This window comes from Wolbachia endosymbiont (group A) of Andrena fulva (genome assembly GCF_964026815.1).
In the GTDB taxonomy this organism is placed as follows: Bacteria; Pseudomonadota; Alphaproteobacteria; order Rickettsiales; family Anaplasmataceae; genus Wolbachia; species Wolbachia pipientis.
In genome coordinates, this window is sequence record NZ_OZ034701.1 from 288,358 (window position 1) to 346,028 (window position 57,671).

Here is a 57,671-nt window from a genome sequence, read left to right on the forward strand (position 1 = left end):
CATAACTATATGCTGCTGGCATTCAACCTCCTTATCATCATCTACCCTTATCCTATCACATCCGGACTTTTATGGAAAGAGCTATAATAGCGTATAAGGCTTAGATTGCGATTGACGATCTCTCCAATTTTCAACGTATTGTTCAACTAGTGGAGAATCTCCTGTTATGATGAGTAGGTTTTCAGCATTTTTTTGCTGAGCTGCATCTGAAAAGTTAAATGATCCAGTTATGACTTTTTGATCATCAATAATAATTACCTTGCTATGAGCAATAGCGGGTTTAAAATCAATCCATATCGGGATTTTGTGCTCAAATAATTCGTTAATTACACTATGTTTTGAACTAGTTTGTGATTCATCGAGGATAACCTTAATATCAACACCACGTTCCTTAGCTTCGATTAGCGACTTTGCAATAGATTTAGAAGTAAATGAATATGCTTGAACCAACAGAGACCCTTTAGCATGCTCTACGGAATCAATTATTAGATTGGTGCAATTTTCTCTAGGAGTGAAACACACAGTAGTACTTGGACAAGAAACACAACCTGATAAAAGAGAACAAGTTAATAAAACCAATAAATATCTAAACATGACTAAATATATCCTTTCAGTAGATGGCGGAGGCATAAGGGGCATAATACCAGCCATTGTTCTCGCAGAAATAGAGCAAAGGACAAGGAAACCGATAGCTGAAATCTTTGATCTTATGGCAGGAACCTCAACTGGTGGAATTGTTATAGCAGGATTATGTAAAAAAGATAAACCTCAATATTCTGCTAATGATTTAGTCGAGTTCTATCGGGAATATGGACCATATATTTTTAAGTCTTCATTTTTTAGGCGATCAATACTATCTTGGTTTAACTGCGCACAATATCCACACAAAAATATTGAATCTGTACTGGATAAATATTTTGGAGAGGATATTCTAAAAAACACTTTAAGTAATGTGTTGATTACGAGTTACGATATTCAGAATAACTGCCCATTTTTCTTTAAAAGCTGGAAAGAAGGTAATATTAAGCTGAAAGATGCACTCAGAGCTGCAACGGCTGCACCTACTTATTTCATACCAAAACATCTAAAAATTGACCAGATAGACAGAGTATTAGTGGATGGCGGAGTATTTGCCAATAATCCAGCGGCTTGTGCATATGCAAGTGGTAAGAGGTTATTTCCAAATGATGATATTCTACTGTTATCGATAGGTACTGGAAGAACAGACAGAAGCATAGAGTATGCCAATTCAAAGAGATTTGGAAAAATAGGCTGGATAAAACCACTAATACATGTGATGTTTTCTTCAAGTTTAGATGCAGTAAACTATCAACTTAATCAAGTTATAGCTGATAAATATATACGCATACAATCGCAACTAAAAATAGCATCACCTGACATGGATAATATTACATCAAAAAATATCAAATCTCTTCAGCAGGAGGCAAATGCAATGATAGAAGGTAATCAAAAAGTAATCGATAAATTTTGCGATATCGTATCTTAATTTACATAAAAATGCCAAGCAAACTAAAAAAATTATACCACAAAGCAAAGAAAGGTTTAAAAAACATAGTTTCGCCCAAAAAACATACTGAGGGGCAAGAAGCTAAAATTTCAAATAATAAGCCAAAACCGCTCTCTGAAATTGTGGTGAAACCTAACCTATACTCGAAAGTAACCTCTAAAGCAAAAAAAGATAAAAAAGGAATAAAAGAAAAAATAAAAAGCTTAAAAACGAAACCCGTAGAAAAAGAGCTGAAAAGAGGCAACGTGTTCAAAAAAGGCTTCAAAAAGCTAAAAGGGAAAATAAAAAAATTAAACCCCATAAAGTCCAAGAAAAACAAGATAATCGGGAGCAAAAGACTAGCATTTTTACTAACATCTGCTACAATCGTGGCAATTTTGCCGATGTTCAATTTGGCCCCTTTTCCAGCCTTAGCCATAACTTCGGCATGTGTTTTCAGTATTAACTATCATCGCAGTCAAAACATTGAAGAAAGTTATCAAACAACGCAAATTAGCAGCAGAATCTGAAGAAGAGTCAACTCTACTGGCTAAGCCGGAAGAAGAAATTCAAGATGTATCGGTTGAACCGGTAAAAGAAAAAGCCGCAAGCAAAACTTCAGAGAAATCTTAAATAGATTAACTATTTTCATCTATATCATAATATATTATATAAATTATCATAGTTTTAATTCCGTTGGGAGCGTAAGTTGCGCAATTTCCTCAGCAGTCAAGCTAGTTATTTGAGAAATATTATCAATGGAAATACCTAGTATAAGTAGATTATTCACAACCTTGATTGACTCTACTTTATCAATCTTTTCTTTGTAAATTTGCCTTCTTTGGGATAAAAATTCTACCCATATATCCAGTTCATCTTGTGATTCTTGAGTGTTAATTTTTTTTAACTCTCTCGCCCAGCTTAATAGCTCTTTTTCTCCTTCACTATCTGTATCTTTCTCTCCACAACAATTTTCTTCCGTTACCAGATCTTCAGCATTCACTGATAATTTTCTTGCTATTTCCCATAACCTCTCACCGAACATGGTGCTTCCTTGTTCATAGTAATGTATCTGTGGACCTCCTATACCAAGCTCCTTCGCTAATTCCTCTTGCGTATACCCTTGTATTATTCTCCACTTTTTCATTCCATCCCTTTTGTTGAAACGCTTAGAACTTTTTTCTTCTTTATTTTCATATTCATCAGCTGATAAGCCTGTTGCTCGGTAGATTATATCATTAGCAAATCCTGCTTTGACATCACTTTCCTCTTCAGCTCGAATAGATTGGGTTAATGCATAAATTGCCTTGCGTAATTCTCGACCGCTTGTTTTTGTGTATTTTTCTATAAAATTGTACATCAATTGTTTATCAAAACAATGTTTTTCTCCTAGCGCTTTTCGTCTAGGAAAGAGATTCCCAACATCGATTGATAATGCCTTTGCTATGACTTTTAACTTTTTAATTGGAATGCCACATATTCCTTGTTCATACCTTAGCAGCGCATGATACTTTATGCCTGTTTTGTCTGCTAAGTCTTTTATGGTATATTTTCTTTTTAACCTCCAGCTTCTTACCTTTTGTGCTATTTTGTATCTTGCAGGGTTACTCTTTTTCACATACTCTCAGATGCCTGTTAAAAACTAGTATATTAAATGCCTATGCCGTGACAAGCTAAAATGAGAACTTCACACTTAAAATAGGTATGACCACTAAACTCATGAGCTGGGGTTTTTAGGTACTTTATGAGGGGGTTATAAAAAGATGTACTAAAAGGACATCTAAGGTGCGTAGTAGCATTCTAGGGTCATCTATGAAGGTAGTTTTTTTGCCAACTCTTGAAATTTAGCTAAATTTACCACTTTAATAGACTAAACACAAAAACGTTGAATATTTCTTCAGAATTGTGTATAATTATTAATGTTTTTCTCGTTAATTTCCTATGGCTTTATCTAAATTTCTAGATCCCAAAAATGACTTGAGCTTTAAAAAGATCTTTGGCTCTGAAAAGAATAAAAACATCCTAATTCACTTCCTCAACGATATCTTAGGCTTTTCTAGTGATAACCAAATAAAAGAAATTGAATTTCTCAGTACTATCATGGATCCTGAAATTGCTTCTGACAAACAAAGCATTGTTGATGTTCTTTGCAAAGACTCTATTGGCAATAGATTTGTTATTGAGATGCAGCTCGCTCGTGATAAAGGCTTTGAAAAACGTGCTCAACTTTATGCCGCTAAAGCTTACTCAAGGCAATTAGATAAATCTGGTAATTACATTGATCTTCAGAAAGTCTTCTTTATTGCTATTTCCAATTGTAACCTTCTGCCTGAAGAAGTTGACTATATTTCTACTCATAATATACGGGATATCAAAACCAACGGGCATTACTTAAAAGATCTACAATTTGTCTTCATTGAATTGCCTAAATTTACAAAAAATAGAGTAGAGCAGTTAAAGAATACTACAGAGAGATGGTGTTTCTTTTTTAAATACGCAGAAGAAACAACTGAAGAAGATCTGAAAAAGATAGCAGCAGAAGCCCCAATAATAAAGCTAGCATATGATGAATTAGACAGGTTTCGCTGGAATGAAAAAGATTTGATAGCATATGAAGAAAGAATATTGAGTGTACAGAAAGAAAAGGCTGTTTCAGAACAAAAACTCGATGATGCTAGACAAGAAGGTAGACAAGAAGGCATCCAAATCGGCCATGAAAAAGGCAGAGAAGAGGGCGAAAAACAGGCTAAAATAGCAGTGGCTAAAAATCTACTTAAAGCTGGTGTATCTATCGATTTAATAGCTGAATCTACTGGCCTTCCTAAAGCTGAAATAGAGCAACTTCAGGAAGAATTAGCCTAACGTGATCTTTTTAGTTGGTTATTTACTGTCACACCACTTAAATAAGATTCAGGTCTATCATTTGTTTCATCAGTAGTTCCCGGTGACTGACTTTCTGACCGACTAGTGTTAGTGAGAGAAACAGTAGAGGCAATAGTTGCAGAATCAGTAGTACTACTATTTCGGAAAACAGTGGCAAGATGTTTTATTGACCGCTTTAAAGAGAATTTCAGCTCGCGTGTTTGCTCTGCTTCTCCAATTTCACTTTTTGAGCCTATGAAAGGAATTACTTTGGTTGCTTGTACTACTTCTTCCATGTTCTTACCATTTTTTAAGCTATCAATATACTCCCTAGCTGTCATACTCACCTCTTTTTTATCTATTAGATCCTGAAACTTTTTGCTACTTAAATTCATATCGGCATTGATAAGCAACGGTACACTACCTTCTATATTAATTTTAGTTCCGAAGTCATATAGCTGTACCCTGGATAATTCTTGACCATTAATCTTAATAAGACCAAGCTTCTTATCCTGCTCTGCTAGAAGTTGACGTTCTGTTTTAATTTCTTTTGCTAAAATTTGCTTATCTTCATTGAATAATTGTCTGTTAGCTTTAGCAATGTCAAAGTGTTCAACAAGAAAGCCTTTTTCTCCCATTTTATAGCCAGCAGACTTTACCCCTATTTCTACAACTTCTATAAGCTGATCAACATTTTTTAAACCAGAAACAAATGCTGCATTACTATCAAAATAAGCATAACTATTACCTGCTCTATAAATCGCGACAACATGATTACTTGTTACTAAATGAATGGCAAAGTTACCTTTGATTCCAGCCATATAATTTGATAAATCATTGAGTATTTTGTAGCATCTAGTATGAATTAGGTCCAAAGGCAAACTACTAGACGAATCCAGGTGTTGTTCGAGCCCATCAAGTAATTTATTAAAAGCAAAAACTTCTCTTTCTTCTCTTTTAGATACCTGTTTACCCTGAGCTATACGTTCATAAATTTCAGATGAAGTTTCTAAATTACTCAAAAATGATTTGTTACTCCGCAAAAATAAAGCTTGGGATAAGCTGCGTGTAATTGCCACACATTTACCACCAATCTTAACTCCACGTTCTTCAAACGAAGGTAAATAAAGCCCTTGTTTCACTGGTTGAATGGATGAAGCAAACTTTGATAATTGTGAGGACACCTCTCGTTGCTTTTTGTTACGACATACCAACTGTATTTGTTTTGGAGATAAATCTCTTGAGCCACAAGAGCTACCTACCGCTGTGTCTAAAATTTCATCATCTTGCCTGTTTTTACTCCGATTGGTGTTACCCTTCTGAGTTTTTCTCTTAGCTTTAGGGTCACTTTGTTGTAGACTATCCGAATTTTGTTCTTGTTCTGTTCCCTTGGATGAGTTACTTGGTTTAGGACCTGCATTGGTTGCTTTGCCTTCTTCACTAACATTCTGTCCACCTAAGAAAATAGGAGGAGCTTTTTTAACTTGTTCATGTAATATATCAGATATCTTATAACGATCATTTTTGATAAGATTGTTTAAATATTTTGTTTTGTTTCCCTCTTTATTGAAACAAAGGTCATGCAATCTTTTAAAAATAGAACAAACATCAATTCCTACTCCATGTAGTATCCTAGATAAATCTTTCGGCGTAAAAAGCTTTTTCTCAGCCAAGAAGTGATTTAAATAATTTTCTTTATTAAAACAAACTTTATGAAAGTTTCTTAAAATAAAAGTGGCATTATTTCCCGCCATGGATAATATATTAGATAAATCACTTGGCGTGAAACCTACCTTACGAAAGTCACCTAAAAGCTGTGTTTCGCTTCCTTTCTCATCAAAACAAACATCATGAAAATTTTTTAAAGCAGAACAAATGTTAGCTCCTGCTCCATGCAATATCTTAGATAAGTTACTCAGCGTAAAACTTTCTTCCCTGATTAAGAAATGATTTAAATATCTTTTTGTGTCTCCTATAAAACAAAAATCATGAAACTCCTCTAGATTCTTTTCTAGATTATTCGTTGCTCCACTCAACATACTACATAAATTACCTGGCCTAAAACCTACCTTATAGAAATCATCTAAAAGTTTTGTTACTTCTCCTTTCTCATTAAAACAAACACTATGCAATCTTTTTAAGATAGAAGAAGCACGAGCTCCTGCTCCACATAATGCAGAGGATAAGTTACTTGGTCTAAAGCCTGCTTTATAGAAATCATCTAAAAGTTTTGTTCTTTTTCCTTCATCATTAAAACAGACATTATGTAATTTTTCAAAAGTATATACAGCTCTAGTTCCTGTTTTACTTAAAATACTGGATAAGTTACTTAGCTTAAAGCTTTTTTCTCTACCTTTTTCCTCAATAAAAAAGTGCTTTAAATGCTGTTTTCTATTTCCTTGCTCATCAAAAAAAGCATCAAATAGTTCTTTAAAAGCTTTAGAAGCATTAGCTCCTGCTCCATGAAGAATACTGGATATATTAGCTAGACTCATTCCGTCTTTTTCTAAAATTTTTAGATATTGAGTTTTATTTCCTTCTTCATCAAACCACAGATCATACAAGCTCTTAAAAGCTGCTGCAGCATTAGCTCCTGCTCCATTCAAAATACTGGACATATTAGTTAGGTTTATCCCCTTTTCTTCTAGAGTTTTTAAGTATTGAGTTTTATTCTCTTTTTCATCAAACCATAGGTCATATAGGTTTTTAAAAGCTGTGGCAGCATTAGCTCCTGCTCCATGCAAAATACTGGATATATTAGCCAGATTTATTTTTTCTTTTTTTAGAATTTTTAAATATTGAGTTTTATTCTCTTTTTCATCAAACCATAGGTCATATAGGTTTTTAAAAGCTGTGGCAGCATTAGCTCCTGCTCCGCCTAAAATACTGGACATATTGGCTAGACTTACTCCTTCTTTGTCTAGAGTTTTTAAATATTGAGTTTTATTTCCTTCTTCATCAAACCAAAGGTCATATAACTCTTTGAAAGCTGTTGCAATATTAGTTCCTGATCCACCTAAAATGCTGGACATATTAGTTAGATCTATTCCTTTTTCTTCCAGAATTTTTAGGTGTTGAGCTTTATTTCCTTTCACGCCAAACCATAGATTATATAAGGTTTTAAAAGCTGTTGCAGCATTAGTTCCCACTCCATGCAAGATATTGGACATATTAGTTAGATCTATTCCTTCTTCTTCTAGAGTTTTCAAATATTGAGTTTTATTCCCACCTTCATCAAACCACAGATCATATAGGCCTTTAAATGCTGTTGTAGCATTAGCTCCTGTTCCATGAAGAATACTGGATATATTAGCTAGATCTATTCCTTCTTCTTCTAGAGTTTTCAGATATTGAGTTTTATTCCCACCTTCATCAAACCACAGATCATATAAGCCTTTAAATGCTGTTGTAGCATTAGCTCCTGTTCCATGAAGAATACTGGATATATTAGCTAGATCTATTCCTTCTTCTTCTAGAGTTTTCAGATATTGAGTTTTATTCCCATCTTCATTAAACCATAGATCATATAAGTCTTTAAATGCCGTAGAAGCTTTAGCTCCTGCTCCACTTAAAATACTAGACATGCTAGCCAAATTTATTCCTTCTCTTTCTAAAGTTTTTAAATATTGAGTTTTGTTTCCCTCTTCATTAAACCATAGATCATATAAGTCTTTAAATGCTGTAGAAGCTTTAGCTCCTGCTCCACTTAAAATACTAGACATGCTAGCCAAATTTATTCCTTCTCTTTCTAAAGTTTTTAAATATTGAGTTTTGTTTCCCTCTTCATTAAACCATAGATCATATAAGTCTTTAAATGCCGTAGAAGCTTTAGCTCTTGCTCCACTTAAAATACTAGACATGCTAGCCAAATTTATTCCTTCTCTTTCTAAAGTTTTTAAATATTGAGTTTTGTTTCCCTCTTCATTAAACCATAGATCATATAAGTCTTTAAATGCTGTAGGAGCTTCACCTTTTGCTCTATTCAAAATACTAGATATATTAGCTAGATTTATCCCTTCCTTTTCTAGGGTTTTTAAATATTGAGTTTTGTTTCCCTCTTCATCAAACCATAGATCATATAAGCCTTTAAATGCTGTAGGAGCTTTACCTTTTGCTCCACCTAAGATACTGGACACATTAGTTAAGCTTATTCCTTCTTTTTTTAGGACTTTCAGATATTTTTCTCCTTCTCCTTTAATTAAAAAATCTAAGAACTGATCAAATGTAGGTGTCCCTTTTCTACCAACCATACTTCCAGCAAACTTAATTTCTTCATCAATATTTTTTTGAATTTTCTGATAACTAGACCTATTATTTTTTATATCTCCCAAAAGCTTTTCCATTATTCCTTTTGTAATATGGCCAAATTCATGAGATTCTGACCAACGTAACGCTATTTCATGTAATTCTTCGTAATTATATGGAACATCAGATTTATCTATCTCATCTTTAATAATATTATTCAATTCTTCCCTATTAGGTTGGTTAGTTGCAAATATTAGTTTATCTAAAAGTTTCTCTTTTATTTCTTGTTTATTTTCATTAGAAAGTCCTCCTTTTTCTTTTTGCAAAGAAGGTAAAAGCTCTAATAGACTTAAAAGTCTCCTTCTTGTTGCTGCTTCTTGCGCAAATCGATAAAGACCATTCTTATTTATACACGAATAATTCCTTAAAATTTTATATTTCTTTTTTTGAAGATCTATACTATCAAATTTTAAAGGATAAAAACCTTCAGATTGCCCTTTTTTTAATTTCTTTTCTTCTGTAAGGTCTAGATCCGCATTAGTATAGATAATAAAATATTTTATATCCTTATCCTTTTCTAATTCTTCAATAAAAAGAGCAAAATGCTTATTAATAGAAGATGTATTATTTTTTTCCTGTCGTCTGGAAGGAAATAATTGACTATACCCAATATTACTATCTGCATTATGAGCCTTTATGTAAGTAATTCTATCTTTATAATTAATAGTGATGTCATTAGATATACCATGACTTTCAGAATTTATGGAAGATATGTTTTTATGCAAAAACATGTCATGCAAAAAGAGCATCAATAAATTGAACTCATATATGATTCCAGGTCCAAGTTTCTTATACCTTCCTGAAGCCGTGGGATCACGTAATATTTCTTCCTGTAGTGCTATATAATCGTATTGAACTTTACTATTTTTTTCTATTTCACTTTTAATAATGCTGTTCAATTCTTCTCTATTAGGCTGATTAACTGCAAATACTAATCTATCTAAAAATTTTTCTTTTACTTTTTCCTGAGAAAATTCTCCTTTTTTCATTACTTTTTGTGCAGCAGATGAAAATTCCAGCCGCTTTAAAAGTTCCCCTCTTGTTATTTTATTCTGCGAAAATTGATAAAAACCACGCCCTTGCGTATTATCATTTGTAAATAAGAAATCTTTTAAAATGCCATATTTTTCTATACTTATGATATCAAATTTAAAAGGATAAAAATTCCTAGATCGCCCTTTCTTTAATTCCTTTTCTTCTGTAAGATCCAAGCCTGAATTGGTATAGATAACAAGATACTCTATATTATCTAATGAGCTATCTACCCTAGAGGTCAGATGTTTAACAAAACTATCAAAGTAGTTATTAATAGAAAAGCTTTGTTCTCCTTTATTAAATAGCTTAGCATAATTAATATCATTATCTGTATAATATTTGTCTACATTTTCAATTCGTATATGAATAGACTTCTCTTCATAATGAAGGGCAATATCATTGAATTTATCAATTTCAGAATCTCCAAACGCTAATGACAATAAAGGATATTTATGTTCATATGTAGACTTTCTAAGTGAGCACAGCACTGACAAGTCTAATTGATACATAAGTTTAATCAAATGATGAGGAATGTATCGCTTAGTCTGACAAGCATTATGCAGTTCATCCTGTCTAGATTCATCTTGTAAATCACTAGGAAATTCTGAATTTTCATTACTAGTAACATTTACATCCATGCGTGCCCTTTTTGATGCCTTATTATTTTTGTTTGTGACAGAACGCTTACGTTTTCCAGAGCTTACATCAGTCTCACGATTTTCCTCGCCAGGACTTCTTGAACGACCACTTTGTTTGTGTGAGAAACTTTCAATATCTTGTAATGGTTTAGAAATGTAAGGTTGAGAAATATTTTTTGAATTTGAACCTACCACATTACCGTAAGCTTCCTCTCTAGAAACCTCTATGCTTTTCTTTATATCTTTTTTAATATTACTAAGAAGTGGTATAAAATGGTTCCTGTAATTCACTATATAAATAGTATTGCCTTTACCTACCTTATCTTTAGTAACATGTAATCCATCTATCTCTTCATCTCTCAATTTTATAACCCTAATTTTTATGCCATATTTTTCACATATCATTTTTCCTTCAATTTCAGGTCTTCCCCATATAGCATTTTCCAACTTTAGAATTTTTATTTCTGAACCGGAATTTGCATTTTCAATGTCTTCTACAGTAAATTCAATACGTGGAATATATTCATAAAGTTCTTCACCTTTTTCTTTTAAAGCATTATCCAACCATAAGCCTTTTTCTGATTGATTAACTTGGCGTGCATATTGTTTACAACTTTCCCGCAAAGACTTTATACTAAATCCTTTACTACCTGTAATCAGACCTTTATCTTTTAACTCGTTCAATCCTTGAGCTACGGAATCAAAGAAACAATCCTCTCCACCTACAGCAGCTCCTATTTTGTACTCTTTAGGTAACGCATTTCTTAGCTCACTTAAAAGTTCCTCGGATTCAATTTTTTGCTTTTCATCTTTTGCCTCTTTTATCTGACGAAAAATAGAAATAGGGTCTCTAGTGAGTCGTTTTGAAGCTCCTGTTATGTTATAGCTTTGATCTTGTTGAACATGCATAAATTCACCTCTCCATTATGGGATTGTTAAGTTGCGTAACTTTCTCTATAATTATACCAGAATTTTTTATAATTCAATTTATTTTTTTCGTAAAAAATTAACCATTATAGATGTCAGTTATATAGTTGATAGGAGGGAATTTTAAAGAGAACTTGACTAAACTCAACCATACCAACAGAAAAGATATATTTTTATCTCGGTTTCCCTTTGCCGTTCTCAGATGAATTATGCTATTAATTTAGTGTTATATATCACTAAAAACTTAAATAACCTAACTATTTCCAGCAACAAAAATCAGCTGTTGTGAGAACAAGTTTTCTTGGAATCAGTTGGTCTACCAAATAACCTGTTCGAACTTTTCTTTATAATAATTCTACTATATTGTAAAAGCAGCTATTTTAGCCTACTTTAACTAAATTTACATATGAACTAATTTGCCTAACTTTGTTGTAATAATTTTGCGTTTTTATTTTTGAAACACCGCTTTTACGTAAAAAGTTCTCACAAAGATACGTACCTTCTTTACGATTTTTCATAAAGAGTAAACAATTAAATTGTTGCTGCTACTAGTTATTGCAATGTTTTGCCTAAAAAATGTTGCCTGTATTGTAGGATATGGAAAAATGGACAGGTAATACCAAATCTCGTAGGTAATAGGGCAAAACCAATAACGAAGGTTGGTATTAGCATTTTACCAAAATTCGTAATTTGTTTGACATAATCTTTTTTTAGTGATAGACTAAATTAATTGCAATGAGTGAGAAATATGGTTCTTGGTACTAATAGTGAAAATCAACAAGTTAATACTAGTTTGCCTGTGCGCTATGAAGAATTAAAGGGTTCTATTCATGAGGAATTAGAACAAAAAAGAAAGCTAAAATTTGAGCCAAAAGTTCAAGTTAAAGACATTCCATCTACAGGAAAAAGAAGAGCGTGTAAAGATGCAAGGAAATTCACCAAAATAGAGAAACAGCTTAGGCAAGCTAATACAGGGCAAAAAGATTTGTACTTTAAATTACTAAAAGCTTTTGAAGGTGAAGATTTGGTATCAGCAAAAGAGCTAGTAAGGGAGATGAAGAACCTTAATATATCTTATCGGGTACAGGGTGTCAAACTACTACTCTTATTAAGATTGTTTGTTACAAACGCATGTAAAGATGCTGGCTGGTTCGAATTTTACAAAGATGTCTTGTCAGAAGGTGGTAAAATTGATCTTAATGCCGATGTTTGTTCTAGTGGTACAGCTTTAAGTTATGCATGCAGAGAAAAGAACAAAGATGTTGCAGAATTACTATTAAAGCATGGAACTGATATTAATAAAGTGAGTGCCCTGTCGGGTAAAACACCAATTCTTATTGCTCTAAAAAACAATGACCACGATCTAGCAAGTTTGCTTTTTCGATATGGAGCAAAAATTGATGTTACCCCTGAATTAGAACAAGCAATTATTGCTGATAGCTACAGCGAATATGAAAAGGAGACGATGGGGATTCTGTTGCAGCATACTTCTCCTGAACAAAATACCGAGATGCTAAAACATTTTTCAAGCAATGTAACCCTGGAAAGTACTGAAATTGTAAAGTTGCTTTTAGATAAAGGGGCTGATCCTAATATAGGAGAACCTGATGCAATGCAAATTGCTACCGATAAAGGTAATATTGAGCTTATGAATTTATTTAATCAAAAATTGGGAAGAGAGTCTAAAAGTTTAGAGGATTCATTTGTCATTATTCCTGACAATTTAACTTTGAATAAAATACAGGACATTCTAGATAAAGCAGCAAATGAAAATGATGATGCAAAATTGACTGAGGTTGTAAATAATATTCAGGATTACGAAAGTCAGGTGATTTGCAATTTTGATGATCCAGAAGAAGCAGGGCTTTTCGTGGGATTCTCTAAGAAGGTTTTGAATTTACAATCGCAAGTTAGAGACCAATATGTACTAAGCCGTATATTAATGGTGCTTCAATCTCAAGAAAATGGTAGCAGGTACTCAGTAAAAGAATTGTTACTGCTGGCAATCGCAGCTAATGATGAGCTAACAAAGAAATACCATGATATGCTTTTTGCTAAAGGAAACTTGAATCTTTTACATCTGCTTGTTGGTGGTGAAAAGTATATTGAAACCTTTATAGGGAAATTTCCCGATCTTTATCAAAGTTTAAAAAATCAAGCAATCCGACTTGAAAATGGTGAAGTTGGGTTTTTCTCAGTTATAGTGCTAAGGGAAGAACAAGAATTACTGGATAAAGTTTTTGCTAATGAAGATACTCTTCAAAATCTAAAAGAAATTTTGAAAAATAATACTTCTGATCCTACGTATGGTGTACTTGAAGCAGCGTCATTAGTACAAAATGAGGAATTTATCAAGAAAGTATTAGATGTGTTTGAAAGAGATGCTAAACAGAATATCAATGATCCAGCTACCAAAACTCTGTTGAAGGAGAGTTGTATTACTTTATTAGAAGCTGCAATAAGTCAAGAGTGTTTCCCGATTGTTGAATACTTATGCAAAAAATGTATTGAGGACAAAAATGAAGCAATTCAAACAATCTACAAAGAAGCATTTACAGATGATAAGATTATTGAGACGTTAAAGAAACAAATCCTGAAAAGCATAGGAACTCGCGGTAGAAGGGAAATTTACGATTTAATGTTGAAAACTGCATCGAGTGCTGATAACATTATATTTTTAGGAAAAGTATTGAATTTAGTTAAAGGTAATACAAAGCCTTTTCGTGAAAGTTTTGCTACTATTTCAGAAAATGCTTCTCCTACAACTGTTGAGCAATTACAAAAGTATAAAGATATGACTAAGTTTACAGAAGTGCCACGTGACGTTGAACCTAGAGAGGAAATACAAAAGGCCTTAGAAAAATGTTTAGAAAGTAGAATCCCTCACAAATACTCAGAGTTCGAAGCAATCGAAAGCAGAGATATTAAGGCTTCTTCTCGTGGGTGGTTTGCTATGCGCAAAGGAGTAGATTTTTTTATTAAGCCATTGAATGTTGACAATGACGACTCTGTACGATCATTTGTAACAGAAGTTATTGCTGGTCCGCTATATAGACTAGCACTGTTTGGCAAATCACCAAAAATTTGGCTAATTGAAGACGATCAGGATCAAATCTTTTTGGGTTCGGAATTTCTGCCTAACTTTAATGCATTTAACCATCTATATATAGAAGCACGTGACAAAAGCAATATCAAACAAGAAAAATATTCAGATGAAGCTCAACATAAATTCAAAGAGGAGTTGCAAAAAAGCGTAGAAAATTCCAAATACTTCGCTAAGTTTTTAGCTGCATGTTTAATATTTAGGGAATTTGATTTTCATTTAGGAAATTTTGGAATGACGGAAACAAATGACACAGGCATAGCAGAAAGAAAATGGGCAAAAATTGATCATGGCTTGTCATTTGAATATCAGCGCTTTGATCAGGAGTGTTCATCAAGTGATTGTCTAGGGATTTTGAAGTTTTATTTGCAAGAAAGAAAACAGCACGGGCATCCAGCAGTAGATGGCTTGTTGAAAGAAGTTTTAGCAGAGTTAGTAGATGATGGTAAATTGTCAGAAGAATTGGGTAATATGTGCAAATTCTTAGAAGAAAGTAAAGCACTGATTGAGCAATTAATAGACAAACAAGTAGGAGATTTAAACAAGGCTCTAAGTGCACATCACGGTATAAAATTTTCCATTCTCAATGAGACTTTTTCGTATAATGCTAAACATCGTGTATTCGTTACTGATCAAGGTGATGAGCTTAGTAAGTATTTCAAGGAAATATTGTATGATCAAGTTAAAAAAGCAAAAGAGTTTTCAGAAGAGTTGAGCAAGAAGAATAAAGATCTTAAAATGGAAGATTTGAGTTTAGGTTGTAACTCTTTAGACAATACAACTGGGTCGAATGCGCAAGGTGATAGTAGTAAAGCACATTCTGAAGTTATAGTAACTGAAAGCAACAGTAGTGAAGGTGAAAATAAAAAAACAGTAGCCTCATCTATTAGGTTTCAAGGTCATACTTCACAAGATAGAAAAGAGAACTTAGACATTACAGGGCAAAATGCTTTACAATTAGAACAAGAAGAACCAAGTCAACAAGCAAAGACTGATGACCTTATTCAAGAAAAAAATCAACTAGGAAAAGAACCAAATAGTGCACAGAAAAGCTTGGATGGGAAAATTGCAGAACTTAAAGACAGAAAGACTTTTGCAAAAGAAGAAAAAAATGATACCTTAAATAGAATGGGGAGTTCAATACAGAACCTTATAAGCCATAATTCCAGGGAGGGTAAAATGCCTACAAATACAGAACAGCAAGTCAAAAGCTCATTAGGACAAGAGAAATCTGAGAATACAAGAAATCAGCTTGAAAAGCTACAAAAAGAATTGAATGAAAAAACTCAGGCACTTGAAAGCATGAAAACTCAGCTTGCAGAGAAAGAGGAAGAGCTGAAGGGTGTACAAGTTCAATTAGAGCAAGAGAAAACAAAACTGCAAGATGAGCTCAAGAAGAAAGAGAAAGAGCTGAATAGCAAAACTAGGGAAGTAACTGAGCTTACTGAAGAAAAAAGTCAACTAGAGAAAAAGCGAAATAGTATACAGCAAGACTTGGTTGAAAAAACTAAGGCACTTAATAGCACACAAGCTCAGCTTGAAAAGCTACAGAAAGACTCAGATGCAAAAACTAAAGAATTCGAGGGTACAAAAGCTCAGTTAGAACGGGAGCGGGATAGTGTAAAGCAAGAATTGGATAAAACAACTGAGGAGCTTAAGAGGAAAGAGGCTGATCTTAAAAACGGCAAGAAAGAGCTGGATAATGTGAATGAAAAGGTTTCAAAGTTAGAGCACGAGACATTAAATCAACAAGCAAGTATTGATGATACAAATCAAGCTCTGGATACAAAAACTAGTGAAGTAACTCACCTTACTGAAGAAAATACTCAATTAAAGGATAACCTAAAGACTACAACTGAAGAAAACACCGAACTAAAGAATGAGCTAAAGCTGAAAAAGCCTAAAAATGAAAATAACGACCTGAAGACAAAGCTGCAGGAATCTGAAAACAAAAGTAAAGGACTAGAGAGTCGAATCGAAGAGCTACAAGAACAGCTTGCAAGTAAAGATAAAGAGATGGATGCTGCAAATCAAGCTTTGAATGCAAGAACTCAAGCTCTTGAGAGGACACAAGCTCAGCTTGAAAAGCTACAGCAAGAATCAGTTGGAAAAGCTAATGAAGTAACTAACCTTACTGAACAACTTAAGAATACAAAAGCTCAAGCTGAAGAAGAGATTAACAAGCTAAATGGTCAAATAGATCAACTTACTCAAGAAAAAAATCAACTAGATGAGCAGTTGGATAGTGTACAGAAAGAATTGGGTATAAGAATTAGCGAAGTAACTCAACTTACTGCAGAAAATACTCAATTAAAGGACAATTTAAAAACTACAACTGAAAAAAATACTAAACTACAGAGCAATTTTGATGCTATAAAAAATACCCTAAAGACTACAACTGAAGAAGATACTAAACTGCAGAATGATCTAGAGGTTACACGAAAAATCGTGAATGAAAAAGACAGTCAAATTGGGAACCTAAACAGTAACATCATAGAACTAAATGAGCAACTAAGAAATAAAGACAGTCACATTGAAGGCCTAAATGATCAACTAAAAAGTAATGATGTTCGAGTCAAAGAGTTAAACAATAAACTTAAAAGTAAAGAGTTAAATAATACACATGGACAACTTGAAAACAAAAGCAAGCTGGAAAATCAGATTAAGGAGCTAAGTTGTAAAAATCAAAAGCTGTCGAAGGCAAGCACTCATAGTAAAAGGCAAAGTAATTATGCCTCTGTTTCTTTTGTGTTGTCAGGAGTATTTGCTGTTGGTGCAAGTTTAACAATGTTTCATTTAGTAATATGTATTTCACTTGCTGTAGCTGCATTAACTTTTCTTGCAGTAGGATTTTACTGTTCATATAAGGCAAATACAGCGCTTAGTAATGTTGAAGTTAAAAATGGTGTTGATCCTATAGCTGTGGAAGTTTAAAATAGCCCAAGTTGAGAAAGGATAGCAGAAGTAGAATAACTGTTTAGATATTGAGTTAATAATTTAGATATTCTTCTAAAAAAATTACTTGATATTTATGATCTTTCAAGCATACCACTAGCTTTAAGATTTTTTAGGTCAGTCGCCTATATTAATAGGAACACCTACCTCAAGTAGATTCTTCACCAACTCTTGAAATTCAGCTAACTTTAATAGACTTTAGCATAAAGAAGTTGAACATTTCTTCAGAATTGTGTATAATTGTTAACGTCCTATAGGTTTACTTATTATGGCTCTTTCTAAATTTCTTGACCCCAAAAATGATATATCGTTCAAGCGTATCTTTGGTACTGAAAAAAATAAGGATATTCTTATTCACTTCCTCAATGATATCCTTGGCTTCACTGGTAAAAATGAAATAAAGGATATAGAGTTTTTAAGTACTATTCAAGACCCTGATATCGCCGCTAAAAAGCAAAGTATTGTTGATGTTCTCTGCAGAGATGAAAATGGACTGCAAGTGATCGTCGAAATGCAGGTCGCTAAAACTAAAGGCTTCGAGAAACGTGCTCAGTACTATGCTGCTAAAGCTTATTCAAGACAAGCTGACAAGGGTGATCAATACCATGACCTTAAGGAAATTATCTTTATTGCTATAGCAGATTGTATCTTGTTTCCCGATAAGTCTGAGTATAAATCAAAGCATACTATTCGGGATGAAGACACTAATGAACATGATTTAAAAGATTTCTACTTTATATTTATTGAATTGCCAAAATTTCCAAAAACTAAGGAAGATCAGTTGGAGAATATAGTTGAAAAGTGGGTCTATTTCTTTAGGTATGCAGAGGAAACCAGTGAAGAGGAGCTGGAAAAAATAATAGGGAGTGATTTTATAATCAAAAAAGCCTATGAAGAGCTAAATAGATTTAACTGGTCAGAGAAAGAATTTATTGCCTACGAACAGGAAATAAAACGTATTCTTGATGAACAGGCTGTCCTCGCTCAAAGACTCGATGATGCTACTGAACAAGGCAAAAAAATTGGTAAAGAGGAAGGAAAAATTGAAGGAAAAGTTGAAGTAGCAAAAACAATGCTGGCTAATAATGTTGATATTGACACTATTGTCAAGTTTACTGGTCTTTCTATAAGTGAGATAAAAGAATTGCAGAAAGTTTAATAACTTATAGATTCTTCTAAAGAAATTACCTTATTTGAAATTTACTTGACGCTTATAGTTTTTTGAGCATAGCCTTTTATGTTAGATTCAAAGAAGACTGAATAGGCTGCTCCACACTTTCTACTTTCTCTAGCGTCGTATTCGGCTTTAGGACATCATACAACGCATAACTCACACAAGCTAATCCAACAATTCCCACAACCACTGCTACTACAGGCATTTTCATGATATACAATGCAACACCGCTTGCCAATAACACCGCACCAACAACACCAGCCAGGATTGCTTGCCTTTGTTGCGTTAACGGTTTGTTTTTTTCGTCTGTAGCATCAAAACATGGTTCAGCGGAAGATGGGCTGTCAGGAGTTTGCTCATTAGTTTCTCTATCAAAACACGGTTCGGAGGTTGGCTCTACAGTAGTTTCTATTTGCGCTTTTTCACTATTTATATTACATAATTTGGTGTCAGTTTCTGTAGCTTTATCAACTGTATTGGTTTGCTTTTTTATTTCAACTTTAACTTCCTCAACATCTGCCGGCGTATCAGAGGTTCTTGACTTCTCCATATCAGTTACTTTTGCGGTAGTGGTACCTTTTTTATTTCTAAGTTTTTCAGTAATACTTTCCCATATTTTTTTCAGTATTTTCATGATGTTCTCTCCTTTTTATTAAAATTTGTTGTATTTAATGTGTGTAATTTAAGACGCTAACTTGTAAAACTTTTCAAACTGCTCACTCCACAGCATCGGTATTTCCCTTAAATCAGCTAGCCTCAAGCTACTTGGTTGTCTCCCATTTACTATGTCTTCTTTGATCTTTGGTGCTAAATAATTTAATCTTAAAATTTGTTGTATACGTCTTGTACCTATATTAATTTTAACGCTCAGCTCTTTCACACTTCTATATTTTCCTTCTTCTAGCTGCCGTTTCCATAGGTGAGCTCTCACCACTGCTCTCAGTAGTGCATTGTTTGTTTTCCCCTCTGGTTCCACTACTGTGCATTTGTTTCCTTTCTTCTTCAAATTCATTGCTATAAATGTCTCCTCTGATTCAGAACGCACCTCTATTCCATCTTCTTTTACCATTACTCCCTTTATTAATTTTTTCACTGCTTCTTTCTGTTCTCTGAAACTTAAATTTTCCCATTTTTCTTTTTTTGCCCCTTTTTCCCAATTCTCATATAAGCATTCCGCTCTCTTCATTACTTCTTTTTCCACTTCTCCGGCGACTATTGTTCGGTTTCCTGATTCACAACCCTTTCCCCTTAAATGATTGTTGCACACATAATATCGATACCTTTTATTTTCTTTTTTTGAATATGTCAGCGTCATGTTTACTTTGCAGCATCTGCATCTTATCATCCCCTTTAGTAGCGCCTCTTCATATTTTTTGCCTCGATACGGCTGATTCTTTATCAATTCTTGCGCTTTTTGCCATTTTTCTTTTTCTATTATTGCCTCATGCTTTCCTTTATACTGCTTCTCATAATGCCGTATTTTTCCCATATATATCGGATTTGTTATTATTCTCCTCACTGTGGCCTTTTTAAAGATATCTGATTTTGCTTTCGTTCGATATCCTTCTCTGTTTAACTCTCTTGCCAATTCTGCCATTGATTTCAGCTCCATATACCTCTCAAATATATGCTTTATTACTTTTGCTTCTTTTTCATTTATTATTAATTCCTTATCTTTTGCATCATAACCAAGTGGTGGATTCCCTCCCATCCATAGACCCTCTTCCTTCGATGTTGCTATTTTATTTTTTACTCTCTCTACTATCATTTCTCTTTCTAGTTGTGCTGCCCCTGATAGCACTGTTTGCACAAATTTTCCCATTGGTGTGTTGTTATCAAATATTTGCGTCACTGCTACAAAACTTATCCGGTGCCTTCTAAAAAATGACGTTACTTCTATGCAATCCTTCGTTTCCCTTGATAACCTGTCCAACGTGTATACTACCACGCAGTCTACCTCTCCGGCTTTTACATCTTCAAATAATTCCTTTATCGCTGGTCTATTTAAATTACTTCCTGAATAGCCTCCATCATCATACCTTTTGGCTAATGCTACCCACCCTTCTCGGCTTTTTATATATTTTTCACATGCTACCCTTTGTGCGTCCAAGCTATTAAACTTTTGTTCTAGTCCATCTTCATTTGATTTTCTCGTATATATCGCACACCTCACCTCTTTTAGCATTTTCTCCCCCTCAACTTACCTTTTTATCACGCATCCCAAATAATAAAGGACCGTTGTAGCTCATTCCCATTATTTTTCCGGCTACCGCTGATAATGACGTAAAAAATTCTTCTCTGTAGATTAAACCCTTATCTGTTACCATCACTGCATGCGTTTCTTCACCTCTTTCTAATATCAACTCCGTTCCTACTGCTGGCAGTTTATCGCTACTTATCCTTTTTCCCTTCTCTAGTCGATCTGCTAGATATTCTAGTCTTTTTGCCCCTTTTCTTGATATTTCTCCATACGCTTTCTCCTGCAACCTATACGCCAATCTTGGTATCAGGTATTTCTTTGAGTGTCTAGGTGCCTCTTCCCCAAATACCTTCTTCCATATTTTTTTCAGTTCTGCTAGTGGTTTTTTCTCTAAACATTTTACCTCTTTTTCTACTTTTTTTTCCATATAATCACCTTTTCAAACACAGCCCTTCTGAATTTTTAAAACGCTATAGCACTTTCTCATCCACAGTTTCTAGCTCTTCCTTTGCTACTATCACACCTGCTGCTGTACTTTCCGATACAACCCTTATTCTTTCTATAAACTCCCTCTGTTTATTTGCCATTTTTACGTTCTCTAACACTTCTTTTATCTCTTTATTATTTCTCGCATAATCCATTGGGGTCTTGCCAAATTTATCCTTTTGTTCCACATTCCCTCCCGCTTTTACTAGCTCTTCTACTATTTTTATTTCACTTACCATGCAGGCAAGGTGTAACGCGGCAAATTTGCTACTTCGTTCCACTGCGTTTATATCTGCTCCTGCCTTTATCAGCTCCTTTGTATTTTCTACACGTTGCCCCATGACTGCTAAGTGCAGTGGTCTATATTGTCCTGCATCCGCCACATTTATATCTGCTCCTTTTTTGATTAATAACCTCACTTTTTTTGGATCTGGCATTCCTACCGCGTAATGTAGTATCGTCCTCCCTTTTGTGTCTTTTTTATTAATATTTTCTATTGAGTTATCTAATACTTCTTTCCACGACTTATTAAATTCTTCTCTTTCTTTCTTACTAAATTTTACGTTCGGTAGAAGCTGTAGCTTTACTCCTCTCGTTTGAGTTTTATTACTACAACTCCCCCTAAAGAACCGTGCTTGCAGATTTCCCGCACACGGCTCATCAATATTAGTTTTCACAGTCGTCCCTCTTATGCATATAAAGAAAAATGTATTTTTGGCTTTGGTAATGGATTTACTTCTACGTAGTGTACAAACTGTTCCCAGGTCATACTCTTTTTCTGACTACGCCGATTTATCCATTTAAATGCTAGCTTTCTTACTGATGTGTAAAATTGTTTCAAACACCAATAATTTCCGCTAATACCAAAGTAGTTATAGTGTCCTGTTAATTTAGCCTTCAGTACTTGCCACCAATCTTTAAGTCGAATACTTCCGCGGACTATTTTCAACCACTCCTTGATTTCTTTTAGTTTTCTGGCTAGATTTAACTTAGAGGTTTTATGTCCCATCATTAATCTACCACGACGACTTTTTGCACCATAGTGCGTAAACCCCAGAAAATTGAAACTTTCCGTCCTTCGTTTCTCTCTTATCGCTCGTTGCCACTCCCTCTTGCCAAACTTTACTACTCCGGTCTTGTTTTCAGATACTTCCAACCCAAATTTATTTAGCCTTTGTTTCAGTAATTCCAGAAATTCTTCCGCGTCTACCTTACTTTCGCAACAAACCACAAAATCATCGCAAAACCTTATTACTTGTATATATCCTCTGGATCTTGGTTTAAATTTCTTTTCTATCCATAAATCCAACACATAATGTAAGTATATATTTGCTAATACAGGACTTACTATACCGCCTTGTGGTGTACCTTGTTTTGTTGCTTCATAATTTCCAGCTTCGACTATCCCTGCCTTGAGAAACCGCTTTACTAACCACAGCAAATTTGGGTCAGTTATTCGTTCCCTTAGACACCTCATTAGCCATTTATGCTGTATATTATCGTAGAACTTCTTGATATCCACTTCTACAATGTAGTTTATTGGCTTGTACATAACTGCTTTATCTAGTGCATTTACCGCTTGATGACAGTTTCTTCCTGGTCGAAATCCATATGAGCTGTCCAGAAAGTTTGCCTCGTAAATATTTTCTAATATCTTCTTCAGCATAATCTGTACTAATTTATCCTCGGTCGATGGTATTCCGAGTCCGCGTTTCTCTTTACTTCCAGCTTTCGGTATATATACCCTCTTTACTGGTTGTGGTTGATATTGCTTCCTCTTCATACTTTCTACTAGCACTTCGAGTTTCTCATTCAGATTTTCTCCGTATGATTCCACTGTTATCTGGTCTACTCCACAAGCCTTGTTACGCTTCAGTTCTTTATAACATCTCGCAAGATTCTCTGTATTTATCAGATGGACTAACGATGTGAATTTTAGTCGCTTATCTTGCTTTGCTCTTACTGCTATCTGGTTTAGTTTATATCGCATGTTATTCCTACCTCCGTTGTATTGGCATAGCAATCCCTATTCCAGTTACTATATTGCTGATCGCTTCCCCTTGTACGTGGCTTTCCCACATTCTGAGTACTATCAATCAGTCCGACTTCCCCTGCATCTTCCGCTAGTTCTTGCCTTTGTTGACTTGTTCCAACGTACCTTAATAGGAATGCATGGGATCTCCCAAGTTCACTTGAAGTCCATTTCAATACATGGCACGGTCTCAGATCCCGATAGAGTGAGTGATAACTTGCCTTTACGTTATCCTTCATGCTGTCTTCCATGGCCATGAACATGTCGACCTCTATGTCTTCAGGTATTTCGGGACTCCACTCCTTCACTTCCGTTGTGCCCTGCATTGTCCATCCCACTAGCTCTATTACACTCGTTACCTCATGCAACATAGTGGTCTGTTCCAAACTGTTGGCTAGACTTTGTTTGTGTTGGATTTTCACCAACTGTTCTCCAAGCACTTCTTGGCGCACCACAGTATACCTCTCAAAATTACCAATTTCTATTGAATACAAAAAACATCATTTCCAGCATGAGCCATAAGGGCTGTTGTTACGATAACTCTGTTGCAGAAAAGTTCACTTAAAAGGGAGCTGCTTATTGATACTTCTCGCTCAACAAACCAGAACTGCCATATTTGAATACATAGAAATCTTTTATAACAAATAACGTAGACATTCTACTATTAACTATTGCATTCCTGCACAATTTATTCTCATGATAAAAACGTCTTAACTTTCTCTCTACTTTTTCTGGGTAAGGTCAAATAGAGAATTTTACAAAAATCTATTTTTAACTTACAATCAATTATTACAATTTTAAACCTACAACTTATGTACAACAGACTTATAGTCAAATCTTTTTCAGTATTATGCATCTGTTTATTTGCTTTATACATAACACTGCCAAATTTCTTTGATAATAAGCTTTTTATTTCGAAAAAAAGAATAAACTTAGGCCTTGACCTGAAAGGAGGGGCATCTTTGCTTTTAAACATAGACTTAGACTTCTATTTTAAGGAAAAGCTAAGCATGCTAGCTAACGAAATAAAAGAGACATTGCTAACAAAAAATATTGAATCTAACGTACAAAATAGCGTTATAACTTTAAATAATATTGATGATTATAAAAAAGCATCTGTGTTGATTAATGCGATAAATCCAAATTTAGAGCTAAATAGAAAAGATTCTTCGATTCTCATTTCGTATAAACCCCATTATAAAAATTCTTTGATCAGTGAAGTAGCTGCAGAATCAATAAACAATGTCCAGCGCCGTTTGGACAAACTTGGCACAAAGGAAGTCAGCGTTCAAAAACAAGGGCAGAATAAAATATTAGTGCAGGTGCCTGGAGTAGAAGATACCAAGCAGATAAAATCTCTGCTTGGCAAAACTGCTAAGCTAGCTTTTCATTTGGCAAACACTAACATAGCCAAGGTGCAGGATATAGACCATGAAACCACTGTCATGCTCAAGGATTCTTTAGGTAATTCTTATCCAATATTCCGCAAAACTGAAATAGGTGGTGATTCGCTGGTTAACGCATCAGTTAGATTTGGTCACTTAGGTAAACCAACAGTGCATTTTAAATTTGACAGCATAGCGAGTAAAAGATTCGCAAAAATCACTAAAGAAAATGTGGGAAAACCTTTTGCAATTGTTCTGGATAACACAGTCTTAACAGTACCTACAATACGTGAGCCAATTTTAAATGGAGAGGGAGAAATTAGCGGTAATTTCACTGAAAAACAAGCAAGCGAACTTGCAATACTTTTAAAATCTGGAGCACTGCCAGCACCACTTAAAATAATTGAAGAAAAAAACATTGGCCCAAGTCTTGGAGAAGAATCAATAAAGGCAGGGGAAATGGCAGCAACAATCTCTATTATAGCCGTGGCTTTATTTATAATCATCACTTACGGCAAATTAGGTGTATTGGCCTCTGTTGCACTTTTTTCTAATGTAGTTCTTATATTATCAATTCTCACTCTGCTTGAAGCAACTCTAACTTTACCTGGAATTGCCGGTATTGCACTTACTGTTGGTATGGCGGTGGATGCAAATGTTTTAATATTTGAGCGAATTCGTGAGGAAATCAAATCTGGCAAGAGAGTGGAACGTGCTATTGAAGAAGGGTTTAAAAACGCTATAAAGACAATACTGGATTCAAATATCACTACATTAATTGCTGCAGGAATAATGTTCATTATTGGCAGTGGAGCAATAAGAGGCTTTTCTGTCACTCTATCAATAGGAATTTTATGTTCGATGTTTTCTGCAATCACAGTCACAAAACTCCTGATAGAGTTGTGTATGAACCCGAAGGAACTAGTGCTTTGTTAGTCAACTACCTTCATTCCCACAACGTTATATCCTGAATCAACGTGCAAAATTTCTCCAGTAGTGCCACTACTTAAGTCGCTTAATAAGTATAACGCTGCCTTGCCAACATCCTCTATTGTAACATTGCGTCTGAGCGGAGAATTATTTCTATTCCATTCTGATATGGAGTGAAAATCGCTTATTCCAGAAGATGCTAAAGTTCTGATTGGACCAGCGGAAATTGCATTTACTCTGATATTTTGTGGCCCGAGATCACATGCTATATATTTTACACTTGCTTCAAGTGCCGCTTTACATAAACCCATAACGTTATAATTTGGCATAACTTTTTCAGCGCCATAATAAGATAAAGTAAGTAAACTACCACCATTTGACATCATTTTTTCAGCCCTTTGCGCTAAAGCAGTAAAAGAATAGCACGATATATGCATTGCATTGAGGAAGTTATCCAGTGAAGTATTGACATATTTACCATCTAACTCATTTTTATCGGAGAATGCTATTGCATGCACCAAAAAGTCAAGAGTACCCCATTTTTTCTCTATTATTTCGAAAGCGTTATCTATGATTTTTTCATTTGAAACGTCGCAGTGTAATATTAGCTCCACATTTAGTTCATCTGCTATTGGTGATAGTTTTTCTTTTATTATTTCATTCTGGTAGGTGATTGCAAGTTCTGCTCCGTGCTCTGAGAGAGTTTTTGCTATACCGTATGCTATTGATCTCTTATTTATTATTCCGGTTATTAATCCCTTTTTGCCTTGTAATAGACTTGTCGTCATAGAACTATCTGTTTTTTTATAATTTGGAATATTAACTAGGTAAAGTCAAGATATCACTATGTTTTAAAATATTTTTTGCAGTAACTTGAAGTCTATAAACAGTAATCTTGATTCTTCTACAACAAAGCCATCCCGTATGACATTTTGTCTATACCTAATTAAGCATATCAATAAGTAAGTAAATCTTAATATAATCTTATTATACTTATAAATACGCTGTATAGAATGAAAGTATGGATGATTTCATAACTGCAAGAAGAAAAGATGATGCTGTGGTATCTGTTTGTCAGGATAATAAGAAAAAAAACGTGTTAATTTTAGGGCTCAATCAAGCCGCAAGGAATTTGTTAAAATACGAGGAAGGGAATTTACTTAATAAGCCGTTAATCAATATTTTAAGTGCAAGAGCAGCTGACGACATGAAGAATTATTTAGAGTATACCGAAAATGGGCACGATTTACTTGATATATTACCTAAAGTGATAGATTTTTCCTTAACTGATGCTAAAGGAGAAGATATCAGGACAAAAGTAAAAGTTTTCCGCACTGCACAATTTGCCAGTAATAAAATAAATTATGAGCTGTTAATACGTGATATCAGTTTGTCCCATAAATTAGGAATCTTTAGAGATGAATATCTAATGGGTAAAAAATATAAAAACCATGACTTATTCGATATACCGGGCAATGAGTCCACTATTCTAGAGTTATACGTTATATTGAATTTCGCCTTTCAACATCAAATTAATGCAGCTATAGGAATAATTGGCTTAAATAGTAGCTGTAGCGAGACAAATGATGCACTGAAAGTTGTCATAGAACATTTTTATAAAAATTGCCGTAGTGATGATTTTCTAGGGTATATTGATGAGAATAAAGTGCTTTTTGTTTTGATTAACTGCGATGTAAAAAGTACATCTAAAATAATTAATCGTATACATTCTGCCATTAATAAGCAGTTATTAATGCAAAAATTACCAAGTGTATCAATAATTTATGGGAATATAGCTCAAAAACAGGCAGCAAAATCTACCAGCGGTGCCTTCTGAAAAGTTGTTTTTTATTTATATTGAGTTTAAACTTAAATTTTTATAAAGATTTAAGTTTATTTATGAAGTTAAAGTACTACCTGGTAGCACTGCTTTCATCATTGTTTTTGCAGAATAGTGCTAGCTCTAAAACAATTTTGGATAAGGAAATATTTTATGCAGAACTAGACGGAAAAATAGATTTGAGATTCGGCTACGCCTTCAACAGAGATTCTTTCAATGCTAAGCCTAAGGATAAAACTTCAAGTTATTCATACTTGCGCTTTCTTTATTTACAGCAAGTTTATCCAAATACTCAAATGGGGGTTAATGTTAAGGCAGGGGTTTCTGGTATTGCAAACCTAAAAGCGTTAGACATAGAAAAGTTAGACATGGAGGAATGGTATTTTATCATAAAAAACCAGGAACTTGGATCAATTGAATATGGTAAAAGAAGTTTAGTTGGTCAGAGCATGTTAATTAACACTTCAAAAATTTATGCAGCTGCTGGAGGAGTAAATGGTCATTGGACAAACTATGCAAATTTGCGCGGTGATCATAAAAAAGATGGTGACCCTGGATATGATCAAGACAAGGTGTTCTGGGTCAAGCCCAATATTTATAGCGATTATAATGAACTCGAACTAGGGTTAAAACAATCATCAATTAACTACATCTCCCCTGAAATCTATAACTTTCAACTCGGATTCAGTTATGTTCCAGGAAAAAATAACTTACAGTACAGCAATTTAATTGCTGCTGGCCTTTCCTATAAAAACAGCTTGTCAGATGATATAGGTTTTACTACTGCCTTAACTGGTGAATTTGCAAGAGAAAATTTAACTGATTGCTCAGATGGGACTTCTAAAAATTATGAATGCCGCAATCAATTACTACACTGGAATTTTGGTTTGAAGCTAAAATTGTTCGATCTTGATTGCATTTTTTCGTATGGTAATGGTGGTAAATCTGGTGAGAAGCGTAATCCTGAAATAAATAATACGTATTATATGAATGCAGGTATCGCTTACCATTCTGATTCTTACAAATCAAGCTTAACATATTTTAGTAGTGGTAGGGATATTGCAGGCGAAGGTACAAACGAGTTAACATCATATGCTTTAAGCCTTGAAAATTCTCTTTTTTTAGGTACTTCATACTATTTCGATATTGTAAAGTTTAGTACAAAAGAGCCTAAAATAGAAAATAACAACTCTGGTTATGTGTTCTTGGCTGGACTGAAATTAAGTTTTTAATATTGCCTCCTTCCAACACTCTTTTCTGTCATCCAAGGTAACCGTTCACAGATTTCCACTTAATTTTTCAATCTCACTCATGGAGAGGCCAGTAAACTGACCTTACCCAGAAAAAGTGGAGAGAAAGAAAAGAGTTTTTTTGGGTAAAATAAAATTTTGGAGGATTAGAAATGGTAAGAGAATATACGGCAGAATTCAAATTGGAAGCTGTTAAACTGGCAAATGAACAAAGAAAGGCAGGTCAAACAATTACAAAAATAGCAAGAGATTTAGGAATAAAGGGTGGTTTATTAGGAAAATGGATAAAGAAACACAACGAAAAAAAGTCGGCAGCAGATGCATTTCCAGGTAGAGGTAACATGGCTCCTTACGACAAAGAGAGGTTTGATTTACAAAGAGAGTTAGCAAGAGTAACAAGGGAAAGAGACATTTAAAAAAAAGCCCTGGCCAGTCAAAAAGAGTAAAATATTTTTTTATAAAAGAGCATAGTATAGCTCTTTCCATAAAAGTCCGGATGTGATAGGATAAGGGTAGATGATGATAAGGAGGTTGAATGCCAGCAGCATATAGTTATGATTTAAGAAAAAAAGCAATGGAAGCGCTAGACGAAGGAGAAAGCAGAGAAACAGTGGCAGCAAGATTTAAGATTGGACGAACTACTTTATGGGAGTGGCAGCAAAGAAGAAAAGAAACAGGAGACTTTCAATCAAAAAAACTTGGAAATGGGGGTTATAGCATTTCTCATAATAGTCCGAACAGGTCATAGGAAGGCAGAATCAACAGCACGACGAAAGGATTCGAATAGAGGAATGTTTTTCCTGGCTCTGTTTTTTATAGCAAACCAATGATGCTCAATTTTGTTGAAATCTGGAGAATAAGGCGGCAGATACAAAATTTCTGCACCAACCCCTTTAGCAAGCTCGATAATCTTATCAGACTTATGAAAAGTAGCATTGTCAAGAATGACAGTCTGTCCAGGTTCCAAGATCGGTGTCAAAAATTGCTCAAACCATCCATTAAAAACATCCATATTACAGTGGCCTTCAAAGGTTAACGGAACAACTATCTTTCTTCCACTTAAGGCTGCAACCATACTGATTCGTTGAGTTTTCTTTCCAGATTTTAAGGCATAAAACCGCTGTCCTTTCTGGCAATATCCGTAGGGGTAGTCTTCGGTGTTATCAATGCCAGACTCATCTATATACACTAAGTTTTTAGGTTCTTTTGTCGCTATAATTTTCAAAAATTCAGCACGTTTTTCTTCGTTTCTTTCCTTGTATCCATATGTCTTTTTTTGCGCGTAAATCCAATTTTTTTAAGGGCTCGATAGATCGTTTGGATACTAATGTTGTTCCAAAGTTTAGCCATTTCCGATAGAGTCTTTCCTCCGTGTTCTCTGGCAAATTTGGCAAAGGTATCCCAGTCGGTAATTTTGTGATTGTAACCCCCATTTCCAAGTTTTTTTGATTGAAAGTCTCCTGTTTCTTTTCTTCTTTGCTGCCACTCCCATAAAGTAGTTCGTCCAATCTTAAATCTTGCTGCCACTGTTTCTCTGCTTTCTCCTTCGTCTAGCGCTTCCATTGCTTTTTTTCTTAAATCATAACTATATGCTGCTGGCATTCAACCTCCTTATCATCATCTACCCTTATCCTATCACATCCGGACTTTTATGGAAAGAGCTATACATCAAAACCAAGGAGGGATGGCTATATTTGGCAGCAATAATTCTCACGTATGGTAGTTAATGAGTAGTGCAATAAATAAACAATTGGTTATGAACTCTTTATTAATGGCCATTAATAGGCGTAAACCTGTTAAAAATCTACTGCTGCACAGTGACCAAGGTTCACAATATACTGCGCAAGGGTATCAATATCTCTTAGCTGTAAAGAATATAGATGAGTTATAAAGGTTGTTGTTACGACAATTCTGTTGTGGAAAGCTTCTTTAGCTCATTGAAAAGAGAAATACTTATTGATACTTCACAACACTCTGCTCAACAAACTAGAACTGCAATATTTGAATACATAGAAATTTTTTATAACAAACAACGTCACTATTAACTATTGCATTCCAGAACAATTTGATGCATCATTCTTTTTGTAAAAAACATTCCACACTTTCTCTCCACTTTTTCTGGGTAAGGTCACTGACTCAATACCCAGTCAATATCCTTTCCACCAGTTCTTTTACTGCCGGTACGTAGCCATTCTCATAAAATGGATCTTGCTTAAATTTGTACACATTGTGCCCGGAAAACATGAGTTCGTTCTCAATATCACCATCGTGTATAACGTTTTGCAGTGTTTTTTGTATGCAAAAACTACGCGGATCTGGCTTTCGTCCTGTTGAATGGTCACCATGATCTTTCCAATTGCTAAACAAACAATGACTTAAGCATCCCATACAATTGATTTGATCTTGTCTTATCTCTGCAAACCTGCCTGGCGTCACAAAAATAACAGTTGTATCTGGAGTTTTCATTGCTTCTGTATACCCTGCTTTAGTCCATGTATTTGCCAGTTCTTTGTCTTTTGCAGTAAGGTAGATCTTTCTACCTCTGCTACCCATTGCAAATTCATTATTAAATTCTTCGCTAGCATTTTCTGAAAACTTTATTTGACGTGAATTCCGTTCCTGCAACTCACGTATGAAGTTATTTTTTACTGCAGATGAGTAAAACCCTGTTGGACTGAATTTATTTAAAAATACATCACCTTCTTCTAAAGTGAGTAGCTTCTTTTTCCACTCTGCAGAAATTGGGCTTTCTTTCGTCAAAAGTGGACGAGTGCCAAACTGAAAAGCTATTGGTCCAATTTGCAGATTGTCAAACCAATGTTCCCAATCTTTCAAATGCCACACTCCTCCTGCCATAACAATTGGTGTTTCTGAAAGACCGATCTCGTTCATGAAAGATCTAAGCTCTGCAACTCTTTCAAATGGAGCCTGTGGTAGCTCTGGGTCTTCACTGTTACTCAGTCCATTGTGCCCTCCAGCAAGCCATGGATCTTCATACACTACTCCACCAAGCAAATAGGAAGATATTCTTTGGTAAGCACGCTTCCATAATGCTTTAAAAGCACGCACCGATGAGATAATAGGGTAATAATAAACCTGATATTTAGCTGCAATTTCTCCAAGCCTATAAGGCATACCAGCACCGCAGGTAATACCATGAATCAAACCTTTCGCTCCTTCTAATATGCCATGAAGCACGCGTTCTGCTGCTCCCATCTCCCAAAGTACATTCATGTGTATTCTTCCATGACCTTTTGATATTTCATTTGCTATTCTTGCCTGACTAATTCCAGCTTCAATACTATACTCAATCAATTCACTATGCTTTTCATTTCTTGTTTTGCCTTTATAAATTAGTGGCACTAACTCGCCATTATCATCAATAAGCTTAGCATTTGCACCAGAAAATGTACCCACAGCATCTGCTGCAGCAAATACTCCGCTTGATCTTCCATCACTAACTGCAATGCCTTTGCCGCCCTCGATGATTGGCCACACTTCCTTTCCTGAAATTACTATCTTTTTTATCTTATTTTTCAAAACTTCCTCGCAATCTTTCACTCTATTTTACTTAATTACTAAAAAAATGATAGCTGTTTATTTTTTCTTGTATCATTAAAGCTTCTATAGCTACTCATGCTGTTGTAGTTTGAGAGCAGTTCCCATCGGAAGGGTGTCATTCCAGTGCTTGACACTGGGATGACAGGGGAGGGAGGCTGCTGGGATCCTGACAACCGTCATCCCGCTGCTTGTTAGCGGGATCTAGAGATACCGCGGCGGTATGACGTAGAGCTACGTGTTTAGGTTTAATGAATCCACTATATCTTTTACTTGAGAAAAAACATACTCTTTGCTTACACTGGTATCGATAATAAAGTCACTCATCTTCCTTTTCTCCTCAATAGATAACTGAACATCGGAGATTAGATTAAGCTTTTCTTTATCTATGTTGCGTTCGTTAAGTCTTTGAGCTTGCACAACGCTATCTGCATGAACAAAAACAATAAGGTCGCAATATAAATAAAATTTTGTTTCTAATAGAAGTGGCACATCTAAAACTAAAAGTTTTCTATCGATCTTTTTTTCCTTGGCAATAAAAAATTCTAATTCACGCAGCACAGCAGAGTGAACCAAAGATTGAAATTGTTTCCAATTTTCATCGTAGGCTAAGAAATATTTAGACAGTACTGTTCTATCTATTTCACCATTTACTACCACTCCAGGAAAATTTTTCTCTGCATAACTTATTATGCTTTTATCCACTTTATAAAGTTGGTGTACAACAGAATCAGCATCAAATACAACAGCACCAAACTCTTGAAAGCAATTAGCTACAAAGCTCTTTCCTACCCCAATTCCGCCTGTTAGACTTATAATCATATAACAAAATACATTCGACTTCTTTTGAAACTATAGCTAAGGTTTCTCTATATATATTAACTAGATTTTCTAGATCCCAGTGTCAAGCACATAACTATACGAACATTGCAATTTGTAGGTGGTGTCATCCCAGTCTGGGATCTAGCTTTTTGGTAATTTTATCGAAAATGTTTGCTCGTTTACAATCAATTTTCCTGGATCGAAGTAGTCAAGGCACTGGGATGACACCCTACTTAACCGTCATACCGCCGCGGTATCTCTTAGCCACTAACACGTAGCGGGATGACGATTGTCGATAAATCTAAGTTACTTTAGCAACAGTTATTCTCCACTAAATTACTCTGAATTTTGGTTATATTATTTGCGGATTTCACTGCTGAAATCTCAAATTTTGAGCTTGTGTTGAAAAATGATTCAACTGACCTGCCAAAAAAATCATATCTCCATCCCTTGAATAATTTATCTGTCTGTCCAGATATTGACCCGGTTAACTCATCTTTTGAAGAAACTAATTTCCTTGATATGTTACTTTCTTTACATTTACTATCTAAAATAATTGAGAGTATATCAAGTACAGATTTATCATAATTACTCGATAAGGTGTTGTTTTGCTGCATCCAATTTCTCTCATTTTCATTAAAAATATTCACAAACTCTAGTAAATCCGCATCTTTTATATTTTTTGTATTCCTCTTGAGATCATCTAAAATCTCATCAACATGCTCTACATTTTTTTCAATAAAATCAGCTATTACAGCATTATTGATTATTTTATTACGGTTCATATTATAGCGCTGTGCTAAGGTTTCTTGCCACTCACTAACTGCTTTAACAGTTAGTATCAATCTTGGATTTACTTCATAATTAAATTTAATCCTCTTCCATGCATCTTTTGGGCTATGTAAATACTTATTTATATCAACTATTGATTCCATCTCTTCTTGAAACCAACCCATCCTATTATTTTCTTCAAGTTTATTGCACAATATTTGATATAGGTCATATAGGTGTACCACGTCGTTTACTGCATAATCTAACTGATCTTCGGACAACGGACGCCTTAACCAATCTGAATTTTTAGCTTTAATTTTATCCAGTGCTATTCCTTGATATTGCTCCACTACTTTTGAGTAACCAATAAAGTCATGATAATAATGACAAAACATAGCAGCAACTTGGGTATCAAAAATGGGAGTGGGAATACATTTAAATACAGTGAGTAAGGATTCTATATCCTGCCGGCAGCTATGAAACACTTTGGTTATCCCCTGATTTAGCATTATTTTCTTAATGAATGATAAATCAATTTCTGGCACTAATGCGTCTACAATAAAACTCTTCTCTCCGTAAGAAATTTGAATTAACGATAATTTTGGGTAGTAGATTAAATTATTTCTAATGAACTCCGTGTCAACTGCTATAAATTTTGGCTTTTTTGCTATCAACCCCTCACATATGTCCTCCAGCTCCGACGTTGTATTAATTAACATATGTTTTTTATTCAGTGGTTCTACTTTACCACTTATATTAAATTTTTGCAATTAATGACTTCTTGCAGAACTTTCTATCACTCATTGGCATCACACAAATAGCCTTTTCCATCCCAATCCCAGTGCTTCCTTCTCCTGTCATCCAAGTAGCTGACACTGGGATCTAGAAGACTTAATTTCAACCAAGTGGCTGCATAATAAAGGCTGGATTCCAGTGCCAAGCACTGGAATGACAGCACTCTACGTCATACCGCCGCGAACTGTCATAACGCCGCGGTATCTCTAGATCCCGCTGCGGGATGACGATTGTCGTTTAGCTATAAATATTAAGAAATTTACCGAATAAAAAAAAAGGCAAAAGAAGCCCTGGGGTTATTATCCGCTTTAAAATATTGGCGTTTTTTATGTTTTAAACGCTTGACAAGCAAGATTAAGCTGCTTTTAATTGCAACTAACTTACGCTGCAAATGTTTAAGAAATTTACTAAGCAGAAAAAAAGACAAAGAATCCCCGAGTTAGCTAGTCTTTTACTATCTCTGTCGAGTATTGGCATTTTTTGATGTCTTGTAACGCTTTATAAGCGCGTTCAGCTTATTTAGATAAAAATCTAGATGTAGATGAAGTTTTGTAAAGACATACAGTATCTATATACTGCAAAAAATTGAACATAAGACGCCGATACATTAAGTAATCCTTACCTTTTAATCTGCAGATTGGCGAAAGCAAATACAATAGCTTCACTATCATGATAAGGGCGCTGGCGAAGGGTGTCAAGTAAGTTTTTCGTTTCTATAGCTACTACCACGATTGTATAGGTAATTCTTCACTTATAATAATGATTCAAGCCTTCAGCTCCTCAAACACTTCACTTGCTCTATTTAAAACAGAATCAGGAAAACCAGCAAGTTTTGCTACATGTATTCCATATGACTCATCTGCAATGCCTTCAATTACTTCATGTAGAAAAATAACCTCTCCGTTCCACTCTCTTATTTTTACACAAAAACATTTCACGTTCTTCAAGTATTTGCTTACTTTAGTTAATTCATGATAATGAGTTGCAAAAATGGCGCGGCACTTATTTACATTGTGAATATGTTCAATCACCGCCTGTGCAATAGATAATCCATCATACACCCCTGTGCCCCTACCAATTTCATCAAGTATCACCAAGGAACGGTCCGTTGCCTGATTTACTATCGTTGCTGTTTCGATCATCTCTACCATGAAGGTAGAATAACCAGCTGTTATATTATCCGTTGCGCCAACCCTGCTGAATATCTTGTCAATCACTCCAATATGTGCACTCTCTGCTGGCACAAATGACCCCATGTGAGCTAAAATTGCAATGAGAGCGTTTTGCCTCAAGAAAGTGCTTTTTCCAGCCATATTAGGACCAGTAATTAGATGTATACCAGCTAAATTGATGCTATTTGCAATGAATTTATCGTTAACTTCAACCACTGGATGTCTTCCGCTACAGATATTGAACTCTTTGCTGTCATCAATAATGGGTTTTACGTAATTATTTTGCACTGCAAGCTCTGCAAATGCGGTTCTAATATCAAGTTTTGCCAAAGCATTTGCAGCAAGAGCAATTTTTTCAGATTCTTTAGCGACTTCACTACACAGTTCACTAAAAATTTTCATTTCTAAGCCGATTGCAGCATCACGTGCCGTAAGAATTTTATTTTCTAGTTCTTTCAATTCATTAGTAGTGTAGCGCATGCTATTTGCTAAGCTTTGCCTATGAATAAATATATCCGAAGTTATTTTGTGATTTGCCGACACTTCAACGTAATAACCAAGTATGTTGTTGTGTAATATTTTGAGTGCGGCAATGCCAGTTAGGTCGCGATAAGATTCACGGAGTTTGGTTATTAGTTTATTACTATTATTTAATATGTAGGATAACTCAGATAATTCTGAGTTGTATTTTGAGTGAATAAATCCTCCTTCTTTCACGGAACTGAGGTTATTATCGAGTATAGCACTATTTAACAGTTCAAATAGGTCTTTATGATTGCCAAGGCTTTTATGTATTGTGCTTAGTTCACTCTCGTCTGATTTTACTGTTATTCCAGCGTGTGACGCTGGCTGGATCTCAGTTTGGATGACATATTGTTGTGGGAGAGATCCATTTTCACCTGATTCAATTTTACATAAGAACTCAGACAATTCTAAAGTCTTTCCTAGGCCTATTTTCAATAGGTTCATATCCTTTGGTGAACCACGCCCTAGTATTAAGCGCGATAAAGACCTTTCAATATCCGGAATGTTAGATAATATCTCTCGTATTTTTCTGCGTGAATCATGATTATTTACAAAAAATTGAGCGGTACTGAGCCTTAGGTTAATCGCCTTAGAACAAGCAAGTGGTGAAGCAAGCATTTGTTTTAACAGGCGTCCACCAGAGGCTGTAACTGTGTGATCAATAACTGAAATTAGTGAACCTTTCTTTTCACCAAATTGAGTTGAAAACAACTCAAGATTTCTCCTTGCTGAAGCATCAATAAGCATGAAATTTTGTTGCTTATAGGTTTTTGGGAATTCAAGCCTTGGAATGGAGCCCCTTTGTGTTACTCTGACATATTCAAGCAGTGCACCGCACGCCATGATTTCTACTTTGCTGAAATTTCCTATACTCCCAAGTTCCCTGATTTTATAAAACTCGCATAACGTTCTGTGAGATTTACTATACTCAAAAAAACTCTGTGCGTGTTGCGTAATTGATATTTTATAATTTTTTAAAACCGATCTAATTTTTTCATCCTCAGTGAATTTTTCAGAAATTAATAATTCTCTTGGTGATATACGCAATAAATCACTATCTAGAGCTTTCAAACTCGTTAAAGTGTGAAAAAATTTTCCCGTCGATAATTCAAGCCAACTAATAGCATATTTGTCATTTTGTTCAACTATGGACGCGAGATAATTATTGCTTTTATCCTCCAGTAGTGAATCTTCTATAATTGTACCTGGAGTTACAACTCGCACTACATCACGTTTTACTATGGATTTATAGCCCCTCTTTTTTGCTTCATCAGCAGTTTCTAATTGGTCACAGATTGCTACTTTGAATCCTAAATCTATTAGCTTGTGTAGGTAAGATTCACTACTGTGTGCTGGCACTCCACACATTGGTATGTCCTGCCCACACGAATTACCTCTCTTGGTTAGCACTATATTCAGCAATTTCGCAGCTTTAATAGCATCATCGAAAAACAATTCATAAAAATCTCCTAGCCTATAAAATAGCAGATGATCTTTGTATTGAGCTTTCAGGTTCAAATACTGCTCCATCACAGGGGTGTTTTTTTCTTTTACGAAGCTCATAATATTTTTTAATATATTGTATTGATAAACGTTATTATAGATTATATTGCACATGTGGATAACATAAATTTTAAATAGGTGTATAGAGGGAAAAATTTAAAACAATTAAATTTCTTGGATCCAAGTAGTCAGGACACTTGGATGAAATAAAGAGTAGGAGTATTTGATGACAAAAAAACAAAAAACGCAGTTGTCATTCCAGCACGTGACGCTGGAATCCAGAATATCCTAATTACAAGGTTTATTATTTAGTTTGAAAAATACTATAGCTTTTTCTATGTAAGTTGTTGCCCTTCTTTATCATTTTTACCATTTGCAGCACCAACAGATATTTCAGAGCTAACAGAGCTAACAGTGCTAATAGTTTTTTCTATCGCTTTAGCCTGTTCATAGTCTTGACTCAAAAAATACATGGCCAGTCCAACAGCTATACTAGCAACAAGAACAGATGCTATCATTACACCTAGTATCATACCACCAGAAAGACTTACTGCAACATACACACCAGCTCCAAGTACAACACCAAGAAAACCACCAATTATTACGCCAGGCACTAAACTGCCTATCATAGCGCTTTCTTTTTTCGTATGAGCTTGTTTTTTCATACTTTTAATAAGCACTTCTTTTGTTTCTCCTTGAGCTAAATCTAAAGGAATTTTATTATCCGCGTTTTGTATCAAAGGATTTGCACTATATGTAACAAGAAGGGTGATTATTTCTTCAGTTTTATTACCTATAACTGCATGATGTAGTAATGTATTTCCCTCTTCATCTTTAAAGTTTATATGAGTACGAAATTCTTCATCTAGATTTCTTATTGGGTTGTTTTTTGCATATATCCCAGATTGTATTGCTCTATCTAAGCATTGTATCACTTGTTCTAGTGATTGCTCGCCAGGATTTTGTATAAAATGAAGCAGAATTTCGTGTACTATCGCTTCCTTTGTAGTTTGTAGGCATCGTAAAGCATAATTAAATGTCTGTGTAGTGATAACGTCTTCTTTTCTTTTTTTAAGAACAACCCTTAAATCTTCAATCGCCTTTTCACCATCTTTTATTCCAAGAATTATTGAATCCAAATTATTTATCATGCTATCCTCCTTGGTTTGATTGCATTACTCATTAATAAATAGTATAATAAATCCTGCTAAAAGTCAAGCAATTAATTAATAAGTTAATACAATCCTCCAAAAGGAGCTCCTTACTTTTTGTTCAGCATGTCCATTGGATCAGACTCTTTAAGCTTGCTGTTTGCTGAATTTATTCATCATAATAGCTACAATGTGCTATCGAAGTTCTCTGTAATCTTAGTTGGTTCTTCTAGAATATTCAAAATATCAGTTGCACAATAAACCCGATCTCTCTTTCCTTGAGAAGTTTGTGAAACGATGCCTAAATCTTCAAGCTTTACGATTGCTCTTTGGGCTGTTGTAAATACGACACCTAAGTTTTCAACCACTTTCCTTATAGTAAAGTAAGGGTTTAAAGACTATTAACTAAATCATTGTCCCATTCAAATTTTGGTGGCAAGGGGCTTGGTATAAATGCCTGATAACCAGCGAATACTTTGCCTGATGGTGATCCTTTAATATACATTCATTCAACCTAGCACACTATTTTTATAGTATATATTATTTTCAAATAAAGTCAAAAATGAAAATAAGGCTTTATCTTATTTGCGTGCATGAAAATAAGAAACTCTCTTATTATTGATTTTGCTCAAAAACGAAAATAGAAGAAGCTGCTGAACTTTATATATCCTGTTTTTCTGGAGAACTGCTATAAAACTTCTGAGTGAAGTCACTTAATTTTTACACATCTATTGTAGAGTAAGAAGAACCGAATTTGAAACAAAAATGCTAACTGATGCTTGGACTTTACTGACACTTACACTACTTGAAACTATACTTAGTGTAGACAATTTAATCTTTATTTCTCTAGCAATAGATAAGGTACCAAATGCGCTGAGAGAAAGAGTGCGCCTTATGGGCCTTGGATTAGCACTATTAATGCGTTTTGTAATACTATTTTTTACATCATCTATATTATCAATGCAAAAACCTATATTTCACACTGCATCAGCAAGGGATTTACTTATGATCGCAGGGGGATTATTCCTTATTGTTAAAAGCTCTATGGAGTTACGGGATGACATCTTTGTATGTAAGAAAAATAAAAGGAAAGCAAACGTTAAATCAAAATTTTTTTTAGTTGTGCTACAAATTATATTAATAGATTTAGTTTTTTCGGTTGATTCGATATTAACTGCTATAGCACTAACTTATAACATGGTAATAATTGCTACAGCATTTACATTTTCCATGCTAGCAATGCTGTTTTTATCAAGTTATACCGCCCAGTTAATCAAATCTAACCCAGGGTTAAAAATAATCGCCATTTTATTTGTTTTACTTGTCGGTGTGTACCTCATACTTCATGGATTTCATATAGAATTACCAAAAGGATATTTGTATTCTTCATTTATGTTTGCACTGCTTGTGGAAATTATAAGCAAAATAAAGAAAATTAACCGTCATACCGCGATTCATTCGCGGTATCTCTAGATCCAGCTAACAAGCAGCGGGATCTTTTTGATTCACTCCCACTCAATAGTTGCGGGTGGTTTAGAAGTGATATCATAAACAACTCTATTTACTCCGGGAACATTATTAACAATTATACTGCCTACATTGCGTAAAAAATCCCAAAATACTAGCAAGTGTTGATCCTTATCTTCAAATGGAAATGCATCGGCTGTCATACCATCAGATGATGTTACAGCCCTTAAAGCACAAACATATCCATACGTACGACCATCTCCCATAACGCCTACAGTTTTTATTGGTAATAATACAGCAAAAGCTTGCCATATCTTATCATATAGATCGTAATTTTTCATCGTATTAATATATATTTCATCTACTTCTTGCAATATTTGCACCTTTTCTTTATCGACTTCACTTATAATCCTCACTGCAAGTCCGGGTCCAGGAAATGGATGTTGAAATATTATCTCGTCTGAAAGCCCAATTTCTTTTCCAAGTAGCCTTACCTCATCTTTAAAGAGGTAACGTAAAGGCTCCACTAACTTCAGATTCATCTTTTCTGGCAACCCACCAACATTATGGTGAGACTTAATTGTACTAGTGTTGTCTGAGGCATGCCCTGACTCAACTACATCAGAGTAGATGGTACCTTGCATCAAAAAATCCACATCACCTATTTTTTTTGCTTCTTCTTCAAACACTTCAATAAAAGTGTTACCGATAATTTTTCGCTTTTCTTCTGGATCAGTTATTCCCTTCAACCTACTCAAAAATAAATTTGATTTATCAACGTAATTTATCGGAATCTCTTTCAACATAGCGATGGTTTGGTTCTTGCGTAACAACCCAGTATCGATAAAAATACAGTTCAATTGTTTTCCTATAGCTTTATGTGTGAGAGCCGCTGCAACACTTGAATCAACCCCACCACTCACTGCAGCGATTACTTTTTTCTCTCCTACTACATTTTTGATTTTTTCCTTTTGCTCCTCAATAAACGACTTCATTGTCCAGTCCCTTTCGCAATTTGCAATATCCAAGAAGTTAGAGAGCAATTTACTGCCATTTGTTGTGGGCTTAACCTCAGGATGGAACTGAGTACAGTAAATCTTCCGCTGTTCGTTGACAATCATTGCAATTGTTTGATTTATCACACCTGATGCAATAACAGTAAATCCATGTGGTATAGTATCAACACTGTCCGCATGGTTCATTAATACATCCACTTCAGAATTAACATCCCAGGTATCCTTTACAATGGGGGATTCTTTTAGTATCTTGATTTTAGTTCTACCAAACTCCTGTTTGAAACTCTCTTTTACTTTTGCTCCAAAATAATGACAAATGAGTTGCTGTCCATAGCATATTCCAAGTATAGGAACGTTTGTTGCCTCATTAAGTTTTATAATTTCATGTACTACTCTACTTGTTTCAGAACAATCATCATTTACAGATTGTGGTCCTCCAGAGAGAATAAACCCATTGAATTTTGATATTGTTTCAAAACTGATGTTGCTTGAAAATATCTCACAATAAACACCCATTCCTCTTACTTGTCTTGCGATAAGCTGTGTAAACTGTGAACCAAAATCAATAATGGCAATTGCTGACAATTTGCTCCTCCATATTATTTAAAATGATATCTGATAATAAAGAAAATAATGGAGTAAGTAAACCAAGACCTGTTTAAAAGCTTTAACGCGTGGTACAAGTTAGCTATATAGCTAATTTTCCTACACCATACCGCTGCGGCGCTAACTAGTAGCGGAATGACAGCAATCTACGTCATACCGCCGCAGTATCTCAGCCGCTAACAAGTAGCGGGATTATCTTCATGCTGCCACGAACCGTCATACCGCGATTCATTCGCGGTATCTCAGCCGCTAACAAGAGATCCCGCTAACAAGCAGCGGGATGACGAGGTATAAACTTTATCGTCATGCCACCGCGAACCGTCATACCGCGATTCATTCGCGGTATCTCGGCAATAGATCCCGCTAACAAGTAGCGGGATGACGATTGTCGTTTAGCCATAAATGTTTAAGAAATTTACCAAATGAAAAAAAAGGCAAAAGAAGCCCCATGGTGGTTGGCTATTTACTATGTACTAAAATATCGGCGTTTTTTTTATTCTAAAACGCTTGATTAAGAGCGATTTAGCTGCTTTTAACTTGCAACTAACCTACACCGCAAGTGTTTAAGAAATTTACTAAGCAGGAAAAAAGGCAAAGAAACCCCGTAGTAGCTAGCATTCAAATTCTCCCTTGTCAATTTGACGTTTTTTGCTGTCTTAAACGCTTTGTAAGCGCGTTTCGGCTTATATAGGTAAAAACCTAAAAATTTTTAAAGACATGCGATGCACGTAGTGCGAAAAATTAAACATGAGACGCCAAATACCCTAAGTTTTTTGTCATTAACCTGCACAGATTGCGAAGATAAATAAATAGCTTCAGTTTTATGATAAGGGAGCTGGCGGAGTTTGTCAAGAAAGTTTTTTCGTTTCTATTCCCAATAAAAGTGCGTTATATGGTTATGCAAGAAGTCTATTTACCCATTTGCTTAACTTTCTCTCTACTTTTTTTGAGTAAGGCCGCTATTGGCATGACAGACATTCATCGTAGTCAATATCTGTTTTTTGTTGCAATATTTCACTTTTTTTGAATATGTCATGCGAGACCTTATCGGCTCTCTGCATTGATTGTGATCTGCAGTAATATAAGCTCTTCAATTCTTTTTTCCAAGCAAGCATATGTATTTTGTGCAAGTAACGTTTATGTACGTTGGCAGGTAAGAACAGATTTACTGATTGAGATTGACAAATATACGAAGTTCTATCACTTGCATGTTCTATAATCCATCTTTGGTCAAGCTCGTACGCTGTTTTAAATGTCAATTTTTCATGCTCACTAAGAAAATCTAAATGCTGAACGGAACCCTCGTTTGTTGAAATTGAAGACCATATTTTATCATTGTCTTGATTTTTTTCTGCTAATAGTTTTTGCAAGAATTTATTTCGCACTACAAATGAGCCTGTAAGTGTCTTTTGTATGAATACGTTTGCTGCGTATGGTTCTATTCCAGGGGAGGTATTACCTGCAATAATGGAGATCGAGGCAGTAGGAGCAATAGCGAGTTTGTGTGTAAACCTTTCCATTAGATCAACTTCTTTGGCATCAGAACATGCTCCCTTTTCTTCTGCTAATTTTTTAGAAACTATATCTGCTTGCTCGCGTAAATACTTAAATATTTTTTTATTCCATTGTTGTGCTGTTACTGATTCAAAAGGAACCATTTTGCTTTGTAAAAATGAGTGAAAGCCCATCACACCAAGACCAATACTGCGTTCTCTGGCTGCAGAATATTTTGCTCGCTGCATTTCATTCGGTGCTTTATTTATGAAATCTTCCAATACATTATCAAGAAAGCGCATTATATCTTCTATGAAGAGTTTATTGTCTTTCCATTCTTCGTAGTACTCAAGGTTTACGGATGATAGACAACACACAGCAGTGCGTGACTTATTCAGGTGATCATAACCTGTGGTTAAAGTTATTTCACTGCATAGATTTGACATCTTGATGTCTAAGTTGAGCTTTTTGTAAGATTCTGGCTTATTGTTATTTGTTGCATCAAGGAAAATAATGTAAGGTTCTCCAGTTTCAACTCTTGCTGTTAATATTTTGATCCATATATCCCGCGCTTTTACAGTTGAAATAACCTTATTGTTGTGAGGGCTTATTAAATTCCATTCTTGATCATTCTCAACAGCCTGCATAAATTTATCTGTTACTATTACAGCATGATGTATATTTAACGCTTTGCGATTTGGGTCACCGCCTGTTGGCTTGCGTAAATCTAGAAACTCTTCTATCTCCGGATGAGATACAGGAAGGTAGACTGCTGAACTTCCTCGCCTTAGGGATCCCTGACTAATTGCAAGCGTTAGAGCATTTTGCACTACAATAAATGGAACAATTCCTGATGTTTTGCCGCTACCCTTTACGCTTTCGCCTATTGAGCGTAAATTTCCCCAATAACTACCTATGCCTCCTCCACGTGCAGCAAGCCAAACATTTTCGTTCCATAGATCAACTATTCCCTGCAAGCTGTCTTCGGTTTCATTAAGAAAGCAAGAGATAGGTAACCCTCTCTTAGTGCCACCATTGCTGAGTATTGGTGTTGAAGGCATGAACCACAAGTTGCTCATGTAGTCATAAAGACGCTGCGCATGTTCTTTATTATCAGAATAGTAATTAGCAATACGTGCAAAGAGGTCTTGATAACTTTCATTTTCTATTAAATACCTGTCTGATAGAACTGCTTTTCCAAAGTCGGTTAATTTGCTGTCCTTTGCGTAATTAATGGTAATGTTATTCATAAAGTTCCTTTTATTATATATAGATACTTAAAAGTCATTTTGAGCGATTTTTAAGTTAGGTTTTTCGGATTTTCTTGTTGATGCTGTAATGCAAACAAGATACCGTCAACCTGACTGCCATATATTTTACAGTAACTCATATAACTTATTTGCATATTTATTTCTTTTGCAACATGTTGAACATAACTTTCTGAGTGACGAAAATAGTCTCCTTTATTTACAAAGTCAATACCTTCACCTTCCTTTCTTCTTATTAAACATACAATAACTCCTTTTTTGCTCGTAGATCTTTTTGCTAATTCCAACTCTTCTTGAAAGTCATGTAGATAATGTAGCACTTCAGCAAAGATAATTACATCATACTGCTGGTTTTTCTCTTGTTTAAGAAACTCTTTCATTTCCATATGTATTAATTCATTGTAAACAGGCTTACCTTTTATAAAGCATCCTCTTGCGATATTTAGCATTCTACTTGAAATGTCAATTCCTGTTATATGGTTTCCAATACTATTTATTTTCAAGAAATGACCACATATTCCAGTTCCACAACCAAGGTCGAGTATATTGAGCTCAGAAGTGGAGTTGTTGAAGATTTTTGTAATTATCATGTGTACAAGTTCATGCCCTCTATATTGTTTGGCAATCAACCAATGCTCAACAAAATATTCACCTGTGTAATCAAAATATTGTCTTATGAGGTTTTTTGGCAATTCTGTAATAGGCGCTGAGTTTGTCATTTTTTTTATATAGTAAGACGCCTCCTCGTGGTCATTATCTAATTTTAGTGCCCTTGTTAAATAATTATAAGCTTTGTTAGTATTCCCTACCGCAAAATGACACCTTCCGATGTTATACCAGACTATAGGTAAATGGGGGTAAAATATGCTAATTAACCAAAATCGTAACTTTGCATCTGATATGCTACCTTTATAAAAGTGATATAAACCGATTTCAATGTTGGTGTTTAACAGGTTCTTAGATTTTTTAAGAAGCACTGTCATTTCTTTATGAAGAGTATTATATTTATTCACAATGAAGTGTTTTACTTTCTTAATATTTAATACGCCAATGAGCTTAGACATACAATTTAAAGCAACGTTTTTTATAAAAGAGAGATTACTTTTCATACGTTAGAAATACTCCGAATGTTTATTATCATTTTTAGGCAATTGATTTTAACACATTTTATCTTACAAAATATCTTTTTTATTAATTTTTACTGTATATATAAGTTTACCACATATTTCTCAGATTATACTGTTTAGGATTGCTAGTATATTGTTGTTGATAATATAAGTAAATGTTTTGTGCAAAAAGGCGTTGACATATTATTTATTAGGTTATAACATATAAAAGATTAATTTAGTTTTTAGATGTTTGACAAGTTTTATGGTAGAGATTAATTTAATCTCAATTCAATTTTAATAATATTTAACTCTGCATATTCTGCATATAGTCGGATAAATAAATTATTAAGAGCACTTGATGGATGCCTTGGCGTTAAGAGGCGATGAAGGACGTGGCAGGCTGCGATAAGCTGTGGGGAATTGTCAACAAATTTTGATCCGCAGATTTCCGAATGGGGAAACCCAACTAGTTTAGCTAGTTATTACGTACTAAGTATGTAAAGCAAACTTGGTGAACTGAAATATCTAAGTAGCCAAAGGAAAAGAAATCAACCGAGATTCTGTTAGTAGTGACGAGCGAAAGCGGAAAAGGCTAGTGATTTAAGAATAAGAATTAGAATACTCTGGAAATAGTAACCATAGAAGGTGATAGTCCTGTATAAGTAGAAAGTTTTTAAATCCTTGAGTAGAGTGGGGCACGTGAAATCCTGTTTGAATATGGGGGGACCATCCTCCAAGCCTAAATACTCCTTAACGACCGATAGTGAACAAGTACCGTGAGGGAAAGGTGAAAAGAACCCCGGGAGGGGAGTGAAATAGAATCTGAAATCAAGTGCTTACAAACAGTTGGAGCTCTATATCAATTTATTGATATTTAGAGTGACAGCGTACCTTTTGCATAATGGGTCAGCGAGTTAATCTATGAAGCAAGCTTAAGCCGTTAGGTGTAGGCGTAGCGAAAGCAAGTCTGAATAGGGCGTTTTAGTTTTATGGATTAGACCCGAAACCAAGTGATCTAGTCATGACCAGATTGAAGGTGTGGTAAAACACACTGGAGGATCGAACCAGTTAATGTTGCAACATTATTGGATGAGTTGTGATTAGGGGTGAAAGGCCAATCAAACTTGGAAATAGCTGGTTCTCCGCGAAATCTATTTAGGTAGAGCGTTGTATGTATGTTGTTGGGGGTAGAGCACTGGATAGACTAGGGGGATTCACCGTCTTACCAAATCTAACTAAACTCCGAATACCAACAATTAATTATACAGCAGGCACACTACGGGTGCTAAGTCCGTGGTGAAGAGGGAAACAACCCAGATCACTATCTAAGGTCCCAAAATTACAGCTAAGTGGGGAAGGAAGTAGAAAAACCATTACAGCTAGGAGGTTGGCTTGGAAGCAGCCATCCTTTAAAGAAAGCGTAACAGCTCACTTGTCTAAATAAGTTTTTCTGCGCCGAAAATGTACCGGGGCTAAAGCTGTATACCGAAGATGTGAGTGCTTATTGATTTCGATCAATAGGCGCGGTAGCGGAGCGTTCCGTAAGTCTGTGAAGGTGGTTTGTGAAAACTGCTGGAGATATCGGAAGTGAGAATGCTGACATAAGTAGCGTAAAAGAGTGTGAAAAACACTCTCACCAAAAATCTAAGGGTTCCTACGTTAAGTTAATCTGCGTAGGGTTAGTCGGTTCCTAAGGCGAGTCCGTAAAGGAGTAGTCGATGGCAATTAGGTTAATATTCCTAAACCTCTTAAGTGTGACGGGTTTCGTATTTGTATAGATCTTATTGGATTGATCTATGCTTAAAAGAAGCTCCAGGAAATAGCACTTATATTTATGAGGCCGTACCGCAAACCGACACTGGTGGATGAGTAGAGTATACTAAGGTGTTGAAAGAATGATGTTGAAGGAACTCGGCAAATTATACCTGTAACTTCGGAAGAAGGGTAACCTGCTTTTAGGCAACTATGAGTAGGTGGCACAAAATAGGGAGTAGCGACTGTTTACTAAAAACACAGGACTCTGCAAACACGTAAGTGGAAGTATAGGGTCTGACGCCTGCCCGGTGCTGGAAGGTTAATAGGAAGGGTGCAAGCTCCGAATTGAAGCCCCAGTAAACGGCGGCCGTAACACTGACGGTCCTAAGGTAGCGAAATTCCTTGTCGGGTAAGTTCCGACCCGCACGAATGGCGTAACGATTTCTCCACTGTCTCCAACATCACTTCAGCGAAATTGAATTCCCCGTGCAGATGCGGGGTACCCGCGGTTAGACGAAGAGACCCCGTGCACCTTTACTATAGCTTTACATTGCTATTAAAAGTGTGATGTGCAGGATAGGTGGGAGACTTTGAAGTTATGGCGCTAGCTATAATGGAGTCAACCTTGAGATACCACCCTTTACACTTTTGATATCTAACTATGTTTCATTATCTGGAACTAGGACATTGTATGGTGGGTAGTTTGACTGGGGCGGTCGCCTCCTAAAAAGTAACGGAGGCGTGCGAAGGTAAGCTAGAGCTGGTCGGAAATCAGCTTGATAGTATAATGGCATAAGCTTGCCTGACTGCGAGGCTGACAAGCCAAGCAGAGACGAAAGTCGGTCATAGTGATCCGGTGATTCTGTATGGAAGGGTCATCGCTCAACGGATAAAAGGTACGCCGGGGATAACAGGCTGATGGTGTTCGAGCGTTCATAGCGACGACACCGTTTGGCACCTCGATGTCGACTCATCACATCCTGGGGCTGAAGAAGGTCCCAAGGGTTCGGCTGTTCGCCGATTAAAGTGATACGTGAGTTGGGTTTAGAACGTCGTGAGACAGTTCGGTTTCTATCTGCCGTGGGTGAAGGAAATTTGAGAAGGTCTGACTCTAGTACGAGAGGACCGAGATGGATATACCTCTGGTGTACCAGCTGTTATGCCAATAGCATCGCTGGGTGGCTATGTATAGATGGGATAATTGCTGAAAGCATATAAGCAAGAAACCCTCTTCAAAAAGATTTCCCAATTAAGGCCGTGGAAGACTACCACGTTGATAGGCTAGGTGTGGAAGCATGGTAACATGTGAAGCTAACTAGTACTAATAGCCTGATTGATTTATTTGCTTTCTATATGTGTGTATGCAGTGTTAAATATTAAGTTAAAATTGTTAAGTTAGAAATTTTTATTGACTTGGTGGCTATAGCAAAAATGAACCACCCGATCTCATCTCGAACTCGGAAGTGAAACTTTTTAGCGCTGATGGTACTTGAAAAGGGAGAGTAGGTCGCCGCCAAGTTTATAAAAATTTCTTTGTTAATTAGACAGTAGGTATACTTATATTTTAACTTTCTTGTTTTGTTACTATTCTTTAAGTTTTTACTTTAACTACGATATCTTTTTTTTCTTATATGTTCTTGGTCATTTTCTACATTATTTAGCATTGTTCCTACTTCCCCTAATTGATTCCCTTTTGAAGGAGAATTACTGATTTCTGGTAATATTACATTACCTCCCACTTTTTTAAATAATTCTTCTTGTTGGCGAAATGCTGACCTCCAATCTGTTCCTGTTCCTTTAGGAAGAAATAAGAATTGATACATCTGACCAAAGCCTGTGTTATTTACCTCTTTTATATGCTCTACCATTCACCACACCCATTAACTATTTTTAAAAATTTTACCTATATTATCATAAAAAATATAGTTGTAAATACCTTAATTGAGATTTTTTTTTATTTTATCTTTTTTAAGCAAATAGTTAGATCTTTTTGTAAATTTTTATAACTTGCTTGCATAATGTTTCTATGAGTTAGTATTATGTAGTAGTGCCCTATATTACTTATATTTAAAATGCTAATTTTAGCAAGCATTCGTAGTTGCCTTTTTATTTTATTTCTTTTTGCTGCTTTTCCGGTTTTTTTACTGATAGCCAGACCTACTCTAATAGTATGAATGTACTTTTCAGGTTCTCTTTCTTTTATAGCGTACAGTGATATATAAAGCCCACGATAAAAAAGACTGTTGAGTGCTAACTTATTTTTGAAAGCAGAAGAAAAATCTTTTTTTTTATACTTACTATGCGCATAATTTGTTACACCCTAATGAACGGCGCCTATTAAGGATTTTTCTTCCAGCTCTTGTTGCCATACGTGAACGAAATCCGTGTCTGCGCTTTCTTATCAAATTTTTTGGTTGAAATGTTCTCTTCATTGTTTTTATATTAATATAATTATTTATTTTAAATTGTTTTACTTTATTGTCAAATAATGGTGAACTTGTATGACATTTTCGTAGAATAAAATTTGATGCATGGAAGAATGAATTCGGTGATAGTCATACCTGTCTTACTAATCCTTTTATTTTGTTTTAGTAGGTTTCAAGAAGTAAATAAGGTTAAATCTTATCTATATCTTAGTTGTGTATGGATGCTAACTTGGTTGTTAGTATTCTATAATAATTGTTTTGTAACTTTTATTTCTATAGCGTTACTTTTTTTCATGCTTGCTTTTATCTTTAAAAATAAAAGAAATAAGATAATAAAACTTTCGTTATTTGTGGCTTTGGCCATATCATTTTTTATCACTTTATTTATAATGCTGTCTATTTTTATTCAATCCATTAGTTTTTTTAATAAAGTAGCTATTTCAGAATTCTTGTTTTGCTTGAAATGGGGCCACAATGTAGTCACTATCAATGAAGAGAAGATAGGATGTTTTGGTATAGCGCCGCTTTTAGTTGGTACATTACTTATAACTATTATAGCAATGTTAGTTGTCGTTCCGCTTGGTTTATTTTCTGCAATATATATTAGTGAATATGCGAGTGAGAAAGTGCGTTATATTGTTAATACAACTTTGCAAGTTTTGTCTGCTATTCCTACGGTTGTATATGGATATTTCGCGGTTGTGTTTTTGTCTTTCTTTATAAAGCAGGTAGCAAATTTTTTTGGTTTAAGTATACACTCAGAAAGTGCCTTAGTTGCCGGTTTATCGATTGGGATAATGATTCTTCCTTTTATTATTTCTTTACTCGAAGATGCCATAAGATCTGTTCCAAAAAGCTTGCGTTATGGCTTCATGGCACTTGGTGCAACTCCAGCGGAAACTATATGGCATATAACAATACCTTATGCAATGCCTACAATTTTAAGTGCAATTTTATTGTCAATTTCAAGAGTGATAGGTGAAACAATGATTGTGCTAATGGCTGTGGGAATCAACGCAAATTTGACTTTTAACCCTCTTAATTCAGTTACTACCATTACCGTGCAGATCGCTACATTACTTACCGGAGATCAGGATTTCAATAGTGTACAAACTCTTGCTGCTTATGCGCTTAGTTTAGTATTGTTTATTATTACTTGGCTATTAAATGCATTTGCATTGTTTGTAATGAAGCGTAACTAGTAAGCGTTTTAATGTTGCAAAATTTCTATTAATAATATAAAATTTATTTTCTTTAGAAGTTCTTTTATGGAATTATAGTGTTAGGTGATAAAAATAAAGAGATGAATATAGGTAGAGCGATTAAGGTAACTCAAGCAGTTGTTGATATAAAATTTGAAGGTGAATTGCCTAAAATATTTAATGCTTTAAAAAGCAAACTAAAATATAAGGATAAGGAGCTGGTTTTAGAAGTTTCGCAGCATATAGGTGACAATATAGTTCGTTGTATTGCTATGGATAGCACAGATGGCATGTCAAGGGGGGATGAATTTGTTGATACAGGTGCACCAATATCGGTGCCAATTGGGCGTTCAACTTTAGGAAGGATTTTTAATGTTGTTGGAGAGCTTATAGATGAGTGTGGTCCACTGAAGGGAAAGTATAACTTAGAGCCTATACACAGAGCACCTCCAAGTTTTACTGAACAGAGAATACAGGAAGAAGTTTTAGTTACGGGAATAAAAGTTATAGATCTTCTTGCACCTTATCTTAAAGGAGGAAAAATTGGCTTATTTGGTGGAGCCGGTGTTGGTAAAACAGTCCTAATAATGGAATTAATTAATAATATAGCAAAAGCTCATAAAGGATTTTCTGTGTTTGCCGGGGTAGGGGAGAGAACGCGTGAAGGTAACGATCTTTATCACGAGATGATCACTTCAAATGTAATAAATATAAATGAGCATGAAAAATCTCAAGCTGTTTTGGTTTATGGTCAGATGAATGAGCCTCCTGGAGCAAGGGCTAGAGTTGCTTTAACAGCACTTACTATGGCAGAGTATTTTCGTGACCGTGAAAACCAAGATGTTCTATTTTTTGTGGATAATATCTTTAGATTTACACAAGCTGGTTCTGAAATTTCTGCTTTACTTGGAAGAATACCGTCAGCTGTTGGTTATCAGCCAACCCTTGCAACTGATATGGGTGCAATGCAAGAAAGAATAGCTTCAACAACTTCTGGCTCTATTACTTCTGTGCAAGCTATATATGTTCCTGCGGACGATTTGACTGATCCAGCCCCAGCAACTACATTCTCTCACCTTGATGCAACCACAGTGTTGTCAAGGCAAATAGCTGAAATGGGAATATACCCTGCTGTTGATCCACTTGATTCAACTTCTCAGTCTTTATCTGCTGAAATCATTGGTGAAGAACATTATAATGTAGCTTCTGAGGTGAAACGTATATTGCAAACTTATAAATCACTGCAAGATATTATCGCAATACTTGGTATGGATGAGCTATCTGATGAAGATAAAATTATTGTTGATAGGGCTCGTAAGATTCAGAAATTTCTTTCTCAACCTTTTCACGTTGCAGAAATATTTACTGGCATGCCTGGTAAATTTGTTTCACTTTCTGATACTGTTTCCAGTTTTAAAGGGATTGTTGAAGGCAAATATGATCACTTACCAGAGGCTGCTTTTTATATGGTGGGGAATATAGATGAAGCAATAAAAAAGGCTGAATTAATACAAGCTGAAGCTAAATAAAAGTTAAAGATTATGAATACTTTTAAAGTGCAATTTTTCTCTCCTGATGATCAAATTTCATTCAGTGGAGTGGTTTCTCTTTCAGTAACTGGGCTCGAAGGGGAGCTTATGATTTTAGCTCACCATGCTCCTTACTTAATTTATTTATTGCCTGGTATGATTACTGTTAAAATGAGTAACCAAACAGAAAAGAAGGTTGTAATTGATAGTGGCGTATTAGAAGTTGCAAATAATAATTGTAGCATTATAACAAGTCAAATTCAGGTTTTTGATCGTGCAATTCATGATGAGAAATCGTTTAAAAATAAGAGAATTAGTATATATTTAAGTTATCTTGATGAGAAGTTTCTTTCTTAGTTATTTTAGACAAAAAGTCAATTATCATTCAAGTGGCTATAAGATTTTTGCTCAGGGGGCTCTTTTTTGTCATCCCAGAAACCCCGGGGTGTCATCCCAGTGTCGGAGTACTTTAGGTGTATGATCCCAGAGTGTGATGGTATGGGACCATACACCTAATCAAATAAAAATTAAAGAAGGAGAGTTGGTTGTAACGGTTGGAGATAACGACTTTGTTTTACCTGGAATTTACGTTGGATAAACTACAAAAAATAACAGGTAAAAATCAACGTAAATTTAAGATAAATCGATTTTATTAGTATTATCAAATCAAAATCTGTTTTTAATTAATCAATAATACTTTTTTACATATTTTCATCCCCTTTCATGGATTTTTTAATTTTATAGATGATATCTAATATTATTAGAAGCATTGTAAAATATCTTATGAGAAAAATTATAAAATATATTAGCATTATTGGTATTGCATGTTTAGTATTGTTATTTTTTATATCTAATGTGGAAACACGCGTAAAAACACAGGAAGAACAATTATTCCTAGCTGTAGAAGATGGTAATGCACAAGAAGTAAAACTATTACTCAAAAATGGTGCAGACCCAAATTGACCTTACCCAGAAAAAGTAGAGAGAAAGTTAAGACGTTTTTATCATGAGAATAAATTGTGCAGGAATGCAATAGTTAATAGTAGAATGTCTACGTTATTTGTTATAAAAGATTTCTATGTATTCAAATATGGCAGTTCTGGTTTGTTGAGCGAGAAGTATCAATAAGCAGCTCCCTTTTAAGTGAACTTTTCTGCAACAGAGTTATCGTAACAACAGCCCTTATGGCTCATGCTGGAAATGATGTTTTTTGTATTCAATAGAAATTGGTAATTTTGAGAGGTATACTGTGGTGCGCCAAGAAGTGCTTGGAGAACAGTTGGTGAAAATCCAACACAAACAAAGTCTAGCCAACAGTTTGGAACAGACCACTATGTTGCATGAGGTAACGAGTGTAATAGAGCTAGTGGGATGGACAATGCAGGGCACAACGGAAGTGAAGGAGTGGAGTCCCGAAATACCTGAAGACATAGAGGTCGACATGTTCATGGCCATGGAAGACAGCATGAAGGATAACGTAAAGGCAAGTTATCACTCACTCTATCGGGATCTGAGACCGTGCCATGTATTGAAATGGACTTCAAGTGAACTTGGGAGATCCCATGCATTCCTATTAAGGTACGTTGGAACAAGTCAACAAAGGCAAGAACTAGCGGAAGATGCAGGGGAAGTCGGACTGATTGATAGTACTCAGAATGTGGGAAAGCCACGTACAAGGGGAAGCGATCAGCAATATAGTAACTGGAATAGGGATTGCTATGCCAATACAACGGAGGTAGGAATAACATGCGATATAAACTAAACCAGATAGCAGTAAGAGCAAAGCAAGATAAGCGACTAAAATTCACATCGTTAGTCCATCTGATAAATACAGAGAATCTTGCGAGATGTTATAAAGAACTGAAGCGTAACAAGGCTTGTGGAGTAGACCAGATAACAGTGGAATCATACGGAGAAAATCTGAATGAGAAACTCGAAGTGCTAGTAGAAAGTATGAAGAGGAAGCAATATCAACCACAACCAGTAAAGAGGGTATATATACCGAAAGCTGGAAGTAAAGAGAAACGCGGACTCGGAATACCATCGACCGAGGATAAATTAGTACAGATTATGCTGAAGAAGATATTAGAAAATATTTACGAGGCAAACTTTCTGGACAGCTCATATGGATTTCGACCAGGAAGAAACTGTCATCAAGCGGTAAATGCACTAGATAAAGCAGTTATGTACAAGCCAATAAACTACATTGTAGAAGTGGATATCAAGAAGTTCTACGATAATATACAGCATAAATGGCTAATGAGGTGTCTAAGGGAACGAATAACTGACCCAAATTTGCTGTGGTTAGTAAAGCGGTTTCTCAAGGCAGGGATAGTCGAAGCTGGAAATTATGAAGCAACAAAACAAGGTACACCACAAGGCGGTATAGTAAGTCCTGTATTAGCAAATATATACTTACATTATGTGTTGGATTTATGGATAGAAAAGAAATTTAAACCAAGATCCAGAGGATATATACAAGTAATAAGGTTTTGCGATGATTTTGTGGTTTGTTGCGAAAGTAAGGTAGACGCGGAAGAATTTCTGGAATTACTGAAACAAAGGCTAAATAAATTTGGGTTGGAAGTATCTGAAAACAAGACCAGAGTAGTAAAGTTTGGCAAGAGGGAGTGGCAACGAGCGATAAGAGAGAAACGAAGGACGGAAAGTTTCAATTTTCTGGGGTTTACGCACTATGGTGCAAAAAGTCGTCGTGGTAGATTAATGATGGGACATAAAACCTCTAAGTTAAATCTAGCCAGAAAACTAAAAGAAATCAAGGAGTGGTTGAAAATAGTCCGCGGAAGTATTCGACTTAAAGATTGGTGGCAAGTACTGAAGGCTAAATTAACAGGACACTATAACTACTTTGGTATTAGCGGAAATTATTGGTGTCTGAAACAATTTTACACATCAGTAAGAAAGCTAGCATTTAAATGGATAAATCGGCGTAGTCAGAAAAAGAGTATGACCTGGGAACAGTTTGTACACTACGTAGAAGTAAATCCATTACCAAAGCCAAAAATACATTTTTCTTTATATGCATAAGAGGGACGACTGTGAAAACTAATATTGATGAGCCGTGTGCGGGAAATCTGCAAGCACGGTTCTTTAGGGGGAGTTGTAGTAATAAAACTCAAACGAGAGGAGTAAAGCTACAGCTTCTACCGAACACCCTTGATCGCTATGTAACAGCAGATTTTTATCGGGTTTGCGTTTATCAACGGCCATCAATAAAGAATCTATAACTAATTATCATGTTACTCATTAACCACCATGCGTGAATATAGGTCAATTATTGCCGCCAACAACCTTCTTTAGTTTTTATGTAGGTAATCCCAAACTTTATTTGGCTGATCAGTAGTAAAATTTTGATCCAATGTGTTCGGAGCCACAACTCGGTTGCTTATTTGCTGTTTTTTATTTTTGAACCTTCGTCTAAGCTTGGTTTTAATGCCATTTTCTTGCATAACACTTTGTACTGTTTTAATTTTTGCCTAAAGCTTTTAATTCAGCGTGAATTTTAGGGGCTCCATATCTGCATTTAGAAGCTTGATGTATTTTTTGAATATCTGCTAGAAGCCCTTCTTTTGCTAATTCTTTACTGCTTTTTTCCTTAGCAACCCATACCACCAGTACAAAACCCTACATAGTTCCTGTGTTTTATAGCAATTTCTATATAAAAGAATACTTTACTCTTTTTCTTTGCCCAGGGCTTTTTTTAAAATGTCTCTTTCTCTTGTTAGTTCTTTTTTTAGATCAAATCTTTCTTTGTCATAAGGAGCCTTTGCCTGGAAATGCTTATGCTCCAGACATTTTTCCATCATATTTTCTTACTTAACATACTGCCATCTATACCTAGATCTTTTGCTATTTTTGTACTTGCTTGACCTGTTTCTTTAACCAGCTTAACAGCTTCTAATTTGAATTCTGCTGTATATTCTCTTCTATTTGTCATATTTTGAAAAAACGTTTTATTTTACTCCAAAAACGTTTTAACTTTCTCTCTACTTTTTCTGGACTACTCCGAATCGGTTGACAAATTGGACGTTTGATAAGCATAATTTGGAGCTTCTTGTGTAATGACTATATCATGAGCGTGACTCTCTCTTAATCCTGATGCAGTAATAGTAACAAATTTACAATTTTTTTTCATCTCTTCTATATTCCTATTACCAGTATACCCCATTGCAGCTTGCAATCCGCCAATCAATTGATGGATTACTCCTGAAGCTGGACCTTTGAATGGAACTCTTCCTTCCACTCCTTGTGGAACTAATTTGAGTTTTGAATCTTTATCTTGAAAATAACGGCTAGCTGAACCTCGTTTCATTGCACTAATAGATCCCATTCCTCGATAGCCTTTATATGCTCTGCCCTTATACATAATAATCTCACCTGGGCTTTCGTCAGTGCCAGCAAAAATCGAACCAATCATCACAGAGTCAGCACCAGCTGCAATAGCTTTTGCAACATCTCCTGAGTATTTTACCCCACCATCAGCAATTAGTCTGACGTTTCTTGCTCTACACGCCTCTGCAACATTCTTGATTGCAGAGAATTGTGGCACACCAACACCTGTAACTATTCTGGTTGTACAGATTGATCCTGGTCCTATTCCAACCTTCACTGCATCAACACCCGCATCAATCAACGCTTCAGCAGCCTCCTTTGTTGCAATGTTTCCGCCAATTAATTGCGTATTAGGATACATCTTTTTTATTTCCCTAATGGTATTGATAACGTTTTCGGAATGACCGTGAGCAGTATCCACAACAACTACATCAACTTCTTCTCCGATCAAAGCTTCACATCTGTCTATACCATCTTTTTTACCAGTGCCAATTGCAGCGGCAACTCTGAGACGCCCTTT

At 35.2% G+C, this 57,671-nt stretch carries 47 protein-coding genes, 2 rRNA genes and 2 pseudogenes (2 of these 51 only partly in view); 22 read left to right on the forward strand and 29 right to left on the reverse strand.

What is annotated here, in order from left to right; translation table 11 throughout:
* Together AAGD84_RS01495 and AAGD84_RS01500 are read right to left on the reverse strand one after the other, a co-directional pair.
* Positions 1 to 22, reverse strand: a protein-coding gene (locus tag AAGD84_RS01495) for an IS630 family transposase (protein WP_341817957.1) (it extends 838 nt beyond the left edge of the window). Within the gene, positions 1 to 22 belong to an annotated coding region that runs on past the window's edge; the region does not span the whole gene.
* A 59-nt stretch (positions 23 to 81) separates the two neighbouring features.
* Positions 82 to 594 carry a phospholipase D family protein gene (locus AAGD84_RS01500; protein ID WP_410541711.1) on the reverse strand — a complete coding sequence of 171 codons (513 nt, stop codon included), beginning with the start codon at positions 592 to 594 and terminating at the stop codon, positions 82 to 84.
* On the opposite strand from AAGD84_RS01500, the gene AAGD84_RS01505 reads away from it, so the two are divergent.
* The gene (locus AAGD84_RS01505) at positions 593 to 1,507 is read left to right on the forward strand and encodes a patatin-like phospholipase family protein (RefSeq protein ID WP_341818066.1); all 915 of its coding nucleotides are present in this window, start codon (positions 593 to 595) and stop codon (positions 1,505 to 1,507) included. The two genes, AAGD84_RS01500 and AAGD84_RS01505, sit on opposite strands and share 2 nt — an antisense overlap.
* A gap of 1 nt (position 1,508) precedes the next feature.
* Here AAGD84_RS01505 and AAGD84_RS01510 read toward each other — a convergent pair whose 3' ends face one another.
* Positions 1,509 to 1,946: a hypothetical protein gene (locus tag AAGD84_RS01510; RefSeq protein ID WP_264329738.1), complete on the reverse strand. Its 438-nt coding sequence runs from the start codon at positions 1,944 to 1,946 to the stop codon at positions 1,509 to 1,511.
* A gap of 11 nt (positions 1,947 to 1,957) precedes the next feature.
* Here AAGD84_RS01510 and AAGD84_RS01515 point away from each other — a divergent pair, with 11 nt between their 5' ends.
* Positions 1,958 to 2,140 carry a hypothetical protein gene (locus tag AAGD84_RS01515; protein ID WP_341818067.1) on the forward strand — a complete coding sequence of 61 codons (183 nt, stop codon included), beginning with the start codon at positions 1,958 to 1,960 and terminating at the stop codon, positions 2,138 to 2,140.
* A gap of 46 nt (positions 2,141 to 2,186) precedes the next feature.
* Here AAGD84_RS01515 and AAGD84_RS01520 read toward each other — a convergent pair whose 3' ends face one another.
* Entirely contained in the window at positions 2,187 to 3,125 is a 939-nt protein-coding gene (locus tag AAGD84_RS01520; RefSeq protein ID WP_341818068.1) for a helix-turn-helix transcriptional regulator, read from the reverse strand.
* A gap of 323 nt (positions 3,126 to 3,448) precedes the next feature.
* Between AAGD84_RS01520 and AAGD84_RS01525 the strand changes: the two genes are divergently transcribed.
* Positions 3,449 to 4,369 (forward strand): Rpn family recombination-promoting nuclease/putative transposase, encoded by a 921-nt coding sequence (locus AAGD84_RS01525; RefSeq protein WP_265038500.1) that lies wholly within the window; start codon positions 3,449 to 3,451, stop codon positions 4,367 to 4,369.
* On the opposite strand, the gene AAGD84_RS01530 is transcribed toward AAGD84_RS01525, so the two are convergent.
* Positions 4,366 to 11,256: a hypothetical protein gene (locus tag AAGD84_RS01530; RefSeq protein WP_264329742.1), complete on the reverse strand. Its 6,891-nt coding sequence runs from the start codon at positions 11,254 to 11,256 to the stop codon at positions 4,366 to 4,368. The two genes, AAGD84_RS01525 and AAGD84_RS01530, sit on opposite strands and share 4 nt — an antisense overlap.
* A 766-nt stretch (positions 11,257 to 12,022) precedes the next feature.
* Here AAGD84_RS01530 and AAGD84_RS01535 point away from each other — a divergent pair.
* Both AAGD84_RS01535 and AAGD84_RS01540 read left to right on the forward strand, forming a co-directional pair.
* Positions 12,023 to 17,311, forward strand: coding sequence for an ankyrin repeat domain-containing protein (locus AAGD84_RS01535; protein ID WP_341818069.1), 5,289 nt, complete (start codon positions 12,023 to 12,025; stop codon positions 17,309 to 17,311).
* Between the two features lie 289 nt (positions 17,312 to 17,600).
* Entirely contained in the window at positions 17,601 to 18,491 is an 891-nt protein-coding gene (locus AAGD84_RS01540) for an Rpn family recombination-promoting nuclease/putative transposase (protein ID WP_253303216.1), read from the forward strand.
* A 76-nt stretch (positions 18,492 to 18,567) separates the two neighbouring features.
* Here the strand turns inward: AAGD84_RS01540 and AAGD84_RS01545 are convergent, their stop codons facing one another.
* From AAGD84_RS01545 to AAGD84_RS01570, 6 genes are read right to left on the reverse strand one after another with little or no spacing between them, the layout of a single operon-like run.
* Positions 18,568 to 19,140: a hypothetical protein gene (locus AAGD84_RS01545; protein WP_264328567.1), complete on the reverse strand. Its 573-nt coding sequence runs from the start codon at positions 19,138 to 19,140 to the stop codon at positions 18,568 to 18,570.
* Positions 19,141 to 19,188: 48 nt separating this feature from the next.
* Positions 19,189 to 20,691, reverse strand: a complete 1,503-nt coding sequence (locus tag AAGD84_RS01550; RefSeq protein WP_341818070.1) for a recombinase family protein — start codon at positions 20,689 to 20,691, stop codon at positions 19,189 to 19,191.
* 10 nt (positions 20,692 to 20,701) lie between these two features.
* Positions 20,702 to 21,133: a DUF2924 domain-containing protein gene (locus AAGD84_RS01555; RefSeq protein ID WP_264328565.1), complete on the reverse strand. Its 432-nt coding sequence runs from the start codon at positions 21,131 to 21,133 to the stop codon at positions 20,702 to 20,704.
* A 43-nt stretch (positions 21,134 to 21,176) separates the two neighbouring features.
* On the reverse strand, positions 21,177 to 21,869 hold the full coding sequence (locus tag AAGD84_RS01560; protein ID WP_341818071.1) for an ankyrin repeat domain-containing protein: 693 nt from the start codon (positions 21,867 to 21,869) through the stop codon (positions 21,177 to 21,179).
* An 11-nt stretch (positions 21,870 to 21,880) separates the two neighbouring features.
* Positions 21,881 to 23,182 carry a group II intron reverse transcriptase/maturase gene (ltrA, locus tag AAGD84_RS01565; protein ID WP_341817847.1) on the reverse strand — a complete coding sequence of 434 codons (1,302 nt, stop codon included), beginning with the start codon at positions 23,180 to 23,182 and terminating at the stop codon, positions 21,881 to 21,883.
* Positions 23,167 to 23,679 carry a hypothetical protein gene (locus tag AAGD84_RS01570; protein ID WP_245611107.1) on the reverse strand — a complete coding sequence of 171 codons (513 nt, stop codon included), beginning with the start codon at positions 23,677 to 23,679 and terminating at the stop codon, positions 23,167 to 23,169. Before AAGD84_RS01570 ends, ltrA (AAGD84_RS01565) begins: the two co-directional genes overlap by 16 nt.
* 357 nt (positions 23,680 to 24,036) lie before the next feature.
* Between AAGD84_RS01570 and secD the strand changes: the two genes are divergently transcribed.
* On the forward strand, positions 24,037 to 25,545 hold the full coding sequence (secD, locus tag AAGD84_RS01575; RefSeq protein WP_065095131.1) for a protein translocase subunit SecD: 1,509 nt from the start codon (positions 24,037 to 24,039) through the stop codon (positions 25,543 to 25,545).
* On the opposite strand, the gene AAGD84_RS01580 is transcribed toward secD, so the two are convergent.
* The gene (locus tag AAGD84_RS01580) at positions 25,542 to 26,327 is read right to left on the reverse strand and encodes an enoyl-ACP reductase (RefSeq protein WP_006280349.1); all 786 of its coding nucleotides are present in this window, start codon (positions 26,325 to 26,327) and stop codon (positions 25,542 to 25,544) included. The two genes, secD and AAGD84_RS01580, sit on opposite strands and share 4 nt — an antisense overlap.
* 233 nt (positions 26,328 to 26,560) lie before the next feature.
* Here AAGD84_RS01580 and AAGD84_RS01585 point away from each other — a divergent pair, with 233 nt between their 5' ends.
* The 4 genes and pseudogenes from AAGD84_RS01585 to AAGD84_RS01600 all read left to right on the forward strand — a co-directional run.
* A complete protein-coding gene (locus AAGD84_RS01585) occupies positions 26,561 to 27,376 on the forward strand; it encodes a hypothetical protein (protein ID WP_264374144.1) in 816 nt (271 codons plus the stop codon).
* Positions 27,377 to 27,438: 62 nt separating this feature from the next.
* Positions 27,439 to 28,611 carry a porin gene (locus AAGD84_RS01590; RefSeq protein WP_264705760.1) on the forward strand — a complete coding sequence of 391 codons (1,173 nt, stop codon included), beginning with the start codon at positions 27,439 to 27,441 and terminating at the stop codon, positions 28,609 to 28,611.
* 170 nt (positions 28,612 to 28,781) lie between these two features.
* Positions 28,782 to 29,045, forward strand: a complete 264-nt coding sequence (locus tag AAGD84_RS01595) for a transposase (RefSeq protein ID WP_341818072.1) — start codon at positions 28,782 to 28,784, stop codon at positions 29,043 to 29,045.
* A 119-nt stretch (positions 29,046 to 29,164) separates the two neighbouring features.
* Positions 29,165 to 29,347: pseudogene (locus AAGD84_RS01600) on the forward strand (IS630 transposase-related protein); the annotation flags it as partial.
* Between the two features lie 24 nt (positions 29,348 to 29,371).
* Here the strand turns inward: AAGD84_RS01600 and AAGD84_RS01605 are convergent.
* Positions 29,372 to 30,231, reverse strand: a protein-coding gene (locus AAGD84_RS01605) for an IS630 family transposase (protein ID WP_341817957.1) whose coding sequence is annotated in 2 segments (ribosomal slippage) — positions 29,372 to 29,907 and positions 29,907 to 30,231 — 861 coding nt in all. Because the reading frame shifts where the segments join, the coding sequence is not laid out codon by codon here.
* Positions 30,232 to 30,355: 124 nt separating this feature from the next.
* Here AAGD84_RS01605 and AAGD84_RS01610 point away from each other — a divergent pair.
* Together AAGD84_RS01610 and AAGD84_RS07500 are read left to right on the forward strand one after the other, a co-directional pair.
* On the forward strand, positions 30,356 to 30,520 hold the full coding sequence (locus AAGD84_RS01610) for a DDE-type integrase/transposase/recombinase (protein ID WP_341818073.1): 165 nt from the start codon (positions 30,356 to 30,358) through the stop codon (positions 30,518 to 30,520).
* Positions 30,510 to 30,674, forward strand: a complete 165-nt coding sequence (locus tag AAGD84_RS07500) for an IS3 family transposase (RefSeq protein WP_264329637.1) — start codon at positions 30,510 to 30,512, stop codon at positions 30,672 to 30,674. The genes AAGD84_RS01610 and AAGD84_RS07500 overlap by 11 nt, the downstream gene beginning before the upstream one ends.
* Positions 30,675 to 30,765: 91 nt before the next feature.
* Here the strand turns inward: AAGD84_RS07500 and AAGD84_RS01615 are convergent, their stop codons facing one another.
* The 6 genes from AAGD84_RS01615 to AAGD84_RS01645 all read right to left on the reverse strand — a co-directional run bounded on the left by AAGD84_RS01615 (position 30,766) and on the right by AAGD84_RS01645 (position 39,294).
* Entirely contained in the window at positions 30,766 to 32,169 is a 1,404-nt protein-coding gene (locus AAGD84_RS01615) for an NAD(P)H-dependent flavin oxidoreductase (protein ID WP_264723264.1), read from the reverse strand.
* A 252-nt stretch (positions 32,170 to 32,421) separates the two neighbouring features.
* Entirely contained in the window at positions 32,422 to 33,009 is a 588-nt protein-coding gene (coaE, locus tag AAGD84_RS01620) for a dephospho-CoA kinase (RefSeq protein ID WP_006280338.1), read from the reverse strand.
* Positions 33,010 to 33,320: 311 nt separating this feature from the next.
* Positions 33,321 to 34,499, reverse strand: a complete 1,179-nt coding sequence (locus AAGD84_RS01625; protein WP_265038468.1) for a ribonuclease D — start codon at positions 34,497 to 34,499, stop codon at positions 33,321 to 33,323.
* 840 nt (positions 34,500 to 35,339) lie between these two features.
* Entirely contained in the window at positions 35,340 to 37,835 is a 2,496-nt protein-coding gene (mutS, locus tag AAGD84_RS01635) for a DNA mismatch repair protein MutS (RefSeq protein WP_341818179.1), read from the reverse strand.
* Between the two features lie 275 nt (positions 37,836 to 38,110).
* Positions 38,111 to 38,926, reverse strand: coding sequence for an ankyrin repeat domain-containing protein (locus AAGD84_RS01640; RefSeq protein ID WP_265037788.1), 816 nt, complete (start codon positions 38,924 to 38,926; stop codon positions 38,111 to 38,113).
* A 185-nt stretch (positions 38,927 to 39,111) separates the two neighbouring features.
* Positions 39,112 to 39,294 (reverse strand): hypothetical protein, encoded by a 183-nt coding sequence (locus AAGD84_RS01645; RefSeq protein WP_006279522.1) that lies wholly within the window; start codon positions 39,292 to 39,294, stop codon positions 39,112 to 39,114.
* 397 nt (positions 39,295 to 39,691) lie between these two features.
* On the opposite strand from AAGD84_RS01645, the gene AAGD84_RS01650 reads away from it, so the two are divergent.
* Positions 39,692 to 40,399, forward strand: a complete 708-nt coding sequence (locus AAGD84_RS01650) for a TerC family protein (RefSeq protein ID WP_264723269.1) — start codon at positions 39,692 to 39,694, stop codon at positions 40,397 to 40,399.
* A gap of 32 nt (positions 40,400 to 40,431) precedes the next feature.
* On the opposite strand, the gene guaA is transcribed toward AAGD84_RS01650, so the two are convergent.
* The 3 genes from guaA to AAGD84_RS01665 all read right to left on the reverse strand — a co-directional run bounded on the left by guaA (position 40,432) and on the right by AAGD84_RS01665 (position 45,886).
* Positions 40,432 to 41,994, reverse strand: coding sequence for a glutamine-hydrolyzing GMP synthase (gene guaA, locus AAGD84_RS01655; protein ID WP_341818074.1), 1,563 nt, complete (start codon positions 41,992 to 41,994; stop codon positions 40,432 to 40,434).
* A 980-nt stretch (positions 41,995 to 42,974) separates the two neighbouring features.
* Positions 42,975 to 44,759, reverse strand: coding sequence for a ribonucleoside-diphosphate reductase subunit alpha (locus AAGD84_RS01660; protein ID WP_341818075.1), 1,785 nt, complete (start codon positions 44,757 to 44,759; stop codon positions 42,975 to 42,977).
* A gap of 50 nt (positions 44,760 to 44,809) precedes the next feature.
* Entirely contained in the window at positions 44,810 to 45,886 is a 1,077-nt protein-coding gene (locus AAGD84_RS01665) for a methyltransferase domain-containing protein (RefSeq protein WP_012673083.1), read from the reverse strand.
* A gap of 335 nt (positions 45,887 to 46,221) precedes the next feature.
* On the opposite strand from AAGD84_RS01665, the gene AAGD84_RS01670 reads away from it, so the two are divergent.
* Together AAGD84_RS01670 and rrf are read left to right on the forward strand one after the other, a co-directional pair.
* A 23S ribosomal RNA gene (locus AAGD84_RS01670) occupies positions 46,222 to 48,987 on the forward strand.
* 66 nt (positions 48,988 to 49,053) lie between these two features.
* Positions 49,054 to 49,160: ribosomal RNA gene (gene rrf / locus AAGD84_RS01675) — 5S ribosomal RNA — on the forward strand.
* 85 nt (positions 49,161 to 49,245) lie between these two features.
* Here the strand turns inward: rrf and AAGD84_RS01680 are convergent.
* The 3 genes and pseudogenes from AAGD84_RS01680 to rpmH form a co-directional block, all read right to left on the reverse strand.
* The gene (locus AAGD84_RS01680) at positions 49,246 to 49,509 is read right to left on the reverse strand and encodes a hypothetical protein (protein ID WP_077188558.1); all 264 of its coding nucleotides are present in this window, start codon (positions 49,507 to 49,509) and stop codon (positions 49,246 to 49,248) included.
* Positions 49,510 to 49,595: 86 nt separating this feature from the next.
* Positions 49,596 to 49,871, reverse strand: a pseudogene (rnpA, locus tag AAGD84_RS01685) (ribonuclease P protein component); the annotation flags it as partial.
* A gap of 67 nt (positions 49,872 to 49,938) precedes the next feature.
* Entirely contained in the window at positions 49,939 to 50,073 is a 135-nt protein-coding gene (gene rpmH, locus AAGD84_RS01690; RefSeq protein ID WP_006279898.1) for a 50S ribosomal protein L34, read from the reverse strand.
* Positions 50,074 to 50,180: 107 nt separating this feature from the next.
* Here rpmH and pstC point away from each other — a divergent pair, with 107 nt between their 5' ends.
* From pstC to AAGD84_RS01725, 7 genes are all read left to right on the forward strand, one after another.
* Entirely contained in the window at positions 50,181 to 51,269 is a 1,089-nt protein-coding gene (gene pstC, locus AAGD84_RS01695) for a phosphate ABC transporter permease subunit PstC (RefSeq protein WP_038199744.1), read from the forward strand.
* A 101-nt stretch (positions 51,270 to 51,370) separates the two neighbouring features.
* On the forward strand, positions 51,371 to 52,798 hold the full coding sequence (gene atpD / locus AAGD84_RS01700) for a F0F1 ATP synthase subunit beta (RefSeq protein ID WP_010962432.1): 1,428 nt from the start codon (positions 51,371 to 51,373) through the stop codon (positions 52,796 to 52,798).
* A gap of 12 nt (positions 52,799 to 52,810) precedes the next feature.
* Positions 52,811 to 53,155: a F0F1 ATP synthase subunit epsilon gene (locus tag AAGD84_RS01705; protein ID WP_006279902.1), complete on the forward strand. Its 345-nt coding sequence runs from the start codon at positions 52,811 to 52,813 to the stop codon at positions 53,153 to 53,155.
* A 426-nt stretch (positions 53,156 to 53,581) separates the two neighbouring features.
* A complete protein-coding gene (locus AAGD84_RS01710; protein ID WP_238514246.1) occupies positions 53,582 to 53,761 on the forward strand; it encodes an ankyrin repeat domain-containing protein in 180 nt (59 codons plus the stop codon).
* Between the two features lie 286 nt (positions 53,762 to 54,047).
* On the forward strand, positions 54,048 to 54,560 hold the full coding sequence (locus tag AAGD84_RS01715) for a hypothetical protein (protein ID WP_245611107.1): 513 nt from the start codon (positions 54,048 to 54,050) through the stop codon (positions 54,558 to 54,560).
* Complete coding sequence (gene ltrA / locus AAGD84_RS01720) at positions 54,545 to 55,846, forward strand: group II intron reverse transcriptase/maturase (RefSeq protein ID WP_338476458.1); 1,302 nt, start codon at positions 54,545 to 54,547, stop codon at positions 55,844 to 55,846. Before AAGD84_RS01715 ends, ltrA (AAGD84_RS01720) begins: the two co-directional genes overlap by 16 nt.
* 11 nt (positions 55,847 to 55,857) lie before the next feature.
* Positions 55,858 to 56,046 (forward strand): hypothetical protein, encoded by a 189-nt coding sequence (locus tag AAGD84_RS01725; protein WP_264723358.1) that lies wholly within the window; start codon positions 55,858 to 55,860, stop codon positions 56,044 to 56,046.
* A gap of 238 nt (positions 56,047 to 56,284) precedes the next feature.
* On the opposite strand, the gene AAGD84_RS01730 is transcribed toward AAGD84_RS01725, so the two are convergent.
* The 4 genes from AAGD84_RS01730 to guaB form a co-directional block, all read right to left on the reverse strand.
* A complete protein-coding gene (locus AAGD84_RS01730) occupies positions 56,285 to 56,431 on the reverse strand; it encodes an IS3 family transposase (RefSeq protein ID WP_080717648.1) in 147 nt (48 codons plus the stop codon).
* 59 nt (positions 56,432 to 56,490) lie between these two features.
* Complete coding sequence (locus AAGD84_RS01735; RefSeq protein WP_341817861.1) at positions 56,491 to 56,625, reverse strand: hypothetical protein; 135 nt, start codon at positions 56,623 to 56,625, stop codon at positions 56,491 to 56,493.
* Positions 56,622 to 56,756, reverse strand: a complete 135-nt coding sequence (locus AAGD84_RS01740) for an IS3 family transposase (RefSeq protein ID WP_007548354.1) — start codon at positions 56,754 to 56,756, stop codon at positions 56,622 to 56,624. Before AAGD84_RS01740 ends, AAGD84_RS01735 begins: the two co-directional genes overlap by 4 nt.
* 63 nt (positions 56,757 to 56,819) lie before the next feature.
* Positions 56,820 to 57,671: the 3' portion of an IMP dehydrogenase gene (guaB, locus tag AAGD84_RS01745; RefSeq protein WP_065095043.1), read on the reverse strand. Its footprint extends 642 nt past the window's final position; the window shows 852 of its 1,494 coding nt (coding positions 643–1,494); its start codon lies beyond the right edge, outside the window; it ends in the stop codon at positions 56,820 to 56,822.

What these genes read in the sequence shown, in the direction of transcription:
- AAGD84_RS01505 (WP_341818066.1), top strand. Translation starts at nt 593, where the DNA reads ATGACTAAATATATCCTTTCAGTAGATGGCGGAGGCATAAGGGGCATA.
- AAGD84_RS01500 (WP_410541711.1), bottom strand. Translation starts at nt 594, where the DNA reads ATGTTTAGATATTTATTGGTTTTATTAACTTGTTCTCTTTTATCAGGT.
- AAGD84_RS01510 (WP_264329738.1), bottom strand. Translation starts at nt 1,946, where the DNA reads ATGGCTAAGGCTGGAAAAGGGGCCAAATTGAACATCGGCAAAATTGCC.
- AAGD84_RS01525 (WP_265038500.1), top strand. Translation starts at nt 3,449, where the DNA reads ATGGCTTTATCTAAATTTCTAGATCCCAAAAATGACTTGAGCTTTAAA.
- AAGD84_RS01530 (WP_264329742.1), bottom strand. Translation starts at nt 11,256, where the DNA reads ATGCATGTTCAACAAGATCAAAGCTATAACATAACAGGAGCTTCAAAA.
- AAGD84_RS01535 (WP_341818069.1), top strand. Translation starts at nt 12,023, where the DNA reads ATGGTTCTTGGTACTAATAGTGAAAATCAACAAGTTAATACTAGTTTG.
- AAGD84_RS01540 (WP_253303216.1), top strand. Translation starts at nt 17,601, where the DNA reads ATGGCTCTTTCTAAATTTCTTGACCCCAAAAATGATATATCGTTCAAG.
- AAGD84_RS01545 (WP_264328567.1), bottom strand. Translation starts at nt 19,140, where the DNA reads ATGAAAATACTGAAAAAAATATGGGAAAGTATTACTGAAAAACTTAGA.
- AAGD84_RS01550 (WP_341818070.1), bottom strand. Translation starts at nt 20,691, where the DNA reads ATGCTAAAAGAGGTGAGGTGTGCGATATATACGAGAAAATCAAATGAA.
- AAGD84_RS01555 (WP_264328565.1), bottom strand. Translation starts at nt 21,133, where the DNA reads ATGGAAAAAAAAGTAGAAAAAGAGGTAAAATGTTTAGAGAAAAAACCA.
- ltrA (WP_341817847.1), bottom strand. Translation starts at nt 23,182, where the DNA reads ATGCGATATAAACTAAACCAGATAGCAGTAAGAGCAAAGCAAGATAAG.
- secD (WP_065095131.1), top strand. Translation starts at nt 24,037, where the DNA reads ATGTACAACAGACTTATAGTCAAATCTTTTTCAGTATTATGCATCTGT.
- AAGD84_RS01580 (WP_006280349.1), bottom strand. Translation starts at nt 26,327, where the DNA reads ATGACGACAAGTCTATTACAAGGCAAAAAGGGATTAATAACCGGAATA.
- AAGD84_RS01585 (WP_264374144.1), top strand. Translation starts at nt 26,561, where the DNA reads ATGGATGATTTCATAACTGCAAGAAGAAAAGATGATGCTGTGGTATCT.
- AAGD84_RS01590 (WP_264705760.1), top strand. Translation starts at nt 27,439, where the DNA reads ATGAAGTTAAAGTACTACCTGGTAGCACTGCTTTCATCATTGTTTTTG.
- AAGD84_RS01595 (WP_341818072.1), top strand. Translation starts at nt 28,782, where the DNA reads ATGGTAAGAGAATATACGGCAGAATTCAAATTGGAAGCTGTTAAACTG.
- AAGD84_RS01610 (WP_341818073.1), top strand. Translation starts at nt 30,356, where the DNA reads ATGAGTAGTGCAATAAATAAACAATTGGTTATGAACTCTTTATTAATG.
- AAGD84_RS07500 (WP_264329637.1), top strand. Translation starts at nt 30,510, where the DNA reads ATGAGTTATAAAGGTTGTTGTTACGACAATTCTGTTGTGGAAAGCTTC.
- coaE (WP_006280338.1), bottom strand. Translation starts at nt 33,009, where the DNA reads ATGATTATAAGTCTAACAGGCGGAATTGGGGTAGGAAAGAGCTTTGTA.
- AAGD84_RS01625 (WP_265038468.1), bottom strand. Translation starts at nt 34,499, where the DNA reads ATGTTAATTAATACAACGTCGGAGCTGGAGGACATATGTGAGGGGTTG.
- mutS (WP_341818179.1), bottom strand. Translation starts at nt 37,835, where the DNA reads ATGAGCTTCGTAAAAGAAAAAAACACCCCTGTGATGGAGCAGTATTTG.
- AAGD84_RS01640 (WP_265037788.1), bottom strand. Translation starts at nt 38,926, where the DNA reads ATGATAAATAATTTGGATTCAATAATTCTTGGAATAAAAGATGGTGAA.
- AAGD84_RS01650 (WP_264723269.1), top strand. Translation starts at nt 39,692, where the DNA reads ATGCTAACTGATGCTTGGACTTTACTGACACTTACACTACTTGAAACT.
- AAGD84_RS01660 (WP_341818075.1), bottom strand. Translation starts at nt 44,759, where the DNA reads ATGAATAACATTACCATTAATTACGCAAAGGACAGCAAATTAACCGAC.
- AAGD84_RS01665 (WP_012673083.1), bottom strand. Translation starts at nt 45,886, where the DNA reads ATGAAAAGTAATCTCTCTTTTATAAAAAACGTTGCTTTAAATTGTATG.
- AAGD84_RS01680 (WP_077188558.1), bottom strand. Translation starts at nt 49,509, where the DNA reads ATGGTAGAGCATATAAAAGAGGTAAATAACACAGGCTTTGGTCAGATG.
- rpmH (WP_006279898.1), bottom strand. Translation starts at nt 50,073, where the DNA reads ATGAAGAGAACATTTCAACCAAAAAATTTGATAAGAAAGCGCAGACAC.
- pstC (WP_038199744.1), top strand. Translation starts at nt 50,181, where the DNA reads ATGAATTCGGTGATAGTCATACCTGTCTTACTAATCCTTTTATTTTGT.
- atpD (WP_010962432.1), top strand. Translation starts at nt 51,371, where the DNA reads ATGAATATAGGTAGAGCGATTAAGGTAACTCAAGCAGTTGTTGATATA.
- AAGD84_RS01705 (WP_006279902.1), top strand. Translation starts at nt 52,811, where the DNA reads ATGAATACTTTTAAAGTGCAATTTTTCTCTCCTGATGATCAAATTTCA.
- AAGD84_RS01710 (WP_238514246.1), top strand. Translation starts at nt 53,582, where the DNA reads ATGAGAAAAATTATAAAATATATTAGCATTATTGGTATTGCATGTTTA.
- ltrA (WP_338476458.1), top strand. Translation starts at nt 54,545, where the DNA reads ATGCGATATAAACTAAACCAGATAGCAGTAAGAGCAAAGCAAGATAAG.
- AAGD84_RS01735 (WP_341817861.1), bottom strand. Translation starts at nt 56,625, where the DNA reads ATGATGGAAAAATGTCTGGAGCATAAGCATTTCCAGGCAAAGGCTCCT.
- AAGD84_RS01740 (WP_007548354.1), bottom strand. Translation starts at nt 56,756, where the DNA reads ATGACAAATAGAAGAGAATATACAGCAGAATTCAAATTAGAAGCTGTT.